The following is a 50,984-nucleotide window of genomic DNA, read 5'->3' on the forward strand; positions in this document are numbered from 1 at the left end:
AGAACTGGTCATTAATCTGCAAGAACGGTACAAGGCCGGCGGCTTGAAGAACGAAACCAATTTTGCGGTGACGGATTTCAGCTCGTTGTTTTTCTTTAAGTTCGGAAAACTTTTCTCCGTTAATAAACACGCGTCCATTACCGGGGGATCGTAAGCCGCCCATAATTGTAAGCATCGTTGACTTTCCCGAACCTGACGGTCCAAGGATTCCCACGAATTCACCAGCGTAGATATCGAGATCGGTAGGACGCAGAGCGTGAATAATTTCGTCGCCCTGGCGGAAGTCTTTGGATACGTTATCCAGAGTTAGGACAGGAGAATTTGAGGTGGTCATGAGATTGCCTCCACGGGATCGATACGAGTGACGACTCGTACGCTCATCAGTCCTCCGATGATGGAGAAGAAAATGAATGCCAGGGCGATGAGAACATCGTTACCGAAGTTGATCATAAAGGGCATCTTGGCAGGCAAGACGAAACTGGTCAGGAAGGTCAAGAGCGCACCAAGTCCCACACCAATGGCTGATAACACAATGGACTGGGCTGCACCAGAGCGCACCAGATAACTTGTGGGAACGCCACGAGCCTTCAAGATGCCGAGCACTGCACGTTTTTGAAGAGTCAACACATATAAGAAGATGGATAGAACGAATGAGGCGATGATGATGAGAGCGCCAATCATCATTGAGAAAGTCAAGACTTGAGCACTGTAGCCAGGGAGCGTTTCGATAAATTTCTTAGTGGTGAGGGTGTCAAGGTTCTTGTCAGACAGTGCATCAATATCTGATGGGGAGAGTTCTGACTTCGTCACTACCGCGTTAGTGGTCAGGCTCAGTTCTTTGGGAGCTTCATCAAGCAGAGTCTCTTGGTCAATGTAGAGCACAGGGAGAGTTTGGAAGGTGTTGTTGTGTGTGAAGCCCACAATGGTAAAGGGGTGCTTACAACCTGACAGGTACACCGTGTCGTTGAGTTTCCAGCCATCTTCCTTGAGGGAATCATTGACGATAACTTCATTTTTTTCATCCGTAGGTTCACGTCCTTCGGTGACCTTCGGGGAAATGAAAGCGCCAGGTTCAAGTCCAAGAATATAAGAATCAGACTTCTGGGTGACCTTGCCGTCTTCTTGACGTTCGAGAACGATTGGCACCAAGACGATGGACGCAGAATGATCTTTTCCGCCGGCCACTTTTTCGGCATCAGACACCATGTCGGGTGTCATACGTGAAGCCTGAATATTGCGGTTGGATGTATCCGTGAGAATAACGTTCTTGGCGTCCCAGTTATCGACCGCTGCACGGAAAGAAAAGGCAAGGCCATCAGCGAGGGCTGCAAGGAAGAACGTCAGGTAGGCCACGAGCGTGATGACCGCGATGATGAGGGCAAAACGTGTGGGTTGGTGTTTTATTTCTCGCAAGGCAAGAAACATGCTGGCAACTCCTGAACAATGAGGTGCACGCACAGGGCAGTACGTGGAGGTCAATCGGTTTCACTGACCTACGACGAGCCTACCGGAAAGAAATAGTTATCGCGAGGGAAGGGGCATTACGATAATGACTGCGTGTCATGAAATCTCTCGTGAGTTTTTGTTGTTATTGCAACGAAAAGTTCTGTGTTGTATGGGTAGGCGCTGTGTCGTGTTGCTGATGTTGGCGTTGCGTTTAGAAGGCCGAGAGGAAGTGTGATGCCGTCAGGTAACGGACATTTCAGGTCGTTAGGTCATTCGCATTTCAGGTTGGTCAGGTCGTTAGGTCATTCGCATTTCAGGTTGGTGAGGAGGGGGGAGTGTTGAAGGTGGTAATGATCGAAGTCTTGATCCCAGGAGAAGGAATCACTCTACTTAATTTGACATAATGTACATTATCGGAGAAAAACGCTGAACTGAGTTTGTGCTGGAAGGTGGCGAAACGGCGTCGTATGGCCATATGTCACTTGAAACAGTACGTGTGAGAGCCGAATCAATAATTACTGGTTGCCTAGAAATGCTCGGTGACTTCCATCGTCACCCAGACGACAAGCGAATCATCACTTAACGTAAAGTTGGTGACGCCAAAATCTTTCAGGACGCGTTCAAAGCGTGCTGAGCGCCAGAAAATTTCCTGGGCAGTACGCCATTCTTCGACAGACTTACGTCCTGTGCCTTCTCCAAGGACGTGACGAAGTTCGACGTCAGCTAAGCGGCACACTTCGACGTATGTAGCGCGAGTTAAGCAAATAGCGCGTTCAGCAGAATCGATAACCACTTCACGATCACCGGCTGCAGGAATCGGTAGATCGTGAACGATATATTCAATGAGAAGACTTGATGTGGTGGTTTTACGGCCATCATCAATAGCGGCAACTAGAGCGTCACGCTCTGGCCCAGGAAACTTATAGAGGCCAACAGGGAGGTCTTGAAGATGAGGGGGAAGTTCGTGGAGTTCTAGCACCAAGGACCACCTCAAAAGTTGACATAATATTTCTGACGCCGTGAGACTACCTTCTTATATGCACTCATTATTAGCATCATCATGATCTTAATACAAGCAGTTTACGCTGAAAATGCAGGTAAAAATCATCTAATGATTAGGAAATGCCCTCGTCACCAAAGGTTGTCCCTACCTCACGAGCGGCCTTAATCCACTCATGATCAGTTGGAACGTACTTAATCTGGCCAGCAACATTTTCCAGGGGAACTAATTCGGTGCCATGGCCCCTATCCCCTACCATCACGCCGAAGTGTCCATCAGCAATCGCCTGAGTGCCAGCAACGCCTAAACGGGTACCCAAAAGGCGGTCAGCGGCGCACGGTGTACCACCACGTTGGACGTAACCAAGAATTGAGACGCGAGCCTCCAAGCCGGTAGCTTCTTCGAGTTGCTCAGCAAGGCGGAACGTGTTGGCACGATGTTTGGATTCTAAAGCGCGCACGCCACGCTTGGCTAAAGCCTTGGACTCAGGCGACGAAGCATCTTTAACTAGGGCCCGCGCATGGTCCATTTCCACCGTATCAGAGGCACTCAAGGCTCCTTCGGCAACTGCCACCACGGAGAACGTTAAACCGTGGGAATGGCGACGCATGATGCGTTCAGCAATGGCATCGACGTGGTAGGGAATCTCGGGAAGCAAGATGACATCGGCTCCCCCAGCGATACCAGCACCCAAGGCTAACCATCCGGCGCGATGACCCATAATTTCGGTCAAAATGATGCGATGGTGAGAGTGGGCTGTGGAATGTAAACGATCAACAGCCTCGGTAGCGATTTCCAACGCAGTAGCAAAGCCAAATGAGGTATCGGTATGGACAATGTCATTGTCAATGGTTTTAGGTAGATGGATGACATTGAGGCCAGCATCTTTAAGACGCTTAGCATTCTTTGCTGTGCCACCGCCTCCCAGACATACCAAGGCATCAAGTTTATTTTTGCCGTAGTTCTCGACAATTGTTGGAATCATGTCTGTAGGCTCACCGTCGACGATCATGCGATGAACCTTGTCACGACTAGTGCCCAAGATAGTGCCACCCGTGGTGAGAATCCCAGACAGCGACTTGGCATCCAAGGAGATCGTGCGGTTCTCAGCCAAACCACGCATACCGTCACGGAAACCGATCAGTTCCCAACCGCGTTCAGCGATGGCTGATTTTCCAAAGCCACGAATTGCAGCGTTGAGGCCCGGGGCGTCGCCACCGGCGGTCAGAATTCCGATACGTTTTTTAGCCATGAGGCTAAGTATCCACTACTTCATGTAATGCGGCTATAATAAAAGACTGGATAAGACCAAAGGCGTGCATAACACGTCGCGATAAGAAAGGCGTTGCCCATATGGCAGACCGCGCATTACGAGGCATGACCATCGGAGCCAAATCGATGGAGACCGAGGACGGCGTGGAGTTCGCTGAACGCATGACCATCACCTACGAATGCCCCCTGGCTCACGTCACCAGCGTGCCCATGGCCAAGGAAGCAGACGTTCCCCCAACATGGGAATGCCCTGAATGCGGCGGCATGGCAGTACGAGTGGGTGAGGATGAAGAACCCGAGTCTGATGAGCCCAAGAAGGCCCCTCGTACTCACTGGGACATGCTTCTTGAACGCCGCAGTATCGAAGAGTTGCAGGTTCTCCTCGATGAGCGTCTTGAACTATTGCGTAGTGGTGAGGTTTACCGCCAACAGCACTAATCTTCCCAGCAACCTTGAGTTGTTTCATGTGTGGGGCGGCACCGCAATGCGGTGCCGCCCCACACATGGTGTTATAGCGTAAAGGCTGAGACCTGTAATCGCTGAGACTGCCATCTCCGATGAGTGAACAAAAAGTGCCAGCGTTTCACAGATACCATCAGACTGATTTAGCGAGCACGACGATCTTTCAACTTCCCGTTGATCGTCGACACGACAGACTTGGAAAGATCCTTTAGTTGTGTAGCGCGATGAGCCAGTCCCCACCGTGTAACCAATTGAAGTTCCTCGGTGAAAATATCACCGGACAACTTTGACTCTCCTGCCTCGCGCTCAAGGAACGTAATTGGCATTTCAACGATTGTTCCGCCACGTTCGTGGACGATTTTGGTCATATTGACCTGGAAGCCGTAGCCAGTTGCTTCTATATCTTCAGGGTGAATTCCACAAAGAATGTTTGCGCGGTAGACACGTAATCCCGCGGTGGCATCAAGTACACCGAGGCCAAGAAGCGCATTGATATAAGCGTTTCCTGCCCGAGAAAGAAAAACACGCTTAGCATCCCAACCGTGTGTAGTACCGCCGGAGACCCAACGAGAACCAATGACCAAATCAGGATGATCAGGCATTTCTGCGCGTTGGATAAGTAAGGCAACATCCTGGGGACGATGCGATCCGTCAGCGTCCATTTCCACAATGAGTTCGTAACCGTGATCAAGTGCCCAAGTAAAACCTGCGAGATATGCGGGGCCTAGCCCATTCTTTTCTTCACGGTGAAGAACGTGGATGTGTGAGTCATCCTCAGCACGGCGGTCGGCAACAATGCCGGTGCCATCGGGTGAGTTATCGTCTACAACAAGAATATCCGATGAAGGTGCGTGGGCACGTACCCGGTTAAGCACAGTATCGATATTGTCGATTTCGTTGTACGTGGGAACTACGACGATCGATTTCACGCGCAGGGTCTCCTTATGTGGTGACGGCATGAGGACACCGTGCTCACCAGTGGTCATGATTAATGCCTAATCCTAATCATAGAAGTCACCAGAATTAGGGCTCCAAAGGTGGCGACGACCCATTCAGGCCAATTTCCTAGTTGATCAGCAAGGGTAATGCTTGTGCGCAACGGGATAGTGCCAATGACAAAATCCGCTGTGTAGGGCTGTGTATCTTGGGTAACTACTCCGGAAGGCGTAATAAGTGCCGTGATACCGACAGTTGACACTTGAGCAACAGCACGGGAATGAATAACCGCTTGGATCCGTCCCATCGCTAACTGTTGAGATGCCTCAGATGAGTACAAGAACGAGGCATTATTCGTCGGAACGATCAGGAACTCTCCCCCATCATTGACACCTCGGCGAAGAATACTGTCATAGGCCACCTCAAAACAGATCCCTACAGCGGCAGTCACGTCATCACCGCGATGAGCGGCTGGGAACGTCAAGGTCGCAGGTCCATCGCCGGCTGACATATCCACGCCAATGCGTTCTACGTCAGGGACAAAGCGTTGGAGGAAGGAACGATAGGGAACATACTCGCCGAAAGGCACCGGGTGATGTTTTCGGTAGAAAGGAGCGTTAACGGAAGTGGTGAGGGTAGTTCCTGGCTCCCATACAACGAGATCGTTATAACGCGTGTCATTGTCATAAAGGACGGAACCAACCAGTACGGGAACGTCTGCTTGATCAGCGACTGAGGTGACCATTTGGGCAATGTCAGCGTGGCGGCGCGGGTCAAGATCGGCAGCGTTCTCCGGCCAAATTACTACATCGAGATCATTCGCATCAGGAGAAGCGAGCATGGCGCTTGAGGCATTGACATGGTTAGTGGTTACTTCACGTGCACGAGCGAATGCTGCTTCGGTATCTGTGGCAACATTGCCTTGAACAAGTGCCACTTTGATGGTGCCGTTTTGGGGTCGGCTATCAATGGGAATCATCAGTGGTGCAAATGCCACAGTAGCTCCCAGGATAATGCAGAATGCGGCACTGGGAATGTGCCAATGCTTGAGACGAATTAGTGCCAGACCAAGAAGCGTGGCTATGAATGTTGCCACTAAACTAAGAAGTACTGAACCGCCGAGAGAAGCGACGCGAACCATTGGTGCATCAGGCAGAGCAAAAGCGACGCGCGCCCACGGCATTCCCCCAAGTGGCCATAGGGAGCGAACTACTTCGGCACTAGTGAAAATGAGGGAAGCGATGAGCGCCTGTCTTACTGACGAGCGCTCAGAGAACGCCCGTGAGGCAAGGCTCCACACTCCCCCAGCCACACTGACATACAGTGCTTGAACGATGCTTAGAGCAATCCAGCCAATGGGGCTACCCATTGAAGTCGCCGTAAAATGCAGAAGCGGTGCGAAGTAGCCAAGGCCAAAAACAAAACCGTTGCCTAACCCTCGCCAGACAGATCGGCGATATCCCACGATGGTCCAGATGGCTAGGCCGATGAGAACCCACCACCATCGCCCGACAAGATCAGTATGTTCAAGAAGCGGGCGAGTAAACCAATCGACGCTCCATTGGGGTGGCGGTGTGGGGCTAAGAAGTGCTGGTGCGGGGAAAGCCGCAGCAGTGATGAGGCCACCAACCAATGCGACAGGGAGATCTGCTCGCGATGAGATCATAGTGGCAGGCTTTTTCACGCGCACAGCCTAACCTAACTGGCTGGGAGAGTGTTGTAGCACTCCGAATACGTTATGAGGTGACAAACCAGTAAAAGTGAATTCACCCCTCAGACAGAGGAATATGCCACCACTCCGCGACTCATCTGATTAATTGCACGCTCCGCCCGAGCACCAATAGTTGACAACGTCGTATCGTCATTGCTCCGTAGATCTGCTAACTGACGCAGCACATCTAGCACCATTTTGCTCCACCGCACAAAATCGCCAGGTGTCATTTCACTGAGATTGAGCACATCGCTCATGTCAGCGCCCTGTGCCCACAAACTCATTGCGGGGCTTAGCGAGGGCTCGTCAAGGCCTGAGTGCTCAAGTCGCGCTAGAGACTCTTGATCGCGAATAGTGACCGCTACGCGGTGAATTCGTGCTAGTGCTTGTCCAAGGGCACTATTGCGAGCTTTCAGCGGTGCATGTGCTGCGCCGGCGCGTGGTTCATAAACACAGGAGCACACAGCAGCGGCTAGGTCAGCAGGCATAAGGTCATCAAAGACTCCTTGCCTAATTGAGTGGGCGATTAGGAGATCACGCTCTGCATAAATACGGGCCAGCATGCGTCCAGCATCGGTGACAGTGACATGGTCACGGTTGTGAGCACTGTCGGTGTAGTCAATATAGCCAAGGTGCTGGAGCACATCACAGACTGCATCGAATGTTCGCGCCACGTTACCGGTACGCGAATCAATACGTGCGTAGAGGCGTTCACGTTCAGCGTTTTTCTTTGCCCACGACCGTCCCTGTCGTGCGTGTTCTTCACGATCAGGACAGCCATGGCAGGGGTGTTGAGCTAATTCATTGCGCCAGGTAGCAATGTTGTGACGCAATTGTTCTACCTCGGAGGCGAGACGATCATCGGATGCGTCTGTGCGGCGTCGTGTGCGCTGACGCCGTGCGGTATCTTCTAGTGTTCCGTCACGAAGGTGGCGGCGCAGTTTACGGACTAGGTCCTCACGTACGCGGTGCGATCCGAGATTTGCACGTGTGGTGCCAGCTAGATGTCCGACGAGGTTTACTCCCCCAGGTGCCTGCTCAGGTGCCAATTGAATAACACGAGCATCCTCGGTGAGCAGTTCTGGTATTGCAATGCCTTGTCGGTCATGGAGAATCCGAAGGACCACGCCATGGCGTAGCCTTCGTCCAGATGGGAAAATCACCACGTCACCACTACGCAGTGCCTCCATAGAACGGCTATTGGCCTGACGTTTTTCCCGTGAGCGCGTGTGAGCTAAAGATTTTTCTGCTTCAGAGATTTTGGTACGTAGGTACTGATATTCACGGAAATCGCCTAGGTGGCACTGCATGGAGTCTTCCATGGAATCCATTTGGGATCGTAGTCGGCGGGTTGCGGCAGCAAGTTCGACCACAGAACGGTCGGCCTGGAATTGAGCGAACGAGGACTCGAGAATTTCCCTGGCTTGACTACGTGTGGTGTGAGACAGAAGGTTCACAGCCATGTTGTATGTGGGGCGGAATGCGCTGCGTAGCGGGTAAGTGCGCTTGGAGGCGAGTTGGGAGACTGAGTAGGCGTCAATATCTCCCTGTGCTAGAACGACGGCGTGGCCTTGCGTATCAATGCCACGTCGCCCTGCGCGACCGGTTAATTGGGTGTACTCCCCTGGGGTCAGATCCACGTGGCCCTGACCATTCCACTTGCTTAACGTTTCTAGTACTACGGTACGGGCGGGCATATTAATGCCGAGGGCTAAGGTTTCTGTGGCGTAGACGAGTTTGACCAAGCCGGCACTGAAGAGTTCCTCAACCGTTTCTTTGAACACGGGTAGCAAACCCGCATGGTGGGCCGCCACTCCCCTCTCTAATGCCGCAACCCAGGAATGGTAGCCCAGCATCTGAAGATCTTCGGCCGGAACCGTAGCAGTGCGCTGTTCAACAATATTACGGATCTGAGCTGCTTCTTCTTGCGTAGTGAGATCGACTCCGGAGGCGAGGGCAGCAGCAAGAGCATTTTCGCATCCCGCGCGGGAGAAGATAAAGACGATTGCAGGCAACATATTGTGCCGCGCTAGGGTATCGATGACGGCAATACGCGAGGGGGGTTTGATCCGGGCTGCAGGACTGTGCCGCGGCATTCCGCGGCGAGTTGAATTGGCTTTTTTTCGTGCCTTTTCAGCCTGTGCCTGAGATTTGGCGTGTTTGAGTGCGCGATTGAGCGACGAGTTAATGTTCGTGGTGCCCTCATCGTAGAGCGAATAGAGTTTTTTACCCACCATCATGTGTTGGGTGAGAGGCACTGGGCGATGTTCAGAGACGATGACCTTGGTACTGCCCCGCACTTCGGATAGCCACTGACCGAATTCTTCGGCGTTAGAGACGGTGGCGCTAAGGGCGACCACTTGCACATCGGCGGCAAGGTGAATGATGACTTCTTCCCATACTGGGCCGCGGAATCGATCGGCGAGGTAATGCACTTCGTCCATCACTACGAAGCCAAGATTATCCAGGTTCGACGAACCCGAATAGAGCATGTTACGCAGCACCTCGGTGGTCATAACCACGATAGGGGCATGAGAGTTAATCGAGGAATCGCCGGTTAATAGTCCGACGTTCTCAGAACCGTAACTCTTGCAGAATTCGGTGTACTTCTGGTTACTTAGCGCTTTGATGGGCGTGGTGTAAAAAGCTTTTTTACCTAATTGGAGGGCAAGGTAGGCGGCGAATTCACCAACGATGGTCTTGCCCGCACCGGTAGGAGCAGCAACGAGAACACTGTGCCCGTCTTGAACTGCTTGGCATCCTTCTTCTTGGAAATCATCGAAAAGGAAATCGCAGCGGTGGGCAAATTGTGCGAGGTGAGAAGAATGATAAACCGCTCGCTTTTTTGCCATGGCGTATCGCTCAGCAGGAGTGGGCATGTCTTCAGTTTACGTTGCCGGAATCTTTCCGTGGAGTTATGACTCGTACGCCCTGAGGGCAACTGCGAATCAAGAGGGGTAAGTCAGCCAATGCTTCACCATCTGAGTATGGCAGTGGAGGGTGTGCCCATGGGCGCGCAACGTCCGGTCCTGGTGCGTATTCAATTAGCACTTGGCGTGTACGTTCACAATGCACAGCCGGGTGGTTTATATGACCGCCCTTGAAAAGTTGTGGGAAAACACGCAGCGCTTCGAGAGGTGGGACTGGGTCGATGCGAATAAGGTCGAGGTAGCCATCTGTGGGATCGGCGTGAGGGACTATATCCATGCCGCCTCCGAAATAGCGGGTATTGGCGGCGCTGACCACGATTGCTTTACCTGTGAAGGTGGAGTGGTCGGTAGTGATGGTATATCCGTAGGAATGAATCTGTGGTAGTTCTTCCATCACGGCCCGAACGTATCGTCCTGATTGACGAGGCCAGCGCATGGCGTTTGCACGGGCGTTAATTGACGCATCAATACCGGCGCTGACGATGGCCATCGAGAACTGATGGCCTAGGTCGAGAGGAGTTCCATCTGGCCGAGTGGTTTCAATAACGTCACTGGTGGCGATGTAGTCATCAGGGTAACGAAGCGCGGTGGCGATGAGGTCAACGGCTTGATTGACGGAGGTGGGTATTGCGAAATGGCGGGATACATCATTACCGGTACCAAGAGGAATGATGCCAAGTGGAACATTCGTTCCTGCTACAGAATCGACGCCGAGGTGCACCATGCCATCGCCACCAACAGTCACGAGAGCAGAAACTCCCTGACGCGCTAGGGCGTGCGCAGCGCGATGTGTGCTCTCATAGGAGTCCGCGGTGGCGTCAATGACAGTGAGATGGTTGTCTCTGAGACGTTGCACGATCTTCTTGATATGAGAGCGTGCACGCCCATGACCAGAGGTTGGATTAGTTACTAATCCGACAGTCACCATGACGGTAAGAACTTACTAGGCTGAAGGGCTGGTAGATTCGTCGGAATCGTCACTGTTCGTTGCGTCAGTGTTGGAACCAACGGACTCATCATCGCCAGAGTCACCAGAGTCCGTCTTTTCCGTACTGTTCATCTCGGTTGCTTCAGAAGTGTCAGATTTATCCACAGTAGCGTTGTTATCGGATTCGCTGCCAGGAGTTTCTTCTGCCTTAGGTGCAGCCTCTAAGTCGCGAGTAGCCTCAGGAGAAGTTTCTTTAACCTCAGGAGTTGATTGACCCGTGGGGAGTGCTGCAGGTTCAATTACAGCCTCAACAGCAGGGACAGGCGAAGTGCCGAGGAGTTCAGCCTCGCGAGCTTCGCGCTGTGCACGTTCCTTAGCTTCAGCTTCAGCTAAAGCAGCATTCAACTCAGCTTCCTCTTTGGCACGCTTCTTGGCAACGCGTTTGTCGTTGTAGATAGCAATACCGCAGGCGCCAAAGTACAGGCCACAGACCGGTAAGGAGGTGAGAATCATCGGTAGAGGATCCGGCAACGGGTTCGCGATGGCCATGAACACGAAGATCACGACAACTGCGTAACGCCACCCCTTGAGCATGGTCTTGCCTTTAACCAGGCCGAGGAAGTTTAAGCCCACCATAAATTCAGGGAAGAGGAAAGCTACACCGAAGGCGATCATCAAACGGATGATGAAGGTGAGGTACTGATCTGCGTGGAGGAAGAAACTCGCCATGTGTTTGGGGGCGAACTGGGCGAAAATTTCCACGGCATGGGGCATGATCCACCAAGCCATCCATGCGCCAGCGAGGAAGAGAATGAGACCGGCTCCGCCGAATCCCCATGCGTACTTCTTTTCCTTCTTGGTCAGGCCGGGAGCAAGATATGCCCATATGTGGTACATCCAGAACGGGCTGGTCATTACCACGCCCATCCAGAAAGAGATACGGAACTTCATGTCGAAGGCCGCGGTGATAGTGGGGAAGTTAAAGGTTGCTTCGCGCCCGTCCTCCATCAGTTTGGCGATGGGGCGGAACAAAAGATCAAAGAACCAGTCGTAGAAAAACCAACCGACGATTGTGCCAACGACAAGACCGATGGCGACGAGGATGGCGCGGTCGCGCAATTCCCTGAGGTGATCGCCGATAGGCATGCGTGCTTCAGGGTTCTCCTTGCGGTTGACTTTGGAGACCTTGAGACGTGGCGCCATGGGTGGCTACCTTTCCATTGACCGGTGGTGGCAAGACTGCCGATGGAGAAATGGTGTGAACATGCGCGTGCGGGCGCACCAAAAATACTAGTGGCGCGCCCGCACAAGCACATCACTACTTACTGCGAGGGGGCAGATCCATCCTGATTGGGGAACTGCTGCTGCGGCTGGGCAGAGGGAGCCGCCTGGCCAGGCTGCGTGGGCTGGGTGTAGTAGGTACCCTGCTGCGGCGGGATCTGTGCCTGCGGGGCGGAGGTTGAGGGTTCATCATCGCGAAGTTCCTTGACCTCCTTCTTGAATACCTTCATCGACTTGCCGACGCTACCGGCGATTTCGGGCAGCTTGTTTGCACCGAAGAGGAGGATGAGGAGGACGAGGATAACAATCCAGTGCCAAGGGCGCATGGCTCCCATATCTGGAACCTGCCTTCCTGTTGGAGACCAGTAACTAACGAGCCTATCCTACCTACAACTCAAGGTCATCGTTAACCAGCAATAGTTCAACGGGGCGCGTGTTGCGCTTTATGACTTACTTTTTATTGCTGTTTCAATGCTTTCTAATTGCTCGTACGCCCTGAGCGCACGCTGTGCTTCTTCGCGTGTTTTCGCCATAATCTCAGGAGAATCAACTTGATAAATACTGGGAGCCAATGCGAGAAGAAGGCGGATAAGCCACCGTTCGTTGCGCCCCTCAATGGTCATCATGATGGAACCGTCAGCATTGTTCTCACTTACGCAAGGAAGACGGTCCACAAGCCACTGGGCTGAAGATGATACATGAACCTTTATCGTTCGTGCGTCAGTGTTACTAAAAGAAAAATTTTGAGACTGATGTACTTTTTCGTTGTGGCTAATGGTTTTTCGCGGTACGAAGACACGATCAAGGAGTTCTGCGCAGACAATACGGTCAAGGCGGAGATGACGGAGGTCTTTAGCTAGGTGGCAGTAGCAGCATACGTAGCCTGATGTACCGTCACTGAGAATCTCCAATGGCTCAATGACACGTTCAGAACGCTGGTCAGTGGCATCAACATAGGTCAGGCTCACGCAGCGGTGGTTGGCAATCGCCTGGCTCATCAAATCTACTGTCGCATCTACGCGTGATAACGAGACGTCAGGTGATGAGGCGACAGCAGGATCAGCACTGAAAGACGAGGCATGACTATCTTCTTCGTGGTGACTGTTGGTGCTGTGTGTGAGGCTATTTGTCAGCAGTGATTGAACAATGTCAATGATTTCTTGGCATTGGCCTACGGTTTGCATATCGTGGGCAAAAGCTTGCTGAGTGATGCGCGCACTGAGAAGGAGTGACTGTGCCTCACGGATGGAAAGGCGAACCGGGACATCAAGGCCCTGTGACTCAACGAGCATGAGTTTGCCTTCGTCATAGGCAAAGCCATCAAAATCCACTAGGTCATTGTGGTAGCCGCCGGGAGTTCCAGTCATCCAGAGCCGTTCAATATCGCGGCGTAATTCCGGCACGGTGATTCCGAAATGTTCAGCGGTTTCTTTTAACGTAATGCCGGGATTCTGACAGACCCATACTGGGAGGGCAAGGAGGCGGGTTACACGGTCAGCAGTAAGTGGACGGGGCATGTCAGCATTCCTCCTTGACCAAGTGAGTTAGTGCTTCGGTGACGCCGTCTCGTACAGAGCGCGGTGAGATGACAAGAAGATCGTCACCATATTGAGTGAGGTCGCTAACCAATTCTGGCGTGTAGGTAGTTGCCGCCGGAACAAGAAGAAGATCCCACTGTGAGTCGAGGCTGAGGTGAATCTGCTGAAGATCCGCTGCACTCCACTCCCCCGCGGTGGACTGAGATAATGGGGCATAGCAACGTTGAGTAGAAACTCCATGATGAGAACAGTTAGTTTTCTCAGACTTATCATCGGATAACAAGGAATCGACATGCTCTTGGCATGAACGATGGGAAACTGTGTGAGTGGCCAAAGCGCGTAATTGCCCACAGGTATCAACACGTGCGGCCAGAACGAGAGGTAATTCGTCAAGGTTATGCGTTGAGGTCGGATCCCATGAAGGAAAGCCCTTGTCGATGACTTCTGAGGGTTTTCCTGTGACTGTTAATGGTGAGGTGACGCGGTTCAGTTTGAATGTTCGTGGGGCATTACGGCCTAGGTCAAACGCTTGTAGATACCAGGCTCCATGGCGAAGGGTCACGTTAATTGGTGCAACCCGACGCTGAGATGCTTCTCGTCCTGGTGGTGCATAGGTGAATTGAAGGAAACGGCCGTCAGTGCCTGCTTCAATAATTTCCTGCGGTAGTGGCTCAGAAATACCGTGGATGCCTAAAAATGGTTGCGATTTATGTCGTTGACTGAGCGCCCTCAACTTCGTAATTGCCCGATGTGCTTCTCCGGAAAATGTTCCTGTTTGAACGATACGTGCCAAAGCATCAAGAAAAGACTGTTGAGTGGCACTTAGGTGTAACGCAGGGAGCTGATAGTCGTCATTATCAATGAAATACACCGTGTCCGGGCTACTGGACATACCCGAGGCGCTACGTGTCGAAATCGGGATTCCTAGTGACTGTAACAATGCCTTATCCCGTTCGAACATTCGCTCAGCGTTGGATGACTCATCTCCGTAGCCGGCAACGCTGGTGAGAATGTCATGCTTACTCATCCCGGCTCGCGTATGGCGCAGAGCGAGGATGAGATTAATCTGCCGTTCTTCGGTACTAACAGCACTCGTATTCACGGCACCAGACTAATTGGCACGGTACGGTTACACCATGATGTGGCGAGACGGCGTGGTGAGTGAAGTCCTCAAACGATGGGGAGACAAAGGCAAAGGCTGCCAAATTCTGTCTGTCACTATCACCCAGGCCCCAGATAACGCAGTGGCTTTCCTGCCCGGCACTCAGGTCCAAGCACTCTCCTACGAGCACCTCATCGGCCCTGTGACTGAAGGAGATGCGGTGCGCATTGAGGTTTCTGCGCTTGATCGTTCCCTGGGGACCGGTGGTCAAGCCATGGTGAGTGCTTTGCTTACCAGGCTTCCCCTTGATGATAGTGATGAGGGCCGAATGGTGAAATGTCGTTATATGCCCACTCAGGTCACCACGATTGGCGAAGATGAGCGTGACGATGATTTTCGACAGTTGATGGCCTCTGGACGCGCTTTGCGGACGGTACCCGTTATTGCTGCAGATCTCCACTCGGCCCTTCCTGCCATCATTACGGGCATGCGCGCCCCACTACCCCATGAACAGCAAGACGACGTACCTTTACCTCGAGTTGCTTACATCATGACGGATGGTGGAGCCCTTCCCGCCGCCTATTCACAAACGGCGCAACGCCTACGTGACGAGGGATGGATTGACGATATTATTACCACTGGTCAGGCTTGGGGAGGAACCCTGGAAACCGTGACCGTTCACAACGCGATTCTTGCTGCTGTCGATCGCGGTGCGGACATGATTGTGGTGTGCCAGGGGCCAGGAAATCTTGGTACTGAAACACCCTGGGGTTATTCGGGGGTCGCGGTTTCTCACGATCTGCAAGCCGCAGCATTGGTAGGAACCACCCCGATGATGTGCGCACGCGCTTCGCAAGCAGATGCTCGTGAACGTCACCAAGGCTTATCCCATCACACTGCACGCATCATTACAGATCTCTTGACAGTCGATTGCCCAATGCCTTTGCCTAAGCGCCGTGACGATTCTGATCCTTTTACTCACCTACTGTGGGAAAAAGCAGAACGTGCCTGCGCCACAAGTCGAGCACGTGGACACGTGAGCCTAGAACCAGTGCCCTGTGATGGCCTTGATAGGGCCTTACGCCAGTGTCCAGTGACGTTACGCACGATGGGGCGAGGCTTGGATGCTGATTATTTGTCCTTCCTAACAGCAGCATGCGCTGGCCGTTATGCACGAAACCAGTGGTTAGCGTGAGGTGACCAGCGCATAAAACTGCAGGACTTGGCGGGCGAAACCTCTTAATTTAGGTCGACAGGTTTACTGATTTGTTCAACCGTTACGCCCTGCTCCCCAAGCAGTTCATGGGAAGCGAGGAAATCGAGCATGTGGCCTACATGCTCAGAATTGACCGATCCGATGACAGAATCGGATGAGGGGCGAATAAGATGGGCTGTGGCAATGGCAACCTGTTGAGCCACTGCGGCCTGTTCGGCGTCGGCTAAGTCAGGAACGTAAGAGACGCACGCTTGCACAGCACCGGCAGGATCATCAACGAAAGAATCCATGCCAAGTGCAGAAGCCTTGACCACATGCTGAAGATCTTCGGCTCTTTCGGTTAGAACCTTGGGCGTGGTGATGAGGCTGGCACCAATGAGTGGAACTTCAGGGGCAACGGTGAGGGTACGTACGGGGTGGTCGGCATGATTGAGCATAACGGCGTCATTGTTGACGAATCCCACGATGGCATCGACTTTGCCGCCAATGAGTGCGGCAGCTTGAGTCCAGCCGATTTCCTCAATGGTCAGGTCCTCAGGTGTCAAGCCTGCGGTTTGCAGAGCTAACGTTAGACCGTAGTAGTTCTCACCATAATGTCCGGGAATCCCAACGGTTTTTCCGCGGAGATCTGTTAAGGAATGGATGGGTGATTCTTCATCGACGATGATTACTACCGGATAGGTCTGGTAGTAGCCGCCCACGATGACAAGGTCAGCACCGTTGGAGCGGGCCACCGTTGCTTCATCGGCTCCGGCAACGACTAGATCTTCCGTGCCTGCGATGAGTGCGTCAAAGAGCCCTTCTTGTGCACCGTGGTGGCGCAGTTCTGCTTGGCCGCTGGGCATTTGGTAGTACCCCTTGTGAGCAGCCAGATAGAAGGGGGCGAACTGAATATTCGGTGTGTAGGTCAAGCCGATGGTGAAAGGCTTAAGTGCTGCTGTTGACTGTGTGGCGCTGGACTGCGCTGCTGCTTTCTGAGCGGCTGTACCAGAGGAACATGCTGACATCGTGATGAGAGCAGCGGCAGCGGTCGCACTATATCCCAATGAACGGAGAAGAGAGCGGCGCGAGAGGGAAGAATGAAGATTCATGAGAGTTCCTTGTGGTGGGAGTGGCGCCGTGATCGACGATGATGCGCGGCTTGGTAGGAGGGCGAAGGATAGGGCTGACTCTGATCAACAGGCATTACGTGGGGCGGGATCCTCTCATTGCGTTAACAGTTGCTGAACGCTTCTCCATCATGAGGAGGAGGCCGAAAATAGTAGTTGCCAAAATGGCTAGTAAGACGATCGTGGCAAAAAGACCGGTGGTATCTACCGAGTCGCGCTGGCTAGTAAGCACTTGTCCGAGCCCATGTCCGCCCATAATCATTTCACCCACAATGGCGCCAGTGATCGACAAAGTGAACCCGGTACGCAGACCTGCCAGGATCGCAGGCAAGGCCATTGGTATTTCCATGTGGATCAGCAGTGACCATCCATGAGCGCCGTCAAGACGTGCTGCGTCAAGGACATCCCTGTCAAGGCCTTCAAGACCTAGTAGGGCGGTGATGGTGATGGGGAAAAACACCATGAACGCACAGAGAACAACAACAGGAAGCGTGCCGTATCCAATCCATAGAACAAGCAGTGGGGCGATAGCAATGGCGGGAACTGCTTGAGCAGCGGCAATGTAGGGCATCAATGCGCGGGAGAGAAAATGGCTGTGGTGGAGTACCCAAGCCAACGGGAGTCCCACACTCCCAGCCAGTAGACATCCTAGGAGGGCTTCCTTGACTGTCACCCAAGTAAAACGTGCCAGAGGTGAGTGGAGCAGAAGTTTGGTTAGCCTGCGGACAACAGCATCGGGTGAGGGGAGAAAAATGCTTGGGACATGGCCACTATGAGAGACAAACCACCACACAGACAACACAACTAATCCAGTAACTAGTGCTGGTGGCATTGAGAGCCGACGCCGAGTGCGTGCCATAGTTCCTCACCTGCGTCCCTGGGCGCTCACCCAAAGGGGTACACCGGGGCCCACGTGAATGACGATCTGCGTCTCCACGCGTGCAGGCAACGCGACGCAAGACGTTCTATCCACGATGGTCATGGCGACCATGGTGCACAAACGTGAAGCCTCGTGTGGCTTGCCGTGCATCCTCCCATCCGGACTTTCACCGTCGGTGCCGGAATTTCACCGGCTCAACCGGCCACTTCAATAAGTGGACGCGGGTCGCAGACTGTCACTGCCGGTTCGGACTTACACCGACCCCGGAGCACGTATAGGGTCATCTTAGACTGCGTTGGCATGTCTTCTCCACTATCTGACAAGACTGTGGTGGACACATCATTGGGGATGGGGGGAAGATAACGATGTGGGGCTCACTACTTTGGATGAGCCCCACATCATCAATTCCTCGGTGTTCTCAACACCAAGGCAAGATATTAATGAGCGAGTTCGGCGATGGCTTTATCGAACTCTTGACTGACGCGTTCGTCGGGTTTACCGATAGAACTCACGCCCCAGGCCACAAGGGCGTTAGCGATGAATCCGGGAACAATTTCGTAAAGATCGAAGATACCGCCACTAATATGTCCCCAAATCATGACAACGACAGCACCGGTAACCATGCCGGCAACGGCTCCGGTGGCGGTTAGGCGACGCCAGTAGAGGGACAAGATGATTGTGGGGCCGAAGGAGGCGCCGAATCCAGCCCAGGCGAATGCGACCAGAACAAGAATCGTGGCGTTCTTCTCCCAGGCCATGGCGGCAGCAACCACCGCCACCAGCATGACGGCTGAGCGTGAGAGAATAACCATTTGGTTACTGGCCAAATCGTGGTGAAGCACTGCTTTGTAGAGATCTTCGACAAGAGCGGAGGCGGTGACTAATAGTTGGCTTGAAATCGTGCTCATGATGGCGGCGAGAATTGCTGCCAGCATGAAGCCTGCGATGAGGGGGTGGAAAAGTAACTGGCCCAAGGTGATGAAGACAGCCTCCCCGTCAGGTAGTTTGCCTTCTTCTCGGTGGTAGACAGCCACACCGACAATCGCGGTGAAGGCAGCGCCAACGACGGCAAAGATCATCCAGCCGATACCGATGCGGCGGCCCATTCGTGCTTCTTTTGCGGAGCGAATAGCCATGAAACGCACAATGATGTGGGGCTGACCGAAGTAGCCTAGGCCCCAGGCGATCGCTGAAATAATGCCGATGATGGATGTGGTAGGGCCAACCATTGCCCAGAAGTGGGGATCAACAGCGCTGACTTCGTTGACCATGTTGCCCCAGCCACCGAGGTAAAAAATACCTACGACGGGAACAGCGACTAGCGCCATGACCATCATTAAGCCTTGAATGAAGTCTGTGTAAGACACGGCCAGGAATCCGCCAACGAGGGTGTAGAGCACGGTAATGCCTGCTACTAGGACCATGCCAAGGTGGTAGTCCATGTTGAAAGAAGCTTCGAAGAATGTTCCACCAGCCACCATGCCAGAGGAGACATAGAAGGTGAAGAACACCATGATGATGATTCCGGAGGCCCAACGGAGCAGGTGATGGGAATCATGGAGACGGTTGTCAAGGAAACTAGGAATCGTGATGGAGTTGTTTGCAACTTCTGTGTAGGTGCGAAGACGTGGAGCAACGTATTTCCAGTTCAACCATGCACCGATGGTTAGGCCAATAGCGATCCATGATTCGACAAGGCCTGATGCATAGAGTGCTCCAGGTAAACCCATGAGAAGCCACCCAGACATATCGGAGGCTCCCGCTGAAAGTGCTGCAACTGCTGGGTTGAGGTCGCGACCACCGAGCATGTAATCATCCATGTCATTGGTGCGGCCGTAGGCCCATAGGCCAACGGCGATCATCAGAACAAAGTAGATGATCATTGCGATTGCTTGGTAAGTGGTATCCGCCATGAGAGAGCCTCACTCTTTATAGGACTTTCGACTCAGGGTAGGTGATGTGGGCCACTTTTACCACCCTTTTTGAGTATTTCTCACTATGCGAGACGAAAAAATCATCAGTGAGGAATTGTCGAATCGTAAGCGACCACAATAGCGCTTGCCCAGTTTCCATCATGTGACATCGAAACTAACCACGACACTTCTGAACACGAGATAGTGACTTGTCGAGAAATCTCCCCTGACAAACGAAGCGATGGTACGCCATGACGCGAGGAAACAATCTCGATCTCGCTCCACCGGACGGCGTCGGCATCAATAAGCGGAGGACCTCCGTAAGCCTGCGACCATGCCTTAATGAAGGCTTCTTTCGCGGCCCATCGTGCGGCCAGACGTTCACTGCGACCGGCACAATAGCGTCGCTCGGCCGGAGTAAATGCCTGACGGAGAAAGGTCGTTCCCGGTAAGTGAACTTGAACGTCAAACTCTTTTACGTCAACCAAATCAAGTCCTACGCCTCGTACTGTCCCTCTTCCCTCTGGCCACGCAGGAAGCACAGGAGGCGAAGGGGAATGAGACAACGCGGTGTGGCACTGTTCCGAACTGTCAGCGCCCGAGGCTGAACATGACATGAATAGTTCGTCGGCTATTGAGTTATCGAGCCCATTCATCCCAGGCCCCGTGGGCGAACAAAATCGCGACCATGAACATGCTGATCGAGGAATGCAAAGACTGTGGAGTACCACAACGCTGAGTTACCGGGTTTGAGAATCCAATGGTTCTCATCGGGGTAATACAAGAACTTATGTGGGAATTCGTCAGCGGGGCCATCCCAGTGGCGATGAAGTTCCATCCATAGACGAATACCCTCGCTGATGGGAACGCGGAAGTCACGGTTGCCATGGATAATCAACATCGGTGCACAGATGTCACGAACGAAGCAAGCAGGATTGAAACGTTCGACCTGGTCATCGTCAAGAATGCGATCCCAGAAATACGGGCTATCGGTGGTGGTACGGAATTGATCCAAATCCCATAACGAAGCGTGAGTAACGATGGCCTTAAAACGATGTGAGTCATGGCCAGCTAACCAGTTCGCCATATAGCCACCGTAGGAACCCCCCATGACAGCAACCTTGCGAGAGTCGCAGTCATCTCTTTCAAGGGTGGCATCAAGGAGACGAAGAATATCGGTCCGAGGCTTACCTCCGAAGTCACCCCAGCCACGTTCCATCATTCTCTGGCCATAACCCGTGGAGTAAGCAGGATCAGGCAGAAGCACAGCGTAACCACGCGCTGTAGCAGTCCAAGGGTTCCAACGCCAGGTCCATGAGTTCCATGAACCGAAGGGGCCACCATGAACCCATAATAAAAGCGGATAAGGCTGCGATTGCTCCTCTGGCAGGCAAAGCCAGGCGCGCAACGGAGTACCATCCTCGGCTTCTGTGAAGACCTCAGTGAGGCGACCTGGCACAGTGATGGAAGGAACGGGAGTGGCGATCTCATCAATGGTGACTAGAGCGTTTGCGTGGTCAACCTGATTTAAACGGACGGGCGTAGGGGCAGAATTGATCGAATCGCGAAGCGCATAGGCATGACCAGTGCGTTCATCGATCTGAAGGGAGGTGTAAAAGTAACGGTCATTAGTGAGTTCGATGACAGTTTTCGTATCCAGATCAATACGAACAATCTTGCCTGCACCTTCAAAGTCCATCGTGCAAATGATGCTGCGGCTATCGCCACTCCAGGCAGGGCCGGTGAGCCAATGCGTACAGGGTTCACCTGATGCCCAGGTCAGCGATAATTCCTCGCACTTCCCCGTTATGAGATCAATATGGTGCAATCGGGGGTTCATCACTGTGCGAGCACTGCAATGCTCAGTCACCCAGAAGATGGCGCGAGTACCATCAGGGCTAATTACCACATTGGTGGCATCAGCATTCTCATCCGACCACAGCAGAGTACTTGCGCCTGAGTCTACATCGATCATGCGCAACGTAATGCTGTGCATATAACTCGTGGTTGCTTCAAGGACGTTGGCGATCACACGGGTGCCATCAGGACTAACTGAGTATCCCTCAAGACGTTCGGAAGGCTTCAAGGCGGTCACACGGTGCATGGACCACCGGGCATGTTGCTGAGAAAGATCACAAGGGTCAGCGAAGAATAGTTGATTACGTGCTGTTGATAAATCCGTATCCCAGTTCCGTATCGGGTATCCCTCGTGGAGGATGCCCGTTGTAGCGGTTTTTTGTCGATAGTCCTGGAGCGACTCATCATCCGTGGCGCTCAGTGCGTAGGGACTTGACGCTGAAAGGAAAAAGACTCGACCACCGTGGCGAGCAGGCGTAATGGAGGAAAAACCCCCGACTCGTTCAGCGATAACGCGTGCCTCTCCCCCATTCTTGGGCAGCATGTAAAGGCGTGTCTTCTCAACATCTTGATATGGCGAAGACTCGTCAGACTCCTTAGATGAGTCGTGAAGAGGTAGCGGAGTAAGGCCATTAAGCGAGGAGGAGTCCTCATCGCGTTGAGAGGTAAAGAGTACGTCCCCGTTGGCAGTGAAACCAGCGAAGGCATCACCTTGTGCTCCGCGTGTCAGTTGCCGAGGTTGAGAGGATTCCTGGGAACAGGAGGGCAGTTCCCATAAACTCGTGAGATATGCCGAGCCTTTGTCATTAATTGTCTTGATTGAGGCGACTACTCTTCGGCCATCAGGACTGAGATTCAATGCGGCATGGCGTGCATGGCCAACGAATGATGACAGGTCGAGAAAGGCTTGTGCATGACTCATGGCACTATCCCATCACATGCTTAATGAAACTTTCACGGGTCTGGAGGACCTCTTTGGCACGGATATGAGAGTCCTTGAGGAAATCACCAATACGCGGACAAATCTTTGGAGGAATGCTTCATGTTGTAGTGGAAAGCGGAGGCAGCAATGATAAGCCCCCATCGCACTCAACCACGTGCCCCGTCATAGCAGGCATCGCACTGCTCATAAGCATCACACACATGCGGGCAACATCGGCGACGCTGGTCGAATCCCAACTTAACGGTGCCTGCTCACTAGAAGCCATAAATGACGAAAACGTAGGAATTGCGCTGGAGGCAGGAGTCGGAAGTGGGCCAGAACTGATCGCATTGACACGAACATTTCTATTTGCTTGCTCCACCGCCAGCGTGCGCACCATTGCTTCAAGAGCTGATTTCATTACTCCCATCCAGCCATAACCAGGCCAGACATGGGCAGTATCAAACACCAAGGTAACGACGCCGCAGGGCCACCTTGTGTTCACATCTTCATGGCCAGCACCGGATAGGGAACTTAGTGAGGAATCCTGAGAGTCGTTTAAAGAGCCGCCAGGTAAGAATGCGTCAAGGGCATGGATAAGGCGCGGAAGAGAAGCAACACTGATATCAAAGGAGCGGTGGACGGCGTCGATCTTCATCGATGATGAGGTGACGTTACTGAGCATATCGGCGCTGGCATAAGCCATAGAGTGAAGAAGGCCGTCGAGATGGTGAAAGCCCGCATCAGTAAGACGGGCGCTAAAGGTCGAGAGAGACTCTGGGGACGTGACGTCCAAATCAAGGAGAGGAAGATCTGTGCCATCAGGATTTGCCAGGCCACGTAAGGATACCGTTGCTAATGCCCGGGTGGTGGGATGCGTAGTGGCAATAACACGATGCCCCTGAGAAAGTGCTTCTTTTACTACATGGGTGGCAATGGAGGAAGGACGCAGCACGCCGGTGACAAGGAAGGTTAATGGTACTTCACTCATGAATACTCCTCATCGGCCTGAACTGCCACATTACGATGGAATGCCTTCACTGTACCGTGAATACGTGATACCAAGGCACTTGTCCATTACCCGGAGCACATTGACTCGATACTCTGGAACCATGACAACTCTCTATGACTTCACGGCAACCACATTGCAAGGCAAGGACGTATCCCTATCCGACTATCAGGGCAAGGTGGTCCTCGTGGTGAACACCGCCAGTAAATGCGGTTTAACTCCGCAGTATCAGGGGCTCGAAGCGTTGTATCAGAAGTACAACGAGCAGGGATTCGTTGTTTTAGGTTTTCCTTGCAATCAGTTTGCCGGTCAGGAGCCAGGGAATTCTGATGACATTAGCGAGTTTTGTCAACTCAATTACGGCGTCTCCTTCCCCATGTTCGCCAAAATTGACGTCAACGGCCCTCACTCCCATCCCCTATGGAAATGGCTGCGTTCCGAGCATGGAGGAATTCTTGGTGATGCCATTAAATGGAACTTCACGAAGTTCCTGCTCAACTCCAAGGGCGAGGTAGTCAATCGATACGCTCCCACCACCGAGCCGGAGAAACTCAGCGCTGATATCGAAGCATTGCTAAATACCTGAGTTGATTTTGTGCCCCTACGTACCGATACGGGATAGGCATGCTAGGGGAAGCATAATAGTTCTCAGTATAAAGATCTTCTCGACTTACGACTCTTATAGTGATCAGTTGAGGGCACAATCCCTAAGGAACTCTCTAAAGAAATTCCGAAACAAGGAACGGTCAGTTCATTTCATTGTCATTATTTCGCCGTGATGACCGTGATGGCCCTGAGAAATGTGGTGGGGGGCGGCATCCTTCAGGATGCCGCCCCCCATCGTGGCGTTAATACACCATCAATCGCCAGGGCAGATGAGCCTTAACGTTCATGCGTTATATACGCCATCGACACCCAATCGTGCATCAGGATTGAGCAGCATAGCCGCCTCCACTTCATGAGGATCACGATCAGGACCGACCTCACCTAAGCGGCGAGCAACTACAGGCTCAAACAAAGATTGCTTGCCCATCATGCCGAACTGACGTTGACGTGCACCCGCGGCAAGGCGTTCATTAGCACGGTCGATCCATTGCTGGGCAGCCTCATCGCAGTACTGGCTGCGAATAGCGGACTCGAACGCTGCCGGATGGACGATGGCAATAAGTCCACTAACATGACCGAAGCCTAGTGAGGTGAGCAGACCACAACGGACCGGTGCACTATTACCACCTTCTATCGATACTGCGGAGGCACCAATGGCCAGCGGGCGGCGCGGCCACACCCAGAACGGGTGATCGCGGAATACTTCATCCACACAATCAAGCGAGGCATTCCCAGGAATCACACCGGTGGCAAGAATCTCGGTCAAGCCGGCCACCTGGAACACTGCGGCACCACCCTTGGCATGACCTGTGACGGTCTTCTGCGATACAGCGAAGAGCGGATTACCTTCTGTACGTCCCAGTGCCCGAGCCAGACGGGTGTGAAGTTCAGACTCGTTGGGATCATTCGCACCGGTGGACGTGTCGTGCTTGGAAACCACGGCTACGTCATCAGCGTCCACGCCGAGAGCCTTGAGTGAACGAGCCAAGCGAGACTCGCTACCACCGCGTCCTGCCGCCAGAGCGCCCAGGCCAGGGGCCGGGATAGAGGTGTGTGCGCCGTCGGCATAGGAGGAGACGAAGCCGAGAACGCCGGCGACGGGCAGACCCATCTCATAGGCCACGTCACCGCGGGCAAGGATGACGGTACCGCCACCTTGCGCTTCGACGAACCCGGAGCGACGTCGGTCATTAGCACGAGAGTAGTGGCGCGGAGCGATGCCCTTGCTCTCCATCACGCTGGCCTCAGCCGTGGCATTCATGTCACCGAAGCCCACCACTGATTCAATCGAAATATCGTCAATGGCTCCGGCGACCACTATCTGCGCCTTGCCGAGAGCAATCTTATCGAAGCCCTCTTCAATGGATACGGCAGCTGTTGCGCAGGCACTGACCGGCTGGACCATGGAGCCGTAGCCGCCGATGTAGGACTGCATGACGTGAGCAGCCACCACGTTCGGCAGGGCTTCCTGAAGAATGTCACTGGGGCGTTCAGTGCCCAGGAAACGACCAACGAACAGTTGACGCATGGATTCCATACCGCCGAAGCCAGTGCCCTGAGTGGAGGCCACATCACTGGGATGAACTGCCTGAAGCAATTCAGCCGGAGTGAAGCCCGCGGACAGGAACGCGTCCACCGCGGTCACCAAGTTCCAGGATGCAATACGGTCCAGTGATTGCGTCATCGATGCGGGGATACCCCAACGCTGCGGATCGAAATCCCTGGGGAACTGCCCACCCACCGTGCGAGACAGTGCCGCACGCTTGGGCACGCGGACCAAGGAACCAGCCAGTCGAGTGACCAGCCATTCGCCACCGTCATCCTGGGTGAGGCGGGTGTGCTCAGGATCTTGCATCACAATCTGCTGAGCAGCAGCCTCATCCTGGACAGGGAAAGTCACGTCTCGATCCAGGTAGACGCTGGCTTCCTGGTCGCTAACAGGGGCAATGAGCCCGTCATCGACGAAGGTGCGAATACCGCATCGAGCAACCACGTCATCACGGAAACGTTCAAGAATGTCGGCTTCGTCGACGAGTTCGTCATCCTGGTCATACCATCCCGCCTTCGGAGAATCCTTCCAAGTAAGCAGACCCATCCCCCAGGCTAGTTCCAGGACGCCCGCTGCGGTGAGTTCCACCTCGTCCCCGGTGGTCATACCGAGTTCGGCTTCACGGCGCGTCCGGCCTGAACCCCAGGTGGACACTTCACCGGTCGAGACGATGACCACCATGTCCTCCAGAGAGGTGGTTACTTCGCCCCATGCTGCGTAGGTCGGCTGAACCGGAGTACCAGGCGTGGGCAGAGCAGCAATGGACGCATCCGTTTCGTTGCTCTCATCTTCACCCGTGACGACGCCGCGTGCCGCCTTTTCCTTTACGGCTACCAAGTCAATTCCCTCGCCTAGGCCACCAGTGAAGTCTGCGGTGAGGGGCTCGTTCTCAGCCTGCTGGCGTGCCTCAGCAGTGCACAAAGTAAGGAGCTTATCGGCTATCTCCTGGGTGCTCCAGGTTCGTACGCCAGTAGATTCCACGGCGTCAACGAGAGGATCGTTTCCACCCATGAGACCAGTTCCGCGTACCCACCCGATGAGGGGGTGAGCGAAAGTGACGCGACTGGCCCATGTCTTTTCCACGTGCCATTTGTTCACCACGGCATCAAGAGCAGCCTTGACTTCACCGTAGGCACCGTCACCGCCGAAGGTACCGCGATTGGGACTGCCGGGCAGCACCACATGCATGGTGTGATCGACGTGGGTATCCATACCAATTGGTGCCAGAGCACCAATAAGGCGTTCAACACTCCACAAGAGCACACGGCTTTGCAATTCCGTATCGCCACCGGCATCGGCTAGGCGGCCAATGACACGAGGAGCAGCGAAGGGGAAGAGCAGATCAGGCACCTGTGCAGGCTTTGTCACCGTAGTTTTTCCGCCTGCTGTAACGGACTGCTCATGGCCAATCCAATCTGCCAACGCATCCACATCTCGGTAGGAAGCCAGGTTGGCCGGGACCATCCAGAGCATCGCGTCGAGTGAGGCGTGCTTGCGGTAAAGATCCTTGGCAAAGTCCAGGCGGGCTTGGCTGAGGCGTGAACTAGTGGCGATAACGGTTGCTCCGCCTTCGAGCAGGCGAGCAACCACCGAGGAAGCGATGGAACCTGGTGCTACACCGGTGACCACGGCGACCTGACCACTGAATTCAAGGCTCAAAGTTTTTGTATCTGCCAGGATGGTCAGGTCTTCAAGAATGCTCCGACGCTCCTGCTCAGCACTATCGCTGAGTTTGGTCACCCACCACTGTGCCTGCTGAGCGATGGCCTGACGAATCGAGTCATCACCATCGCGCAAACGCTCAGCGTTGAGGCGCTGTCGCCCCTCCTCAACACTGAGTTCTCCCAGTGCTAAGCGGGCGCAATCTTCGCGAACTGTTGCCCACCGGTCATCGATGAGCACTGCGCGCTGTGCCTCGAAAGCAGGGGCTACAGCAGAGACCCAACCGGGGCCCATTTCTTTAGTCAAGGTATCCAGAGCTGTGGCATCTTCAGGAGAAATACCCGTTGCCTGGTCAGTCTCAGTTTCCAGGCCGAGTTCACTGAGCAACGTCCGGGCTGACTTTGCCAAGGCACCGTCGGGACCGGTGAGAGCTGCAGCGAAAGCATCAAGTGCTGCGGAATCAACCATGCTGCCGCCTCCCTCGCCACCAGCTGTGGGAAGAGCCACCGCAATGCCCAGATCATGGCTGACTGCGTTCACCGCAGCATCAATCAATGCGTCAACATCAGCGGCATTACTCCGTGGAGAGGCACCCAAAGTGGAGAGCGTGTCTCCACGCATGGAATCGCCTTCTCGCGTTCCCAAAATGATGGCCGCTTGAACGTGGGCAACCCATGCATCGTTTAGCCCCCACGTGTTTTGTACACGGTCAGCGATGTGGCTAGCACGAACACCCGAGGGGCCGAGGATACGGGAAACGGTGACACGCAGCGCTTCGGTGAGAACCGGCCCGAAGGGACGGTAACTGCTTGCTCCCTTAGCAACAGTCTGAGCTAGAGCGGTCATGTCAGAATCAGCGGCGCCGTCGATTGAAGCCAAACTAAATTCTGACCCCATATCCATGAGTAACTGGTTTCGTCGTGAACTTACGCCATTGGTCAGAGACTCAGTGGTATCTGTGGGATTGATTTGCTCAGGACGAATACGTGCTGCGTAAGCGAGCAACACGGTGAGACCATCACGTGCTCCAAACGTCACGCTACCCGCGGCGGGATCGGTTTGTTGACCTGGCGATACCTGTACGGAGGGCACATCAGATGGCGCAGCACTGCTTTCACTTGTGGCTGGTGGAGTAAGTGCAGGTGCGGTGCTCTCTTGGCCATTGGGTGACTGCGGTGTACTGTCCGATTCGGGCGTGGCAGGCGTGGTGCGTGGTCCAGACTGAGGCAGCGTCTCATCGACAGCGGAATCAGAGTCCGTGGCAAGAACACGTGCTTCATCTCGGCGAACATTCCAGACGGTGACATGGCGGCCCTGGTAAGCAGGAAGTGTCAGGGTCTTTGCTGCGAGGTTCGCGAGCGTTGGTGAATGAGCCAGGCCCACTTCGATCAGTGCCTCAATACCCAGGCCAGAAGGCGCCGAGGAGATGAGTACATCCTGAGTCTCAATCCAACGCACGGGGCTAGCGAACTGCCAGGCGAGCAACTCAATGAGAAGCGTGCGAGCCCACGCCTGACGATTCGCTGAAGCATCGTCAAAATTGTTCAAAGCCTGACGAATAATTTCAGAGGGGACGACGTCAACAATGGATTGTGCGAACTCGCGGTCCAGGGCGAAGGGACGTGCCACGAGGTTCGGCACGTACTTGCCGACGAGGCGATCCACATCAATGGTGTGAGGAACCAAAGCATTGAGACGATCACGGAATTCACTCACTCCAGGTCGCAACACGCTGGAGTGGAAAGGCACGTCAATTCCGGGCACCAGCATGAAGGGGTTCTTGCCACCGTGAGCAGCCGCTTTTTGCTGTGCGTCGGTTTCAAGCGCGCTGAGCCCAGCAATGGTGCCGGCAATCGCATACTGCACACCAGCAAGGTTGTGGTTGACAATCTGAAGGAATTCGCCGCTGTCTTCAGCAATGGATGCAACATATGCCTCCACCTCATTCGCGCTAATACCACACTGGTTGGGCCGCAGTGCTCCCATTCGGTAATTGGAATGTCCAGCACAGTCTCGAGGAACCAAGGTGTGCATCGTGGAGCCGCGGTGGAAGACGATGGAGAGCATCGTCTCTACCTCGAAGATATTGCCGTAGGCGGATAATGCTGTGTATTCGCCCAGGCTGTGACCAGCGAATGCGGCATGGTCAACCAGAGCACCGCGTTCCTTTAAACGTGCCGTTGATGCCATGGCCACTGTCGCCAGTGCCACCTGAGTGAACTGCGTGAGGTTAAGCAAACCTTCGGGATGCTTATAGGTCACACCTCGTGCGGTAAGTTCAGTGGGGTTATCACGAACCAGGGCAATGACGGAGAATCCCAGTTCTGCGCGAGTGTGAGCGTCGGCGCGATCCCAGATTTCTTTGGCTGCCGGAGATGCTGCACGCTCATCCAGCCCCATGCCTTGGATTTGAATACCTTGGCCGGGGTAGAGATAAGCAGTTTTCCGGGGAGCACATGTTGCCGTGCCACGAGAGACAATGTCGCCGTTGATTCGGCAGGTTACTTCGAGAGTTTCTCCACCGCCATTGACCAGACCAACACGGTCTACCGTGATTTCGACTTCATCATTCAACTGCACAGGACCGTGCATGGTGTAAGTCCACCCGATAATTGTGTGTCCTTGACCATGGGCATCGACGCAAGCAGCGACTTGCTGGGCAGTGGCGCTGAGCCACATGCCGTGGACCAGCGGAGCATCCATCCCTGCCACTTGTGCAGCGTGATAGGAAGTGTGAATGGGATTGAAATCTCCGGTGACACGAGCGAAAGCGGTCATGTCTCCCGGGGCGATCACACGAACCTGACGCAGCGTGCGCCGTTCCGCATCCACCACTGCAGCGCCTGTATTTCCATATAGAACGGGAGCAGAGGGAGTAGCACTACCTGAAGCACGTCCACGGATAGCAAAACGTTCAGTCATGAGTGCTACGACACGGGAGTTTTCTTCACTGCCGGTGAGGAACTGTAAGTGAACGTTGACCACACGTCCAGCACTGGATTCCTCTAAACTATGGACCCATCCGTCCACACGGATTTCTTGCCCCAGAGAAGCCAAGCGGCGCAACTCCTTATCACCGCAGGCAACATGGACGGTGTGGTCCAGGTGAACCGCACCAAGCAGGCCTTCAATCAACGGCATTCCCTCTTCAATCACTGAACCGAGGGCGGCGTATACCACGGGCCAAGCAGGGCCGAGCAGAGCATCAGGAACAATCTGGGCGGGCGTGAGCCACTGAGGAAGTACATTAGCCGTGACCGACGCGTGATCGTGACCCAAGGTGGCAGCGAGAGTAAAGGTGTTGTGAACAGTACCGAACTCTTGGCTGGCTAGGTCTCCACGAGCATCAACAGCACCGGGATGAGCAGGTTGCACAACCGGCAGATGGTCGATGACATCACCAGTAATAGATGTGGCACCCACACCAGCGGTGCGTTTGAGCAAATCACCCATCGTCTGAGGAAGACGAGAAGGATCCACAACTGGCACTCCCCCATCGCGGGCAGGATTGAGGACGAGGGGAACAACGAGTTCACGAACTGCGTGGAAATTCTTACCGCCTGGAATGTCATCCCAGTGGGTATCCAATTCGATGACCACGTCAACGGCATCAGGGGCAATGTCAGTGCGTTCCACAATCGTGACGCACTCATGGGCCAACACATGTGCCGGGTTGGCGGTCATGTGACCGTTCCACAACACGTGCGGGCAATGGCGGACGAGGTCCGTAGTCGAGGTCAGTGGATTACCGGCCACGGTGCCCTGACGTGATACCGCGTCACGAACAGGACATTCGGCATTGCGCAATGCTTCGATACAGGCACTTTCGAAACGTCCAAGCAGTTCACCGACCGGCTCATTAATGCGGTCAATGCCGGCAACTGACACAGGTCCGGGAATGATACGAACGGCATCAGCACTGTAGCGAGGATCTTGAGACTGCCATAGGGAGTCAGTTCCCCACCACCGCAGAATATCGGCATCAACAACCGGGACAAAGGGAACGGGTTTGGGATGCTTCCGGCATAGGTCAATGAACCAGGCACAGTCACTGGGTGACACGCGTACGTCAGCAGCCTCTGGGTACGTCTCAAGTAAGCGCTCTAAAGCCAGATCGGCATCCAGAACATCATCAAGTTCGCTAAAGAGGGTGGGAATCAAACCATGGTCAGCAGCGTTCAGGCGTGCTTCGATGCGCTGCAGTAGGTCACGGTAACGGTCAGCCCACGCGAGATCAGCCCAGCGCTCTTCAGCACTGGCTCCCGCGGGACGAGCACTAGCCGGAGCCCAGCACAGTTCTGCATAACGCCGTGCCCACTGCGCGTAGGTCATGGCATCCACATCACCGAAGTAGGGCTTGGCGGTGTGTGACAGGGCCTCAATCATGTCGTCGCGACGCGATGCCATGAGTTCTTCATCGCCTGCGAGTTCTTGAATGAGTCGTGATGCGCGCGCTGAAGCGTTATCAATCTCGTACAGGTCAGCGCGTAGGTGACTCAGGCCGCTGGTCATGCCTCCTGCTGAAGCACCTGACGCTACCCAACCACCAGGGTGTGTGGGGTCAGAGGGGGAGATTCCGGGCGTATCAACGAGGAGTTGCTTGACGTCATCATTGGTCAATGCTTCAGCACAGGTCATTGCTGCCGTGCCGACGAGAACACCATCCACGGGCATGGGTGCCGTGTTGTAAGCCAAAGCCCACGAACCGGTGATGTAGTCAGCCGCACGCTCGGGAGTACCGATACCACCGCCCACACACAGAACCACGGTGGGAACCTGACGAATATCGTCATAGGTTGCCAGCAGCATGGAATCGAGGTCTTCCCACGAGTGGTGGCCACCTGCATGGCCATCCTCGACCTGCATGATGATGGGCAGTTCAGGAACATCGCGGGCAATGGCCAGGACCTGGCGAATCTGATCGATAGTGCCGGGTTTCAGCGCAATATAGGGGAACCCCTCATCATGGAGGCGGCGCAGAAGTGCCCGAGCTTCATCACGTTCAGGGATACCCGCACTGATGCAGATACCGTCAATGGGGGCACCTGCGGCGCGAGCTCGGGAGAGAGTACGCTGGGTGCCCAAGTGGAGGTTCCACAGGTAGCGATCCATGAACATGGCATTGAATGCTGCGCTACGACCCGGTTCAAGAAGATCAGACAAACGATCGACATTGCTGGTCAGTACCTCAGCCGTTACCTGTCCACCACCAGCGAGTTCAGCCCAGTAGCCAGCGTTTGCGGCGGCTGCAACAATTCCTGGGTCAACGGTTGTTGGAGTCATACCCGCGAGCAGGATGGCACTGCGCCCAGTGAGTCGAGTAAAGGCCGTATCCACCACAACCTTGCCATTGGGGAGACGAGTCAGACCAGGTGCGAATGCGGTTCTGCGTCGAGGAGCAGATACGGCCACACCCGGACGACTCACATCATCGATAGCGCGAGCACTGCCGACACTCACAACCGCCACATCAGTACCGGCGCACACACTCTGGGTAAGGCGCGTAAGCACATCACCAGGCCCACAATCGATGACCAAAGGGCAACCTGCACTGGCATGTGCCATATCCAGTTCTATCGCATCTGCGATGACAGAGGGCCAATCCACCGGATCGCACAGCACCGCCTGAGCCAATTCACCGGCAAGTGCCGTATCAAGGCCACAACGCTCGGCCCAATCCACCACGCACTCCACCGCGGGGCGGAGCAGGTCCGTGTGGAAAGGGACGGTTGTACTGAGATATTCCGTGACAGGTGTGAGCACACTGCCACCCCGCCTCTTAGCCTGACGCTCGGCAATTGACTTCTCCGCAAGACGTTCAAGGCTGCGCTCAACCATCCGAAGATCTTCGGGATATCCGCAGGCAATGAAGGCATCAGCGCCATTGCACACTCCAATGCGAACCTCGCGGCCCTGAGAAGCAGATACCTGTGCGAGAACAGATTCCAGAAGGTCACGGCTCACGCCTCGGACGGACAGCATGGGGCTTGAGTCCCCATCAGAGACAAGATTGAGGCGGCGGGTAGTGCGTGTGGCAGCAGCGCCAATGAGGTGAGCAATGGAGTGAATAGTGATCACATCGCGCGATGAGCCACTGGACAGCGCATCAAAAAGAGCCACGCCAAGGACACCTTGGGAATGACCAATGACTGCCTGAGGGCGAGCAACGGCTTCCTCACCATAAAGCGCTAGACCCGCGCCGCTGAGAGATTCAAGAATGGCGTGCTGAGTCAACACGATGCCAGGCACAGAAATATCTGTGCCTTCACCGCTGACAATTTCCGGCGTTGAGGCGAATGCCGATACCCCCTCCCCGTAGGACGAATCAATCACTAGTTGGCTACCACGGAGTAACTCGATTCCTTGAGGAGTGATGGTGAGTAACTCGTGTGCAACGGGCGCAAGCATACTGGCGCATGCGGCGTCGTAATGAGCGAGTACGCCGGCCACATCCTGGTCTGTTTCAAGCAGGGAAGATAGGGTGGCGCGCCATGGCGTTGCTTGACCAGCGAATGAGAGAACAAACGGGGCGCCCTGTGCGCACAACGTAGCTAACGGGGTGGAAGAAGTCATGGAAGTTCCTTTAACGAGGCGGACTGAAAGCCGCGTAACGAATGGTGAAAAATGGATTAGAGGGGGCAGTTGTCGTGCTTACGCAGTTCACCGTCCAGGCCGACGCGTTTAGTTTTGAGAGCGGCAAGAGAGTCAGCGATAACGCGACGTGTCTGCGATGGGGCGATCACGGCGTCGATTTCTCCGAGCGCTACGGCCTTTTCTGGATTGATGACTTTTTCGGTGTAGTCACGAACAAGGCGTTCGTGTTCGGCGTTGACATCGCCGCCCTGCTCCCGTATTTCGTTAAATCGACGCCGATGAATAATTCCCACTGCACCGGCAGCTCCCAGCACAGCAATTTCGGCACCAGGCCAACAGAAGTTCATGTCGGCGCCGATAGCCTTGGACCCCATAACAATGTAGGCACCGCCATACGCTTTGCGGAGAACCACAGTAATGAGTGGGACGGTAGCCGAGGCATAGGCATGGATCACTTTGGCACCACGGCGGATGATGCCTGCGTGTTCTTGTTCAGCTCCGGGACGGTAGCCAGGAACGTCAACTAGCGTGACTACAGGAAGACCAAAGGCATCGCAGCAGCGCACGAACCGTGCAAGTTTTTCACTGGCATCTACATCGAGCGTTCCTGCATCAACACCAGGATTATTCCCCACGATTCCCACGGGATGACCTTCAATGCAGGCAAAGCCAACGACTACATTCTGGGCGAAGTCTTGCTGGACTTGGACGAGTTCTCCGTGGTCCACCAAGGCACTCATGACTGCGGCAATGTCATAGGGAGAGCGTGTGGAGGCGGGAACGAGGGAACCGACTGATTCTGCTGCCTGTTCATCACTGAAACGGTCCTCGTCTGTGTAAGTATATTGCGGAGGCTCTTGCCCACTATGTGAGGGTAAATAGGCCAAAAGTGTACGGACATGCTCAAGAGCTTCGTCCTCGTCGTTCGCCACGTAGTGGACTACCCCTGAGACGCTTCCGTGAATATCGGCCCCGCCAAGGTCTTCGGCGCTGATGCGTTCACCTGTCACAGCGCGGACCACATCCGGGCCGGTGACGAACATATGTGAAGCTTCACGGGTTGCGATGACTACGTCAGTGAGAGCGGGACAATAGACCGCTCCCCCAGCACATGGGCCAAGGATGACGCTAATTTGTGGAATTACGCCGCTGGCCGCGCAAGTGCGGTTAAAGATTCGACCATATTGACGCAGGGCTCCTACGCCTTCTTGAATTTTTGCTCCCCCGGAGTCAATGAGCCCAATAACGGGAATGCGAAGGCGGAGAGCATCATCAAGGAGACGAACGATTTTGTCTCCCTCAACCTGACCTAAGGCGCCACCCGAAATCGAGAAATCTTGGGAGTAGACGGCAACTTGTCGGCCATCAATATGACCAAAACCTGTAACTACGCCGCTCGGTGAGGCTTGGGGGCCAGGACCTGTGCCCATGAACTGACCAACTTCAAGGAATGACTCGTCATCGAGAAGTTGAGTAATGCGTTCGCGTGCGGTGAGTTTGCCTTTGGCATGTTGACGTTGTGCCGCGCGAGTTTCAGCGCTGGATGACACGTTGTGTTGGTGAGAGCGGAAGGCATGAGTCGCTGGTGCGTTGTCCATGGTGCATGCCTCGGGCCGAAGAGTGGGAGCAGCATCAGTGGACATGCTGAAGTGGGTTGGTGTGCTCATTCGGACTCCTGAGATTCAAGGCGGACAAGAACATCGCCGTTACTCACCGTGGCACCAGCGCACACGCAAATTGACTTAATTGTGCAGTCGGCAGGAGCGTGCACGTAGTTCTCCATCTTCATTGATTCCAAGACGACCAAAAGGTCCCCTTCGCTAACCTGGCTTCCGGGTTCCACGCAGATTCGAGTAACGATGGCTTGCATCGGAGAGACGATTGTGTGGCTATCGGCGTTGACCTCTGTTTGACGGGTACGTGCCACAGCAGAACTGCGTCCACGAAGAGGTTGCATGCGTCGGGCGCTGACGCCACGCCGTGTTCCACCACCGGCAAGAATGCCGTCGGGAAGCGTCAATTGGACGCGGCGTCCGTTGAGCTCGATGACGTAAGTGGAGCGGGTGCGCGGACTGTCCACTACCTCATTGGGAACAGAGGGAGCCTGAAGTCCACTGCTGACGGAAAGAGTTTGCTGGGAATCGAGGAATTCAGGAAGACCGACCTCTTCAATCCATCGGGTAGAGATGGAGTAGAACGCTTGATCGTCAGCATCGGTCACTTTAGGGTGATTGATGAGGAACTCATGGAAGGGAAGGCAAGTGCGCAGACCAGAAAAGTGGGTTTCTTTTAGGACTCGCTGTGCTCGGGCCAGTGCTTGCTTACGAGTGGGTGCAGTGATGATGAGTTTGGCGAGCATGGGATCGAATAAGGCAGTGACGGTGTCTCCTTCACGTACACCGCTCTCAACTCGTACGCCATGACCTTCGGGCCAGTGCAGGGACGTGATGGTCCCTGTTGATGGAAGCAGTCCATGTGCAGGATCCTCACTCGTGATACGCAATTCGATGCTGTGTCCGTGAACATCGGGGATAACCGGCAAATCTTGGTGCGCGGCGATCGCAATCTGGAGTGCTACCAAGTCCAAGCCGGTGACTTCTTCACTGACGCAATGTTCCACTTGAAGACGGGGGTTGACTTCAAGGAACCAGAGATCGCCGGTATCGGTATATAAGAACTCGCAGGTTCCTACCCCCACGTAATTGACATAATCGAACAGTGCTTGAGAATCGTGGATTAACTGTTCTTCAATATGAGAAGGAATGAACGGAGCCGGTGCTTCTTCGAGAAGTTTTTGATGACGCCGTTGCAAAGAACAATCACGTGTCGAAATAACTGCAAATTTGCCGTGGGCATCACGTGCACACTGCGTTTCGATGTGGCGTGCTCGTGCGATGAATTTTTCAAGAATTTGTGGTGCCGGACCATTCGCACTGGCTCGCTGTCCAGGAGTGGTGCCTTGATGCTCGCCAAGTGCTGGGGTTGCCATGACATCGTCATCAGAGGCTAGAACGGTAATGCCTCGTCCTCCCCCACCATCAGTACGTTTGAGGGCGACAGGATAGCCATACTGATGTGCGAAGTCAGTAACCTCGTGACGAGACGTAATGGGAGAAGAAATCCCAGGAACTGGGTGAACTCCCGCACGGCTAGCTGTCAAACGAGCGGAGAGTTTATCTCCCAACGCCGTCATCGCTTGCGGCGTTGGCCCAATCCACGTAATTCCCCTATCGATAAGTTCTTGGGCGAACTCGGCATCTTCTGACAGGAAACCATAACCAGGATGAACCGCGTCAGCACGAAGTTCTTGGGCGAGGCGAACTAGAACATCGGCACTGGTATACGTGGCGCCGGATGGCAAGGCGTAGGCCTCGTCAGCTAATTCTGCTGCGGGACTCATCAAGTCATCTGGTGTGTATACCACGATGGACGTGATACCCAGCTCCTTGAGGGTACGGACGATACGTAAGGCTATTTCGCCTCGATTCGCAATCAATATGCGGTGAAAAGGCACGTGTGCGCTCCTGACGATGGTGGAGTCAGCACTATGAGGAATCCTCAATGCTGATAATCAACACTCCAACGTTAGAGAAGTTCCGTACCCTTCTATGTTTGTGGAAACATCACAAATATGAGCAATATTTTTTTCGAGCGTAGTTGGGGACTATTTTTCTTAGTTATCTCGCTAAATTGGTGATATTTCTAAGAAATATGCACTGCATAGTTTAGGGAATGTCTACAAATCTTCCTTTCTTATCTGTCGAAGGAGTGGAGGAGCCTCGGGGCGAACACTTGTGCCTTTTCCTCAACCTGTGCGGATTGAAAGACTATGGAAAATAGGTGTTGAGTTAGTGAGTCGGCTTTACTCAAGAATTGCGTTTTGAAGTATCAACTCGCCGCGCCTGGTAATGATTACTGGTGAATTGTGCTGGAAAGTACGCAGTGAACCGGAACGCCAGGTGTTAATGGGGCAGGTAGCGACGAGCAGAGATGGACTGCATCATGAGGAAGTTCCATCATGGCGTCATGATGAGAGACGTAGAGCAAAATTGTGGCGAAATGGCCCGTTTCGTGGGCAGCACATAAAGCGAGAATGAGAGCGCGGAAGGGCGGGATCGCTATTGGATTTAGGAACATGCCGCCAAAGAACACGCCTCCATAGCGTGAAGTGAGGTGGCGATGGGTCACGATGAGGCTAAAGAATAGCGACTATTGAGAAAAGAAATTAGTGGGAATGGGAATTGGCCAGTTGGCGCAGAATGGCAATCTCTTCGGCGGCATTTTCTGCTTGAAATACTGCTGACCCTGCGACGAACACGTCTGCACCGGCTTCAGCAGCCCGTTCGATTGTTTGGCGAGAAACACCACCGTCAATCTGAATGCGCAGATCCAAATGCTCACGGTTCATTAACTGCCGTGCCTGCGAAATTTTTGGAAGCATGCCTTCGATAAATGATTGGCCTCCAAACCCCGGCTCGACAGTCATGATTAGCAGCATGTCGAATTCTGACAGGACAGACTCCACTGCGCTAAGTGGCGTGGTGGGCCGTAAGGCAATACCGGCTCGTGAACCAAGACGGTGTAATTCGCGTGCTAAGCGAATAGGAGCCATGCACGCTTCACTATGCGCAGTGACAGTGTGGCAACCAACCTCCGCATATCCAGGAGCCCAGCGGTCAGGATCCTCAATCATCAGGTGAGCATCGATAGGGAGATCGGTGGAATGCACGACCGTTTCCGTCACTGATAAACCCCACGAGAGGTTGGGGACGAAATGGTTATCCATAATGTCGACGTGAACGCCATCTGCTGACGAAATTGCAGCTACTTCATCAGACAAATGGCCCAAGTCACAGTTGAGAATTGAGGGATGAATACGTGATGCCATCATGTCTCCCGAAGTAGGTTAGGCGGTACGTTGGATCAATGCACAAAACATAGCGTCTGTTCCATGCGTATGAGGCCATAACTGCAAGTAATCGCGTGACGGATCTACCTTATCAATGGAAAGGCCCTGTCCCCCATGCGAAGCGAACAAATTAGTCACGTTGTCCATGGGGGCTGACGTGATGCCTTCAGCCGCCGGGCCATGAACGTTGCTCATCGCGGGTAATGCGTTTAACGGGCGGACCACAGCGTCTGGAAAAAAGCGACGCAGCACATCACGGACCACCATATGGGTTTCAAGAACATGCGGTGAACAAGTTACATACGCAACGACTCCCCCGACACGAGTCGCTTTGAGAGCACTGGTGAGTAACTCGCGCTGAATCTGGGACAGATCAGTGACATCACTGGAAGATTTACGCCACCGAGCTTCTGGGCGCCTACGTAGTGAGCCCAAACCCGAACAAGGAGCATCAACAAGAACACGGTCATAACGGGCAGGCTCGTCGTCTCCAATGAGGCGGCCATCGCTGCAGCGCACTTCAACGGTGGATTCATCCAACGCATGGCATGAGCCGCGGACTAAGCCTGCACGGTGCGCGGTTACTTCGTTAGCAACCAGGAGGGCGCCACGTTGCTGAGCACGAGCTCCCAGAAGAGCCGCTTTACCACCTGGACCCGCACACATATCGAGCCATTGCGTATCAGAACCATCAATAGGAAACTCAGAGAGGGCAAGGGCTACCATTTGGCTGCCTTCGTCCTCAACACCGGCACGAGCCGCACGAACCGATCCCACGCGACCTGGTTCACCGCCGTCCATCACTACAGAAAAGGGGCTGTAAAGGCCGGGTACGGTGCCAAAAGTGGTAGCTTTACGTGTTTCTTTGGCCAGGTCTGCTGGGTCAATGAGACCAGGGCGAGCGCACAATGTGACCGGAGGGTTGGTGTTATCAGCATGAAGCAAATCATCGATTTCCTCAGCATCATGACCATTTGCCACTAGTGCCTGGCGCATCGCAGCCACAATCCAGCGCGGGTGACTCGATGTGTCTGCTAAAGCCATGAGTTCATCGTCAGCGCTGTTCCAGAGTAGTTCGAGCCACTCGTCAAGGCTTCGTTCACTGAGACGACGCATGACTGCATTGACGAACTTTGCTGCCCCACGACCACACGCCATGGTCGCCAAATCGACAGTAGTGGAAACCGCAGCGTGCGTGGGGATACGCATGGCGTGAAGCTGGTGAGTACCTAAGCGCAGGACATCAAGAACTGTGGGATCTACAGCATCAAGGGAACGGTTGACGCAATGCTCAATCATTGCGTCGTAACGTCCTAGCAAACGCAGTGTGCCGTAGGTGAGTTCCGTGGCCAACCCGGCATCACGTCCGTGAAGATTGGCTTCTTTGAGCATGTCAGGCAGAACGAGGTTGGCATAACCACCGTCGCGCTGCACAGTGGTGAGCACTTCGAGGGCAGTGCGGCGTGCCGGATCAATTACAGGGGTTGACGACGCAGCGTGCTCACCACCGCCGTGGTGGTTGCCGTGGCGGTGGCTGTGGCCATGGCGGTTGCCTGGTTTTGGGCGGTTAGCGGTGCTGGAACGGCGCGGAGTCTTTTTTGAATGAGACTGAGGAGATGCCATCAGACCAACTCACCGCCGAAGGCTGAGAAATCATCAAGCCGAGCACCACGGGCCCACGCGGCGGCTTTCATCGGTTTCTTTCCTGCGGGAGTGACGGTATCGAGGATAAGTGCACATGAGCCGGTACCCACACGAACTTCATGCTTAGTTGCTTGAATCTGACCGGGCGTTAATGACGTATCAGCCGTATCGATGTCCGCGATTGTCAGTCCCATTTTTTTGCCATCAAAAACGCTCCACGCCCCCGGCGCAGGAGTGACACCACGCACTACGTTGTGGATCTTTTGGGCAGGCTGAGAGAAGTCGATATGTCCATCTTCCCGATCAAGCATGGGAGCCAGTGAGGCGTTGTCTTCTGATTGCGGCGTGGCAGCGATACTGCCATCGGCAAGGCCATCCAGTACACGCTTCATCAGATCTGGTCCGCGCAGAGCCAGACGATTGAGAAGGTCTCCAGCAGTCTCATGAGGATCAACAGGAGTTTCCTCCATGAGGAACACATCACCAGTATCAAGGCCCTCGTCGAGGCGGAAAATTGTTGCACCACTAGTGGTGTCACCATTCATTAGGGCGCGCTGAACTGGCGCAGCCCCGCGCCAAGCAGGCAATAAGGAGAAGTGCAGATTGAGCCAGCCGTGTGTGGGGACAGAAAGAAGGTCAACTGGAACAAGACGGCCGTATGCGACCACTACGGCGACGTCAGCTTGGCATTTACGGACCCATTGCGTAATGTCTGCATCTCGCAAGGTGCGAGGTGTCTGAACATCGCAGCCACGCTCACGGGCTATTGCGGCCACAGGTGAGGGATGAAGAGTACGCCCACGCCCTTTTCGCGCATCAGCACGAGTCAATACCCCGACAACCTCATGAGCAGGGTCATCAAGTAGTGCTTCCAATGTGGGAACGGCGACCTCGGGGGTGCCAGCAAAAAGAACGCGCATAGCGCTAACTTTACGGTTTGTGGCTGAGGCCTGCTAGCAGCGCCCGGGCGGGTACTTAGTGGCTCATCACACCTAGGTCATGTAAAGCAGCACGTAATTGGCCGGCAGTGGTGAACTGGATGGCATTAAGACCTACATTTTGGGCGCCGTGGACGTTGGCGGAACTGTCATCGATGAAGAGTGCGCGTGTACGGTCAATGCCGTAGCGTTCAAGCGTGAGTTCATAGATACGTGGATCGGGTTTAGTCAGGCCTTCTGCCCCACTGACCACTACGCCATCGAATACGTCGAGAATAGGGGCGAAAGACACGGCGTTCTCAAAAAGGGTGGGATCGAAGTTTGTCAGGCCTACCAGGCGGATGCCCCTGTCGCTGAGAGAGACGAGGAGATTGGTAACTCCTGGGACTGGACCGATGAGTGAACTGGTGTGATTGTCCCGGTATATGCGCATGATGTCCGCATAGTTGGGGTGGTCCGGGTGCTCGTGGAGAATAGTGCCGATGATGTGGTCGAAGGGCACTCCTGCGTCCATCATGGAATTGTATCGATGGAAGGGGGCGTTATTGGAGAACTCTTTCCATTCCTCGGTGGTGATATGACCAGCAACGGCGCCGAGCGGATCCCACTGCACCAAGACATTGCCGTAATCCACGATTAACGTGTCATAGGGGCGAGACGAGGCGTCTGCCGGTGCCATGAACGTCTCCATGCTGTCAGTCATAAGGTCATCATACGGGCTGCTTTGAGAAGGACCATTGATTACCACAGGGTTGCTGGGTCGCAATTGATTTTCACTGGTTCTAACCGGTGAGCTGAACGGGTAACACTGAGTGAACGCAGCATGGTTGTGAGGTCTTTTCCGAAGGCGGCCGGTGTACGCACCACACAGACCCATCGCGTTTCATCACCTGTTTCACTGGGGAATGGGCCAAGCAATTCTGTAGGGTGGTCTGCTGCGATGGCGCTGCGGATGCTTTGCGTTACTGACTGGAGTGCTGTTCGGCTTCCCTCAATGCGTGCGGTGCGCCATAGTGGCGGAAGATGTAGTTCACGGCGTTCGTCTAGTTCCCGGTGTGCGTAGCCTTCCATGTCCCAACGGACGAGAGTAGCCGCGAGTGTTGGGTCTGGGTCCCCAAGGAGAAGGACTGGCGCATCGGGGTGGGCAAGGCTGATTGCTTTACTCCAAGTGGCTAGGGCCAAAGTTCCACTATTGAGATGCGGGCGAGATGACAACGACCATGCGTCGAGTATCACGACGCCGCGATAGCCATTTTTAGCAATAGGCTCATTTCCCGCAGTGGCCACAACCACACGGGGCGTATGGTCAATGGTGTCGATGGAATCGTCACCATTGGGGGTAGTTGAGTACATGACCGAAATTTTGGGCAGTGATCGGGCGAGTTCGTCGGCGGTACGTATCGCTCCCCCACCAATCACGCGGTAAGCAGTTGAACCGCAACGCCAACAGGGCTGAGGAATGTAGGGATGTTCAGCCAACACGCACCCTAGACTTTCCGGTTGCTGTGAAGTGTTCAGGTGTTTTCTACCGCTTGTTCGTAAGGGAGTGATGACTGACTGGCACACAGTGCAATGTGCGTGAGCACGGCATCGTGCACAGACGAGAATCGGCCGTGCCACGCTGTGGGCAACCTGGACTAGTACAGGCCCAGAAGTAACTGCACGCCTAATTAGGCTGAGGGCACGGGAGGGAATACGTGCGTGACCTGAAGCTCCTTCCGCCTCAAGATCCTCATATGTTGGGGCCTGGACTTTGGCGAGGTGCTTACGCTTGAGCGGCCGAGGTGCGCTGATGGACTGCGCCCATCCAGCTTCCACCCATGCCTGTGTCTCCACGCTACGGGTCAGGCCAGCGATAAGAAGAGGAATGTGCTCATGGGTGGAGCGTAATGAGAGGACTGTGCGTGTGTGAGCATAGGGTGAGCGCTGTTCTACATAATGTGAACTTACGTCATCAAGCATCATCATGAGGCCTGGATTAACCATAGGCGCGTAGGCGGCGCTACGGGTGCCCACAATGAGAGTGACTTGGCCGCTTAGCGCAGCGCAGTAGGCCTGATAGCGTTCAGAGTGCCCCTGGTTTGAGGTCATTAACGTTGCAGGAACATCCGGGCAGTGCTGGCGGGCGCCATCAAGGAATGTAATTGCTTGGCGGGTAGTGGGTAGCAGCACGAGAACGGATTTGCCGTGCTGGTGAGCTTGCTTAATAAGGGCGAAAAGAGCATGCCACGGGGTTGGGTTGTCTCCCTGGTGGTCAGGAACCCAGGTCCATACACCACGTGGAGTACGGACCGTGTGATCTGATTGTTCTGAATCGCGATGACATATCCAGGAATTGGAGAGGGCAGAAAAAAACTCGTGTCCGCCGTCGTAGTGAGCAAAAGTCTCTAGTGACTGTGAGCCCTCGGGGGTGGCGGAAAGTTTTTCACTGGTAATGTCACGTCCAAGAATGCTCGTGTTGCTAACTGGTAAATCACAGGTCCTGATAGGCAGAAACGTTTTTTCTACGCGTGCATGACGCGGAGGAATGGCTAAGCGCAACACATCAGGAATCGTGCATGCGCAGCGTTGAGCTACTGCTTGGGCCAGATCGAGCAGGTTAGGGGTCAATACAGGGAGCGGAGAAACAACTCTGGTTAAGTCGATCAGAGTGCCTATATGAGTGGTTAAAGAGTCCCGTTTGAGGATCCATCCATCAAGATTTTTGTGGCTTCCTAATCGGACAACAACCCTTACACCGGGCTGAGCGTCGGCGTCCATAGTTGGTGGTACCAGATAGTCGAAAGAACGTGCCATGTGCGGTACCGGAGCATCCACGAGAACTCGCGCAATGGGTTTGGTCACTCCGCGAGCCTGGGCTGGGGTGACAGAGTGCGCATGACCAAGTAGTGGCATATCGTCATCTCTTGCACCAAAAAGATCGAATCCTGCCGTGTGCTCGCTACTCACCTGGCTAAGTGTGTACTCGCCTGAGCGAATATCAGGTACCGCAAGAGTACGAATGTCCATCGCTGTGGGAGTATCCGCCGATGGTGGAAGAGAATTGTGCTCTAAAGGCAATGCAGCCCGATCCGCGGTGCGAGGTGACATGGGTTCGGGCTGCATAGGCAGAAGTGAATCATACGGCTGCGCGTAATGCATCCACCTTATTGAGTTCTTCCCAGGTATAACCAGAGCGGCCAAAGTGTCCGTATGAACTGGTTGAGCGGTAAATCGGACGTAGAAGATCCAGATCGCGCACGATTGCGGCTGGGCGAAGGTCAAAAACTTCAGCAACCGCGGCACTAATGCGCTCGTTGGGAACAGTGTTGGTGCCGAAGGTCTCGACGTACAGGCCTACCGGGTGTGCGCGACCAATCGCGTAAGCAACCTGCATTTCACAGCGGCTAGCCAGTCCAGCGGCGACAACATTCTTGGCAACCCAACGCATAGCGTAAGCACCAGAACGGTCAACCTTCGATGGGTCCTTACCAGAGAAGGCGCCGCCACCGTGGCGAGCCATACCACCATAGGTGTCTACGATGATCTTGCGGCCGGTTAGGCCTGCATCGCCTGCGGGACCGCCGATAACAAACTGCCCTGAGGGGTTCACTAAGACGCTGGCTCCCTGCGTACGTACATCGAGTTGTTCGGATTCAAGAACAGGGTTAATGACTTCATGAGTGAGGGCATCGGTGAGCCATGCGCGGCTGCGGTCAGCGTCATGCTGTGTGGACACTACGACGGTATCCAGCCCCACGGGACGGTCACCTTCGTAGGCAATGGTGACCTGGGTCTTACCATCAGGGCGAAGTCCTTCAACGATGCCGGACTTGCGGACGTAAGCCAGGCGTTCTGCCAGGCGGTGAGCAAGGTGGATAGGGAGAGGCATGTAGGCATCAGTGTCCTGGCAGGCGTAGCCAAACATGAGGCCCTGGTCGCCAGCGCCCTGCGCGTCGAGCGGGTCCACATCGGAGCCATCTTCACGGACCTCAAGAGCCTTATCCACACCTGCAGCAATGTCGGGACTCTGCTGACCGATCGAGACGGATACGCCGCAACTGCGGGCATCAAAGCACACATCAGATGAGGTGTAGCCAATGGCGGCAATCTCATCGCGGACAATTTCCGGGATTTCAACGTAAGCGGTGTCAGTGGTCACTTCACCTGCGACATGAACCAATCCGGTGGTCACCATGGTTTCAACAGCGACGCGAGCGGTGGGGTCTTGTTCAAGGATGGCATCGAGAATGGCATCGGAGACCCGGTCACAGACTTTGTCTGGGTGACCTTCAGTAACGGATTCAGACGTAAAAAGACGCAGGGATTCACTCACGTGCGTAAGTCTATTACCGATTAGGGCCCAGATTGGACACAGCGCAATATCTCACATCATAAAAGCACAGTGAGAGGGAATGACTCAGCGTTCTTCGCGGAGGCTATTAGTGATGAGAGCGATGAGATCTTGTGCAACATCTAACTTAGAACCATGGGTGACGAGCATCTGTTCGCCAGAGGAATTAAGGACGGTAACGTGGTTAGGCACATTACCAAACCCTTGCCCATCCCCCACAGGATTCACGGCCAGAAATGTGGCGCCTTTACGGCGAGCTTTCGCTGCACCATGTTCAAGGACACTACCCGTGTCATCACCAGTTTCTGCGGCAAAACCCATGATGACCTGGTTCTCACGAACAGGGTTACTCACAAGTGAAGCAAGAATGTCTGGATTTTCCATCATCGTGATGGTTAAGCCTTTGCCACCTGACTCCGAGTGGTCTTTTTTGATCTTTGATTCCTCTACCGTCACAGGGCGGTAATCAGCCACAGCAGCAGCCATGATGATGGCGTCAGCGTGTACACCGGCATCACGGACTACGTTATACATTTCCATCGCGGTGATGACCGGGAGGATAGTAAGGTTTGGGTTTCCTTCAAGGGGTGCGAGAACGTCGGCACTGATATTGGCACTTACCAGGGTGACCCGGGCTCCACGGGACAGTGCTGCCTGCGCAAGAGCTACTCCTTGCCGCCCGCTAGAGGCATTACCAACGAAGCGAACGGGGTCAATGGGCTCGTGCGTTCCTCCTGCGCTGATGAGGATATGTGCGTCAGCAAGGTCATTGTGTGTGGCCTGCGCAGCGGGTGAATAGGTGAGGCAGTGGGCAACAATCGCCTCAGGCTCAGGAAGACGGCCCACGCCTGTATCTCCGCTAGTTAGTGAGCCACTGGCAGGCTCAATAATATCGATTCCACGTTGACGAAGAACAGTAACATTGTCTTGGGTGGCTGCATTTAGCCACATTTGCGTGTGCATGGCCGGGGCCATAATGATGGGGCATGTAGCGGTAAGAATCGTGGCACCGAGCATGTCATCGGCGCGGCCGATGCGGATTCGCGCCAGGGTATCAGCAGATGCAGGTGCCACCACAATGAGGTCAGCAGTTCGAGCGATCTCCACATGTTCAACAGCAGCTGGATCATCGAACAGGCCGGTGATCACAGGTGAGCCGCTGGCTGCAGCCAAAGCAGCTTTACCAATGAACTGAAGGGCTGATGGTGTGGCAATGACACGTACCTCAGCGCCCTGTTCGCGTAAGCGACGCACGATCATGGGGGCCTTATAGGCGGAGATAGAACCGGTCACGCACACAACAACGCGCCACGGTGTGGAAGCCGTGACGCGTTGCTCAACGTTTGTTGTCATGAGCGGGTGCTCAGATCACACGTTCTCAGAACTGGATGTCATCGACGCTGACGGGAGAAGCGGATTCTCCAGCCACGTCCAGATCCAGATCAGCGAACATGTCCTCTTCGGCAGCAGCGCGTGCCGCTTCTGCCTCTGCGCGGCGTGCGCGAGCAACGTCACCGGGAATAACCTCAAGTTTGTCCTGCGCGATTTCACGTAGGGCAACGCCGAGTGCTTTCTCACCGGGAGTTACGTCAACCAGCGGACCGAAGAACTCGAACTGGTTGTCTTCGAGCTGGAGGGCGTAGGAGTTGATCTGACGTGCGCGCTTGGCTGCTTCAACAACCAGGCCGTATTTTGAATCAACCTTCTCCAGGAGATCGTCAATCGGGGGGTTAGTGATGCCCTCGGGGTGAGCGACGGTTCCAAGCATGCTGTGGTTTCTCCGGAATCTACGAACGAATAACAAGCGCTGGACAAAAACTCCAGGCATTAACGATTTATCCTACCGCGTTATACCTATGAGTGCTGCCAACTCGTCCGTGGCACGTGCCACGGTATCGTTGATGACCACTTGGTCGAACTCATGAACAGCGTTCATTTCGACGCGTGCTGTGGCGAGGCGACGTTCGCGTTCCTCTTCATTTTCAGTGCCGCGGCCAACGAGACGATTGACCAATTCATCCCAACTGGGAGGCGCAAGGAAAACAAGCTGAGCTTCAGGCATCGCTTTCTTCACTTGACGTGCACCATCAAGATCAATTTCTAGTAAAGCAGGGCGACCTTCTTTAAGTTCTGCATCGACCGGGCCACGAGGGGTTCCATACTTGTTTTGTCCATGAACCACCGCCCATTCGAGCATGTCACCGTGGGTAACCATGTCATCAAACTGCTCGTGGGTGACAAAGTGGTAGTGCTGACCGTCTACTTCCCCAGGGCGCGGGTTACGGGTAGTCGCTGAGATCGATACAAACAAATCGGGGTAACGACGCCGCAACTCGGCTACCACTGTGCCCTTACCGACCGCTGTGGGTCCAGCAAGAACAGTGAGTCGTGCGGATTGTGTGGACGATGCCTCTGTACTCATGGGGTGATGCTACACAATCAACTCGGGCTTACCGCAGCGCGGCTGCGGCTTCATCAGTGGCTCGCAGAGCAGCAGCGCGTAGAGCGGAAGAATCCGGTCCCGCGCCGAGTACACCGCGAGAGGTGGAGGCGAGGACTTGGCGGCGCGCTGCGCCGAAGACTGCATGAAGTTCGGCCTGCCCCGCTCCTTGTGCGCCTACACCGGGAGCCAGAAGCGGAGCATTAGCCGCTTCAAGATCCAATTCAAGTTTTTCTACCGCAGAGCCGATGGTGGCTCCTATAACCAGGCCAACGCTACCGAGCGTGTCATTGTTACGTGCCGGAGCGTTCCATTCGCTCACGCCTTGCACAACACCTGCCGCAACGGCAGTACCATCTTCCATAATGGCATGCTGAACAGTATGGCCTTCAGGGTTACTGGTTAGGCCAAGAACGAACAATCCGCGACCGGTTTGGTGAGCCAATTCGAGGGCAGGTTTGAGAGAACCGAAACCGAGGTAGGGGCTGACGGTAATGGAATCAGCGACGAGTGGCGCACCATCGCGGAGATAAGCCTGAGCGTAGCCACCCATCGTGGAACCAATGTCTCCACGCTTCACATCGAGGATACTGAGGGTATCAAGGTCACGTAGAGCGCTGAGAACCTCTTCAAGGACGGCAATACCCTTGGAACCGTGGCGTTCAAAGAATGCGGACTGAGGCTTGACAGCAGCAACGCGGCCACCGATGGCATCCAACGTGCGTAGCGAGAATTCACGAATTCCGTGAGCGCTGTCATCAAGATCCCACGCTTGAAGGAGAGTTGCGTGCGGGTCGATTCCTACACACAAGGGCCCGCGATCATCCATGGCGGCGGCCAGGCGAGAACCGAAAGTTGGGGTGGTGGGGGTAGTTAATGCGCTCATGAGGCCAGTCTGCCACTGAGCACTGTCATCAAGCACCTTTCACATGCACGTATTGAGCCTTTGATATGGCAAATTTGTCACCAATGACGGTGACATTTCGAGTGCTACTAGAGAACAAGCCGATAGTTATCAATGTATTTATGCACGGTATGCAGTATCCCTCGTGATCAGAAGGCCAAAACAATGTTCTTCATCGGTAGAAGAAATGACGCAGCCTTGCTTCGAAAACGTTGGGGGGCCTGCCGGAACGGCAGGCCCCCCAAGTTCATCTGTGATGAGTTAGTTCAGAAGTGTCACTTCTCAACAGGTGCACCATCGAGAACGGTTGCACGGCCCTTGAGGAAGGTTGCCACGACCTGGCCGGGCAGTTCTTCACCTTCGTAGGGGGTGTTGAGGGAACGGGTGTACTGCTCTGCGCCCTTAACCACGCGGCGAACCTCGGGATCCACCACAGTAACGTTGGCGTAGGAGCCCACCTCAAGGGGCTGGCCCTGATCGGTGAGTTGACCAATCTGTGCGGGGCCCGCGCTCATTGCGCGAGCTACTTCACGCCAGGTCATCTTGCCGGTGTTCACCATAGTTTCGATGATGATGGGCAGAGCGGTCTCCAGACCGGTCATACCGAAGGCGCCGGCCTGCCACTCGCAGTCCTTGTCCTCAAGTGGGTGAGGAGCGTGGTCGGTGCCCACCACGTCGATGGTGCCATCGGCCAGAGCATCGCGGACAGCATCCACATCAGCCTGGGTGCGAAGAGGCGGGTTGACCTTGAAAATCGGTGAGTAAGTACAGGCCTTCTCATCGGTCAGGTACAGGTGGTGCGGAGTGACCTCAGCGGTGACCTGAATGCCGCGAGCCTTAGCGGCGCGGATGAGTTCAACGGATCCTGCAGTGGATACGTGGCAGACATGTAGGCGGCTGCCCACATGGTCAGCCAGGAGCACGTCACGGGCAATGATGGACTCTTCAGCAACGGCCGGCCATCCGCGCAGACCCAGTTCAGCGCTGAGGACGCCTTCGTGCATCTGGGCGCCCTCGGTGAGGCGAGGATCCTGGGAGTGCTGAGCGATCACGCCGTCGAATGCCTTGACGTATTCGAGTGCGCGGCGCATGAGGACGGGATCGGAGACGCACTTGCCGTCATCGGAGAAGACGCGGACGTTGGCCTTGGAGGCGGCCATGGCGCCCATTTCGGACAGGTGTTCACCCTTGAGGCCTTCGGAGACTGCGCCCACGGGGTGAACGTCTACGAAGCCTGCTTCTTCGCCTAGGCGCTGAACCTGTTCGACTACACCGGCGTTGTCAGCGACGGGTTCGGTGTTAGCCATGGCGAAGACTGCGGTGTAACCACCAACGGCGGCGGCGCGAGTACCGGTGTAGACGGTTTCGGACCCTTCGAATCCGGGTTCACGCAGGTGGGTGTGCATGTCGACAAGGCCGGGCAGGGCAATTTTGCCAGCAAGGTCATGACGGACGACGTCTTTAGGAGCCTGGGCGGCGGCGTCTGCGCCGATGGCTGCGATCTTGTCGTCAACGATAAGGATGTCAGTGGCGTCTTCGCCGTAGGGACGTACGCCGAGCAGCAGATGTGCGGTCATGATGTGTTCTTCTTTCAACGTCTGGTGAATGGGAGTGGGTCAGGCGATCGGCGCGGATTCGCCGGCGAGGAGTAGGTAGAGAGCAGCCATACGGACGCTCACACCGTTTCCTACCTGCTCAACCACGCGGCTACGCGGGTCATCTGCACACTCGGCAGTGATTTCCAGGCCTCGGTTCATCGGGCCGGGGTGCATGATGATGGCGTGCTTGGGCAGTGCCAGGCGACGCTCGTGATCGAGACCGTAAATACGTGAGTATTCACCAGGGTTGGGGAAGAAACCGCCGCCTGCTGCACTCATGCGTTCGCGCTGGACG

At 54.6% G+C, this 50,984-nt stretch carries 36 protein-coding genes, 1 pseudogene and 1 riboswitch (1 of these 38 only partly in view); of the genes and pseudogenes, 3 read left to right on the plus strand and 34 right to left on the minus strand.

Annotated features, from left to right (window positions below; genetic code table 11):
* From A9753_RS04525 to A9753_RS04540, 4 genes are all read right to left on the minus strand, one after another.
* Positions 1 to 334, minus strand: partial view of an ABC transporter ATP-binding protein gene (locus A9753_RS04525; protein ID WP_067780946.1) — the 5' end (the start) only. Its footprint begins 353 nt before the window's first position; only the first 334 of its 687 coding nucleotides appear in the window; its start codon is at positions 332 to 334; its stop codon lies off the left edge, out of view.
* Positions 331 to 1,425 carry an ABC transporter permease gene (locus A9753_RS04530; RefSeq protein WP_067780949.1) on the minus strand — a complete coding sequence of 365 codons (1,095 nt, stop codon included), beginning with the start codon at positions 1,423 to 1,425 and terminating at the stop codon, positions 331 to 333. The genes A9753_RS04525 and A9753_RS04530 overlap by 4 nt, the downstream gene beginning before the upstream one ends.
* Positions 1,426 to 1,972: 547 nt before the next feature.
* Positions 1,973 to 2,425 (minus strand): ASCH domain-containing protein, encoded by a 453-nt coding sequence (locus A9753_RS04535; RefSeq protein ID WP_067780952.1) that lies wholly within the window; start codon positions 2,423 to 2,425, stop codon positions 1,973 to 1,975.
* Between the two features lie 136 nt (positions 2,426 to 2,561).
* Positions 2,562 to 3,698 (minus strand): 6-phosphofructokinase, encoded by a 1,137-nt coding sequence (locus A9753_RS04540; protein WP_067780955.1) that lies wholly within the window; start codon positions 3,696 to 3,698, stop codon positions 2,562 to 2,564.
* A gap of 101 nt (positions 3,699 to 3,799) precedes the next feature.
* On the opposite strand from A9753_RS04540, the gene A9753_RS04545 reads away from it, so the two are divergent.
* Positions 3,800 to 4,156: an RNA polymerase-binding protein RbpA gene (locus A9753_RS04545; RefSeq protein WP_067780958.1), complete on the plus strand. Its 357-nt coding sequence runs from the start codon at positions 3,800 to 3,802 to the stop codon at positions 4,154 to 4,156.
* A gap of 167 nt (positions 4,157 to 4,323) precedes the next feature.
* On the opposite strand, the gene A9753_RS04550 is transcribed toward A9753_RS04545, so the two are convergent.
* From A9753_RS04550 to A9753_RS04585, 8 genes are all read right to left on the minus strand, one after another.
* Positions 4,324 to 5,109 carry a polyprenol monophosphomannose synthase gene (locus A9753_RS04550; RefSeq protein ID WP_067781157.1) on the minus strand — a complete coding sequence of 262 codons (786 nt, stop codon included), beginning with the start codon at positions 5,107 to 5,109 and terminating at the stop codon, positions 4,324 to 4,326.
* A gap of 59 nt (positions 5,110 to 5,168) precedes the next feature.
* Complete coding sequence (gene lnt, locus A9753_RS04555) at positions 5,169 to 6,800, minus strand: apolipoprotein N-acyltransferase (protein ID WP_176702728.1); 1,632 nt, start codon at positions 6,798 to 6,800, stop codon at positions 5,169 to 5,171.
* Between the two features lie 89 nt (positions 6,801 to 6,889).
* Positions 6,890 to 9,706: a DEAD/DEAH box helicase gene (locus A9753_RS04560; RefSeq protein ID WP_067780961.1), complete on the minus strand. Its 2,817-nt coding sequence runs from the start codon at positions 9,704 to 9,706 to the stop codon at positions 6,890 to 6,892.
* A gap of 4 nt (positions 9,707 to 9,710) precedes the next feature.
* Positions 9,711 to 10,685 (minus strand): diacylglycerol/lipid kinase family protein, encoded by a 975-nt coding sequence (locus tag A9753_RS04565; RefSeq protein WP_083090307.1) that lies wholly within the window; start codon positions 10,683 to 10,685, stop codon positions 9,711 to 9,713.
* Positions 10,686 to 10,700: 15 nt separating this feature from the next.
* Positions 10,701 to 11,888, minus strand: a complete 1,188-nt coding sequence (gene tatC, locus A9753_RS04570; RefSeq protein ID WP_067780964.1) for a twin-arginine translocase subunit TatC — start codon at positions 11,886 to 11,888, stop codon at positions 10,701 to 10,703.
* Positions 11,889 to 12,007: 119 nt separating this feature from the next.
* Complete coding sequence (gene tatA / locus A9753_RS04575) at positions 12,008 to 12,301, minus strand: Sec-independent protein translocase subunit TatA (protein ID WP_067780968.1); 294 nt, start codon at positions 12,299 to 12,301, stop codon at positions 12,008 to 12,010.
* Positions 12,302 to 12,409: 108 nt separating this feature from the next.
* Entirely contained in the window at positions 12,410 to 13,483 is a 1,074-nt protein-coding gene (locus tag A9753_RS04580; protein WP_067780972.1) for a helix-turn-helix transcriptional regulator, read from the minus strand.
* Between the two features lies 1 nt (position 13,484).
* Entirely contained in the window at positions 13,485 to 14,606 is a 1,122-nt protein-coding gene (locus A9753_RS04585) for a helix-turn-helix transcriptional regulator (RefSeq protein WP_067780975.1), read from the minus strand.
* A 34-nt stretch (positions 14,607 to 14,640) separates the two neighbouring features.
* Between A9753_RS04585 and A9753_RS04590 the strand changes: the two genes are divergently transcribed.
* The gene (locus A9753_RS04590; protein ID WP_067780978.1) at positions 14,641 to 15,801 is read left to right on the plus strand and encodes a DUF3866 family protein; all 1,161 of its coding nucleotides are present in this window, start codon (positions 14,641 to 14,643) and stop codon (positions 15,799 to 15,801) included.
* Between the two features lie 44 nt (positions 15,802 to 15,845).
* Here the strand turns inward: A9753_RS04590 and A9753_RS04595 are convergent, their stop codons facing one another.
* The 6 genes from A9753_RS04595 to A9753_RS04620 all read right to left on the minus strand — a co-directional run bounded on the left by A9753_RS04595 (position 15,846) and on the right by A9753_RS04620 (position 23,494).
* A complete protein-coding gene (locus A9753_RS04595) occupies positions 15,846 to 16,913 on the minus strand; it encodes an ABC transporter substrate-binding protein (RefSeq protein WP_067780981.1) in 1,068 nt (355 codons plus the stop codon).
* Between the two features lie 94 nt (positions 16,914 to 17,007).
* Positions 17,008 to 17,790: an ABC transporter permease gene (locus tag A9753_RS04600; protein WP_067780983.1), complete on the minus strand. Its 783-nt coding sequence runs from the start codon at positions 17,788 to 17,790 to the stop codon at positions 17,008 to 17,010.
* Between the two features lie 162 nt (positions 17,791 to 17,952).
* Positions 17,953 to 18,086: riboswitch (FMN riboswitch) on the minus strand.
* A gap of 162 nt (positions 18,087 to 18,248) precedes the next feature.
* A complete protein-coding gene (gene putP, locus A9753_RS04605) occupies positions 18,249 to 19,724 on the minus strand; it encodes a sodium/proline symporter PutP (protein WP_067780986.1) in 1,476 nt (491 codons plus the stop codon).
* 104 nt (positions 19,725 to 19,828) lie between these two features.
* Positions 19,829 to 20,341, minus strand: coding sequence for a holo-ACP synthase (locus tag A9753_RS04610; protein ID WP_083090308.1), 513 nt, complete (start codon positions 20,339 to 20,341; stop codon positions 19,829 to 19,831).
* 35 nt (positions 20,342 to 20,376) lie between these two features.
* Complete coding sequence (locus A9753_RS04615) at positions 20,377 to 22,503, minus strand: S9 family peptidase (RefSeq protein ID WP_067780990.1); 2,127 nt, start codon at positions 22,501 to 22,503, stop codon at positions 20,377 to 20,379.
* A gap of 118 nt (positions 22,504 to 22,621) precedes the next feature.
* Positions 22,622 to 23,494: an enoyl-ACP reductase FabI gene (locus A9753_RS04620; protein WP_067780993.1), complete on the minus strand. Its 873-nt coding sequence runs from the start codon at positions 23,492 to 23,494 to the stop codon at positions 22,622 to 22,624.
* Between the two features lie 121 nt (positions 23,495 to 23,615).
* On the opposite strand from A9753_RS04620, the gene A9753_RS04625 reads away from it, so the two are divergent.
* Positions 23,616 to 24,098, plus strand: coding sequence for a glutathione peroxidase (locus A9753_RS04625; RefSeq protein WP_067780996.1), 483 nt, complete (start codon positions 23,616 to 23,618; stop codon positions 24,096 to 24,098).
* 303 nt (positions 24,099 to 24,401) lie between these two features.
* Here A9753_RS04625 and A9753_RS04630 read toward each other — a convergent pair whose 3' ends face one another.
* From A9753_RS04630 to A9753_RS10005, 16 genes and pseudogenes are all read right to left on the minus strand, one after another.
* Positions 24,402 to 33,902 carry a type I polyketide synthase gene (locus tag A9753_RS04630; protein ID WP_067780999.1) on the minus strand — a complete coding sequence of 3,167 codons (9,501 nt, stop codon included), beginning with the start codon at positions 33,900 to 33,902 and terminating at the stop codon, positions 24,402 to 24,404.
* A gap of 56 nt (positions 33,903 to 33,958) precedes the next feature.
* Complete coding sequence (locus A9753_RS04635; protein WP_067781169.1) at positions 33,959 to 35,566, minus strand: acyl-CoA carboxylase subunit beta; 1,608 nt, start codon at positions 35,564 to 35,566, stop codon at positions 33,959 to 33,961.
* A gap of 20 nt (positions 35,567 to 35,586) precedes the next feature.
* A complete protein-coding gene (locus A9753_RS04640; protein ID WP_067781002.1) occupies positions 35,587 to 37,437 on the minus strand; it encodes an acetyl/propionyl/methylcrotonyl-CoA carboxylase subunit alpha in 1,851 nt (616 codons plus the stop codon).
* 398 nt (positions 37,438 to 37,835) lie between these two features.
* A complete protein-coding gene (locus A9753_RS09615; RefSeq protein ID WP_141673308.1) occupies positions 37,836 to 38,111 on the minus strand; it encodes a hypothetical protein in 276 nt (91 codons plus the stop codon).
* Positions 38,112 to 38,148: 37 nt separating this feature from the next.
* Complete coding sequence (rpe, locus tag A9753_RS04645; protein ID WP_067781005.1) at positions 38,149 to 38,811, minus strand: ribulose-phosphate 3-epimerase; 663 nt, start codon at positions 38,809 to 38,811, stop codon at positions 38,149 to 38,151.
* A gap of 18 nt (positions 38,812 to 38,829) precedes the next feature.
* A complete protein-coding gene (locus A9753_RS04650) occupies positions 38,830 to 40,455 on the minus strand; it encodes an RsmB/NOP family class I SAM-dependent RNA methyltransferase (protein ID WP_083090309.1) in 1,626 nt (541 codons plus the stop codon).
* Positions 40,455 to 41,396 carry a methionyl-tRNA formyltransferase gene (gene fmt, locus A9753_RS04655; RefSeq protein WP_067781008.1) on the minus strand — a complete coding sequence of 314 codons (942 nt, stop codon included), beginning with the start codon at positions 41,394 to 41,396 and terminating at the stop codon, positions 40,455 to 40,457. The genes A9753_RS04650 and fmt overlap by 1 nt, the downstream gene beginning before the upstream one ends.
* 55 nt (positions 41,397 to 41,451) lie before the next feature.
* Entirely contained in the window at positions 41,452 to 42,093 is a 642-nt protein-coding gene (locus A9753_RS04660) for an HAD family hydrolase (protein ID WP_176702729.1), read from the minus strand.
* 62 nt (positions 42,094 to 42,155) lie between these two features.
* Entirely contained in the window at positions 42,156 to 44,504 is a 2,349-nt protein-coding gene (locus A9753_RS09765) for a primosomal protein N' family DNA-binding protein (RefSeq protein ID WP_176702730.1), read from the minus strand.
* Positions 44,505 to 44,532: 28 nt separating this feature from the next.
* Complete coding sequence (gene metK, locus A9753_RS04670) at positions 44,533 to 45,729, minus strand: methionine adenosyltransferase (protein WP_067781014.1); 1,197 nt, start codon at positions 45,727 to 45,729, stop codon at positions 44,533 to 44,535.
* A gap of 84 nt (positions 45,730 to 45,813) precedes the next feature.
* Positions 45,814 to 47,100 (minus strand): bifunctional phosphopantothenoylcysteine decarboxylase/phosphopantothenate--cysteine ligase CoaBC, encoded by a 1,287-nt coding sequence (coaBC, locus tag A9753_RS04675; protein WP_067781018.1) that lies wholly within the window; start codon positions 47,098 to 47,100, stop codon positions 45,814 to 45,816.
* 25 nt (positions 47,101 to 47,125) lie between these two features.
* Positions 47,126 to 47,515, minus strand: a complete 390-nt coding sequence (rpoZ, locus tag A9753_RS04680; protein WP_067781021.1) for a DNA-directed RNA polymerase subunit omega — start codon at positions 47,513 to 47,515, stop codon at positions 47,126 to 47,128.
* A 72-nt stretch (positions 47,516 to 47,587) separates the two neighbouring features.
* The gene (gmk, locus tag A9753_RS04685) at positions 47,588 to 48,169 is read right to left on the minus strand and encodes a guanylate kinase (RefSeq protein WP_067781023.1); all 582 of its coding nucleotides are present in this window, start codon (positions 48,167 to 48,169) and stop codon (positions 47,588 to 47,590) included.
* A 28-nt stretch (positions 48,170 to 48,197) separates the two neighbouring features.
* Positions 48,198 to 49,073 (minus strand): orotidine-5'-phosphate decarboxylase, encoded by an 876-nt coding sequence (gene pyrF / locus A9753_RS04690; protein ID WP_067781178.1) that lies wholly within the window; start codon positions 49,071 to 49,073, stop codon positions 48,198 to 48,200.
* Positions 49,074 to 49,366: 293 nt separating this feature from the next.
* Complete coding sequence (locus A9753_RS04695; protein ID WP_067781026.1) at positions 49,367 to 50,668, minus strand: dihydroorotase; 1,302 nt, start codon at positions 50,666 to 50,668, stop codon at positions 49,367 to 49,369.
* Between the two features lie 39 nt (positions 50,669 to 50,707).
* Positions 50,708 to 50,984 (minus strand): annotated as a pseudogene (locus tag A9753_RS10005) (aspartate carbamoyltransferase); the annotation flags it as partial.

It is taken from the genome of Actinomyces vulturis (assembly GCF_001687305.1).
GTDB lineage: Bacteria > Actinomycetota > Actinomycetes > Actinomycetales > Actinomycetaceae > Actinomyces > Actinomyces vulturis.

Coding starts and splice junctions, on each gene's coding strand:
- A9753_RS04630 (WP_067780999.1), bottom strand. CDS start 33,902: ATGACTTCTTCCACCCCGTTAGCTACGTTGTGCGCACAGGGCGCCCCG.
- A9753_RS04620 (WP_067780993.1), bottom strand. CDS start 23,494: ATGAGTGAAGTACCATTAACCTTCCTTGTCACCGGCGTGCTGCGTCCT.
- A9753_RS04650 (WP_083090309.1), bottom strand. CDS start 40,455: ATGGCATCTCCTCAGTCTCATTCAAAAAAGACTCCGCGCCGTTCCAGC.
- A9753_RS04545 (WP_067780958.1), top strand. CDS start 3,800: ATGGCAGACCGCGCATTACGAGGCATGACCATCGGAGCCAAATCGATG.
- A9753_RS04610 (WP_083090308.1), bottom strand. CDS start 20,341: ATGTCATGTTCAGCCTCGGGCGCTGACAGTTCGGAACAGTGCCACACC.
- A9753_RS04565 (WP_083090307.1), bottom strand. CDS start 10,685: ATGGTGACTGTCGGATTAGTAACTAATCCAACCTCTGGTCATGGGCGT.
- coaBC (WP_067781018.1), bottom strand. CDS start 47,100: ATGACAACAAACGTTGAGCAACGCGTCACGGCTTCCACACCGTGGCGC.
- A9753_RS04560 (WP_067780961.1), bottom strand. CDS start 9,706: ATGCCCACTCCTGCTGAGCGATACGCCATGGCAAAAAAGCGAGCGGTT.
- A9753_RS04695 (WP_067781026.1), bottom strand. CDS start 50,668: ATGACCGCACATCTGCTGCTCGGCGTACGTCCCTACGGCGAAGACGCC.
- tatC (WP_067780964.1), bottom strand. CDS start 11,888: ATGGCGCCACGTCTCAAGGTCTCCAAAGTCAACCGCAAGGAGAACCCT.
- A9753_RS04600 (WP_067780983.1), bottom strand. CDS start 17,790: ATGGCACGCACTCGGCGTCGGCTCTCAATGCCACCAGCACTAGTTACT.
- A9753_RS04660 (WP_176702729.1), bottom strand. CDS start 42,093: ATGGCACCGGCAGACGCCTCGTCTCGCCCCTATGACACGTTAATCGTG.
- A9753_RS04580 (WP_067780972.1), bottom strand. CDS start 13,483: ATGCCCCGTCCACTTACTGCTGACCGTGTAACCCGCCTCCTTGCCCTC.
- A9753_RS04635 (WP_067781169.1), bottom strand. CDS start 35,566: ATGTCCACTGATGCTGCTCCCACTCTTCGGCCCGAGGCATGCACCATG.
- putP (WP_067780986.1), bottom strand. CDS start 19,724: ATGGCGGATACCACTTACCAAGCAATCGCAATGATCATCTACTTTGTT.
- tatA (WP_067780968.1), bottom strand. CDS start 12,301: ATGGGAGCCATGCGCCCTTGGCACTGGATTGTTATCCTCGTCCTCCTC.
- A9753_RS04625 (WP_067780996.1), top strand. CDS start 23,616: ATGACAACTCTCTATGACTTCACGGCAACCACATTGCAAGGCAAGGAC.
- pyrF (WP_067781178.1), bottom strand. CDS start 49,073: ATGAGCGCATTAACTACCCCCACCACCCCAACTTTCGGTTCTCGCCTG.
- rpoZ (WP_067781021.1), bottom strand. CDS start 47,515: ATGCTTGGAACCGTCGCTCACCCCGAGGGCATCACTAACCCCCCGATT.
- A9753_RS04615 (WP_067780990.1), bottom strand. CDS start 22,503: ATGAGTCATGCACAAGCCTTTCTCGACCTGTCATCATTCGTTGGCCAT.
- gmk (WP_067781023.1), bottom strand. CDS start 48,169: ATGAGTACAGAGGCATCGTCCACACAATCCGCACGACTCACTGTTCTT.
- A9753_RS04590 (WP_067780978.1), top strand. CDS start 14,641: ATGATGTGGCGAGACGGCGTGGTGAGTGAAGTCCTCAAACGATGGGGA.
- rpe (WP_067781005.1), bottom strand. CDS start 38,811: ATGGCATCACGTATTCATCCCTCAATTCTCAACTGTGACTTGGGCCAT.
- A9753_RS04530 (WP_067780949.1), bottom strand. CDS start 1,425: ATGTTTCTTGCCTTGCGAGAAATAAAACACCAACCCACACGTTTTGCC.
- A9753_RS04595 (WP_067780981.1), bottom strand. CDS start 16,913: ATGAATCTTCATTCTTCCCTCTCGCGCCGCTCTCTTCTCCGTTCATTG.
- fmt (WP_067781008.1), bottom strand. CDS start 41,396: ATGCGCGTTCTTTTTGCTGGCACCCCCGAGGTCGCCGTTCCCACATTG.
- A9753_RS09765 (WP_176702730.1), bottom strand. CDS start 44,504: ATGTCACCTCGCACCGCGGATCGGGCTGCATTGCCTTTAGAGCACAAT.
- A9753_RS04540 (WP_067780955.1), bottom strand. CDS start 3,698: ATGGCTAAAAAACGTATCGGAATTCTGACCGCCGGTGGCGACGCCCCG.